At 58.2% G+C, this 44,813-nt stretch carries 40 protein-coding genes (1 of these 40 only partly in view); 25 read left to right on the top strand and 15 right to left on the bottom strand.

Annotated elements, in window-relative coordinates:
* Nucleotides 1-63 precede the first annotated feature (63 nt).
* From AO068_RS03830 to AO068_RS03820, 3 genes are all read right to left on the bottom strand, one after another.
* A complete protein-coding gene (locus AO068_RS03830) occupies nucleotides 64-888 on the bottom strand; it encodes an alpha/beta fold hydrolase (protein WP_058407693.1) in 825 nt (274 codons plus the stop codon).
* A 213-nt stretch (nucleotides 889-1,101) separates the two neighbouring features.
* The gene (locus AO068_RS03825) at nucleotides 1,102-1,434 is read right to left on the bottom strand and encodes a DOPA 4,5-dioxygenase family protein (protein ID WP_058402466.1); all 333 of its coding nucleotides are present in this window, start codon (nucleotides 1,432-1,434) and stop codon (nucleotides 1,102-1,104) included.
* Between the two features lie 36 nt (nucleotides 1,435-1,470).
* Nucleotides 1,471-2,421 (bottom strand): choline sulfate utilization transcriptional regulator, encoded by a 951-nt coding sequence (locus tag AO068_RS03820; RefSeq protein ID WP_058407692.1) that lies wholly within the window; start codon nucleotides 2,419-2,421, stop codon nucleotides 1,471-1,473.
* Nucleotides 2,422-2,535: 114 nt separating this feature from the next.
* On the opposite strand from AO068_RS03820, the gene betC reads away from it, so the two are divergent.
* The 3 genes from betC to AO068_RS03805 all read left to right on the top strand — a co-directional run bounded on the left by betC (nucleotide 2,536) and on the right by AO068_RS03805 (nucleotide 6,750).
* On the top strand, nucleotides 2,536-4,041 hold the full coding sequence (gene betC / locus AO068_RS03815; RefSeq protein WP_058402468.1) for a choline-sulfatase: 1,506 nt from the start codon (nucleotides 2,536-2,538) through the stop codon (nucleotides 4,039-4,041).
* A gap of 37 nt (nucleotides 4,042-4,078) precedes the next feature.
* The gene (locus AO068_RS03810; protein WP_058407691.1) at nucleotides 4,079-5,005 is read left to right on the top strand and encodes a choline ABC transporter substrate-binding protein; all 927 of its coding nucleotides are present in this window, start codon (nucleotides 4,079-4,081) and stop codon (nucleotides 5,003-5,005) included.
* A 176-nt stretch (nucleotides 5,006-5,181) separates the two neighbouring features.
* Complete coding sequence (locus AO068_RS03805; protein ID WP_058407690.1) at nucleotides 5,182-6,750, top strand: SulP family inorganic anion transporter; 1,569 nt, start codon at nucleotides 5,182-5,184, stop codon at nucleotides 6,748-6,750.
* Between the two features lie 96 nt (nucleotides 6,751-6,846).
* Here AO068_RS03805 and aroE read toward each other — a convergent pair whose 3' ends face one another.
* Nucleotides 6,847-7,671, bottom strand: a complete 825-nt coding sequence (gene aroE, locus AO068_RS03800; RefSeq protein WP_058407689.1) for a shikimate dehydrogenase — start codon at nucleotides 7,669-7,671, stop codon at nucleotides 6,847-6,849.
* Entirely contained in the window at nucleotides 7,671-8,585 is a 915-nt protein-coding gene (hemF, locus tag AO068_RS03795) for an oxygen-dependent coproporphyrinogen oxidase (RefSeq protein WP_054985572.1), read from the bottom strand. The genes aroE and hemF overlap by 1 nt, the downstream gene beginning before the upstream one ends.
* 171 nt (nucleotides 8,586-8,756) lie before the next feature.
* On the opposite strand from hemF, the gene AO068_RS03790 reads away from it, so the two are divergent.
* On the top strand, nucleotides 8,757-9,734 hold the full coding sequence (locus AO068_RS03790) for a quinone oxidoreductase family protein (RefSeq protein WP_058407688.1): 978 nt from the start codon (nucleotides 8,757-8,759) through the stop codon (nucleotides 9,732-9,734).
* Nucleotides 9,735-9,741: 7 nt separating this feature from the next.
* Here the strand turns inward: AO068_RS03790 and AO068_RS03785 are convergent, their stop codons facing one another.
* From AO068_RS03785 to AO068_RS03775, 3 genes are all read right to left on the bottom strand, one after another.
* Entirely contained in the window at nucleotides 9,742-10,299 is a 558-nt protein-coding gene (locus tag AO068_RS03785) for an L-threonylcarbamoyladenylate synthase (protein WP_058407687.1), read from the bottom strand.
* Between the two features lie 38 nt (nucleotides 10,300-10,337).
* Nucleotides 10,338-11,456, bottom strand: a complete 1,119-nt coding sequence (dprA, locus tag AO068_RS03780; RefSeq protein ID WP_058407686.1) for a DNA-processing protein DprA — start codon at nucleotides 11,454-11,456, stop codon at nucleotides 10,338-10,340.
* Between the two features lie 123 nt (nucleotides 11,457-11,579).
* Complete coding sequence (locus AO068_RS03775; RefSeq protein ID WP_058407685.1) at nucleotides 11,580-12,605, bottom strand: LysM peptidoglycan-binding domain-containing protein; 1,026 nt, start codon at nucleotides 12,603-12,605, stop codon at nucleotides 11,580-11,582.
* A 125-nt stretch (nucleotides 12,606-12,730) separates the two neighbouring features.
* Here AO068_RS03775 and def point away from each other — a divergent pair, with 125 nt between their 5' ends.
* The 5 genes from def to AO068_RS03750 all read left to right on the top strand — a co-directional run bounded on the left by def (nucleotide 12,731) and on the right by AO068_RS03750 (nucleotide 19,449).
* On the top strand, nucleotides 12,731-13,237 hold the full coding sequence (gene def / locus AO068_RS03770; RefSeq protein ID WP_058402474.1) for a peptide deformylase: 507 nt from the start codon (nucleotides 12,731-12,733) through the stop codon (nucleotides 13,235-13,237).
* Nucleotides 13,238-13,297: 60 nt separating this feature from the next.
* Entirely contained in the window at nucleotides 13,298-14,242 is a 945-nt protein-coding gene (gene fmt / locus AO068_RS03765) for a methionyl-tRNA formyltransferase (RefSeq protein ID WP_058407684.1), read from the top strand.
* On the top strand, nucleotides 14,239-15,564 hold the full coding sequence (rsmB, locus tag AO068_RS03760) for a 16S rRNA (cytosine(967)-C(5))-methyltransferase RsmB (protein WP_058407683.1): 1,326 nt from the start codon (nucleotides 14,239-14,241) through the stop codon (nucleotides 15,562-15,564). Before fmt ends, rsmB begins: the two co-directional genes overlap by 4 nt.
* Nucleotides 15,565-15,568: 4 nt before the next feature.
* Complete coding sequence (gene trkA / locus AO068_RS03755; RefSeq protein ID WP_005732751.1) at nucleotides 15,569-16,942, top strand: Trk system potassium transporter TrkA; 1,374 nt, start codon at nucleotides 15,569-15,571, stop codon at nucleotides 16,940-16,942.
* A gap of 152 nt (nucleotides 16,943-17,094) precedes the next feature.
* Nucleotides 17,095-19,449 carry an FdhF/YdeP family oxidoreductase gene (locus AO068_RS03750; RefSeq protein ID WP_058407682.1) on the top strand — a complete coding sequence of 785 codons (2,355 nt, stop codon included), beginning with the start codon at nucleotides 17,095-17,097 and terminating at the stop codon, nucleotides 19,447-19,449.
* A 244-nt stretch (nucleotides 19,450-19,693) separates the two neighbouring features.
* Here AO068_RS03750 and AO068_RS03745 read toward each other — a convergent pair whose 3' ends face one another.
* Nucleotides 19,694-20,581 carry a lysophospholipid acyltransferase gene (locus AO068_RS03745; RefSeq protein ID WP_058402478.1) on the bottom strand — a complete coding sequence of 296 codons (888 nt, stop codon included), beginning with the start codon at nucleotides 20,579-20,581 and terminating at the stop codon, nucleotides 19,694-19,696.
* Nucleotides 20,582-20,619: 38 nt separating this feature from the next.
* Entirely contained in the window at nucleotides 20,620-21,171 is a 552-nt protein-coding gene (locus tag AO068_RS03740; protein WP_044324732.1) for a DNA-3-methyladenine glycosylase I, read from the bottom strand.
* 80 nt (nucleotides 21,172-21,251) lie between these two features.
* Here AO068_RS03740 and glyQ point away from each other — a divergent pair, with 80 nt between their 5' ends.
* The 5 genes from glyQ to AO068_RS03715 all read left to right on the top strand — a co-directional run bounded on the left by glyQ (nucleotide 21,252) and on the right by AO068_RS03715 (nucleotide 26,489).
* Nucleotides 21,252-22,199 carry a glycine--tRNA ligase subunit alpha gene (gene glyQ, locus AO068_RS03735; protein WP_002551326.1) on the top strand — a complete coding sequence of 316 codons (948 nt, stop codon included), beginning with the start codon at nucleotides 21,252-21,254 and terminating at the stop codon, nucleotides 22,197-22,199.
* Nucleotides 22,196-24,250 carry a glycine--tRNA ligase subunit beta gene (gene glyS / locus AO068_RS03730; protein ID WP_058407681.1) on the top strand — a complete coding sequence of 685 codons (2,055 nt, stop codon included), beginning with the start codon at nucleotides 22,196-22,198 and terminating at the stop codon, nucleotides 24,248-24,250. Before glyQ ends, glyS begins: the two co-directional genes overlap by 4 nt.
* Before the next feature lie 10 nt (nucleotides 24,251-24,260).
* On the top strand, nucleotides 24,261-24,815 hold the full coding sequence (gmhB, locus tag AO068_RS03725; RefSeq protein WP_044318634.1) for a D-glycero-beta-D-manno-heptose 1,7-bisphosphate 7-phosphatase: 555 nt from the start codon (nucleotides 24,261-24,263) through the stop codon (nucleotides 24,813-24,815).
* Nucleotides 24,816-24,872: 57 nt separating this feature from the next.
* Complete coding sequence (locus AO068_RS03720) at nucleotides 24,873-25,643, top strand: lysophospholipid acyltransferase family protein (RefSeq protein ID WP_044324730.1); 771 nt, start codon at nucleotides 24,873-24,875, stop codon at nucleotides 25,641-25,643.
* A 360-nt stretch (nucleotides 25,644-26,003) separates the two neighbouring features.
* On the top strand, nucleotides 26,004-26,489 hold the full coding sequence (locus AO068_RS03715; protein WP_005756448.1) for an SHOCT domain-containing protein: 486 nt from the start codon (nucleotides 26,004-26,006) through the stop codon (nucleotides 26,487-26,489).
* Between the two features lie 265 nt (nucleotides 26,490-26,754).
* Here the strand turns inward: AO068_RS03715 and AO068_RS03710 are convergent, their stop codons facing one another.
* The 5 genes from AO068_RS03710 to dnaA all read right to left on the bottom strand — a co-directional run bounded on the left by AO068_RS03710 (nucleotide 26,755) and on the right by dnaA (nucleotide 34,615).
* Nucleotides 26,755-28,080: an NAD(P)/FAD-dependent oxidoreductase gene (locus tag AO068_RS03710; protein WP_058407680.1), complete on the bottom strand. Its 1,326-nt coding sequence runs from the start codon at nucleotides 28,078-28,080 to the stop codon at nucleotides 26,755-26,757.
* Between the two features lie 309 nt (nucleotides 28,081-28,389).
* Complete coding sequence (gyrB, locus tag AO068_RS03705) at nucleotides 28,390-30,807, bottom strand: DNA topoisomerase (ATP-hydrolyzing) subunit B (protein ID WP_044318840.1); 2,418 nt, start codon at nucleotides 30,805-30,807, stop codon at nucleotides 28,390-28,392.
* A 4-nt stretch (nucleotides 30,808-30,811) separates the two neighbouring features.
* On the bottom strand, nucleotides 30,812-31,915 hold the full coding sequence (gene recF, locus AO068_RS03700; RefSeq protein ID WP_058402481.1) for a DNA replication/repair protein RecF: 1,104 nt from the start codon (nucleotides 31,913-31,915) through the stop codon (nucleotides 30,812-30,814).
* A gap of 22 nt (nucleotides 31,916-31,937) precedes the next feature.
* Nucleotides 31,938-33,041, bottom strand: a complete 1,104-nt coding sequence (gene dnaN / locus AO068_RS03695) for a DNA polymerase III subunit beta (protein WP_058407679.1) — start codon at nucleotides 33,039-33,041, stop codon at nucleotides 31,938-31,940.
* A gap of 38 nt (nucleotides 33,042-33,079) precedes the next feature.
* Complete coding sequence (gene dnaA / locus AO068_RS03690; RefSeq protein WP_058407678.1) at nucleotides 33,080-34,615, bottom strand: chromosomal replication initiator protein DnaA; 1,536 nt, start codon at nucleotides 34,613-34,615, stop codon at nucleotides 33,080-33,082.
* A 583-nt stretch (nucleotides 34,616-35,198) separates the two neighbouring features.
* On the opposite strand from dnaA, the gene rpmH reads away from it, so the two are divergent.
* The 11 genes from rpmH to atpB form a co-directional block, all read left to right on the top strand.
* Nucleotides 35,199-35,333 carry a 50S ribosomal protein L34 gene (gene rpmH / locus AO068_RS03685; RefSeq protein ID WP_002551315.1) on the top strand — a complete coding sequence of 45 codons (135 nt, stop codon included), beginning with the start codon at nucleotides 35,199-35,201 and terminating at the stop codon, nucleotides 35,331-35,333.
* 16 nt (nucleotides 35,334-35,349) lie between these two features.
* Nucleotides 35,350-35,751 carry a ribonuclease P protein component gene (gene rnpA, locus AO068_RS03680; RefSeq protein WP_002551314.1) on the top strand — a complete coding sequence of 134 codons (402 nt, stop codon included), beginning with the start codon at nucleotides 35,350-35,352 and terminating at the stop codon, nucleotides 35,749-35,751.
* A complete protein-coding gene (yidD, locus tag AO068_RS03675; RefSeq protein ID WP_002551313.1) occupies nucleotides 35,744-35,989 on the top strand; it encodes a membrane protein insertion efficiency factor YidD in 246 nt (81 codons plus the stop codon). Before rnpA ends, yidD begins: the two co-directional genes overlap by 8 nt.
* A 2-nt stretch (nucleotides 35,990-35,991) precedes the next feature.
* Nucleotides 35,992-37,683: a membrane protein insertase YidC gene (gene yidC / locus AO068_RS03670; protein WP_058402482.1), complete on the top strand. Its 1,692-nt coding sequence runs from the start codon at nucleotides 35,992-35,994 to the stop codon at nucleotides 37,681-37,683.
* A 78-nt stretch (nucleotides 37,684-37,761) separates the two neighbouring features.
* A complete protein-coding gene (gene mnmE, locus AO068_RS03665) occupies nucleotides 37,762-39,132 on the top strand; it encodes a tRNA uridine-5-carboxymethylaminomethyl(34) synthesis GTPase MnmE (protein WP_058407677.1) in 1,371 nt (456 codons plus the stop codon).
* Nucleotides 39,133-39,708: 576 nt separating this feature from the next.
* On the top strand, nucleotides 39,709-41,601 hold the full coding sequence (gene mnmG / locus AO068_RS03660) for a tRNA uridine-5-carboxymethylaminomethyl(34) synthesis enzyme MnmG (protein WP_058407701.1): 1,893 nt from the start codon (nucleotides 39,709-39,711) through the stop codon (nucleotides 41,599-41,601).
* Nucleotides 41,598-42,242 carry a 16S rRNA (guanine(527)-N(7))-methyltransferase RsmG gene (rsmG, locus tag AO068_RS03655; RefSeq protein WP_002555992.1) on the top strand — a complete coding sequence of 215 codons (645 nt, stop codon included), beginning with the start codon at nucleotides 41,598-41,600 and terminating at the stop codon, nucleotides 42,240-42,242. Before mnmG ends, rsmG begins: the two co-directional genes overlap by 4 nt.
* A gap of 18 nt (nucleotides 42,243-42,260) precedes the next feature.
* Nucleotides 42,261-43,052: a ParA family protein gene (locus tag AO068_RS03650; RefSeq protein ID WP_002555991.1), complete on the top strand. Its 792-nt coding sequence runs from the start codon at nucleotides 42,261-42,263 to the stop codon at nucleotides 43,050-43,052.
* A 9-nt stretch (nucleotides 43,053-43,061) separates the two neighbouring features.
* Nucleotides 43,062-43,934 (top strand): ParB/RepB/Spo0J family partition protein, encoded by an 873-nt coding sequence (locus AO068_RS03645; RefSeq protein WP_002555990.1) that lies wholly within the window; start codon nucleotides 43,062-43,064, stop codon nucleotides 43,932-43,934.
* A gap of 146 nt (nucleotides 43,935-44,080) precedes the next feature.
* Complete coding sequence (locus AO068_RS03640) at nucleotides 44,081-44,488, top strand: F0F1 ATP synthase subunit I (RefSeq protein ID WP_002555989.1); 408 nt, start codon at nucleotides 44,081-44,083, stop codon at nucleotides 44,486-44,488.
* Between the two features lie 16 nt (nucleotides 44,489-44,504).
* A protein-coding gene (gene atpB, locus AO068_RS03635; protein WP_002555988.1) for a F0F1 ATP synthase subunit A crosses the window boundary here: on the top strand, nucleotides 44,505-44,813 show its 5' portion. 561 nt of this gene lie beyond the right edge of the window; 309 of the gene's 870 nt are visible here — the first part of the coding sequence; its start codon is at nucleotides 44,505-44,507; its stop codon lies off the right edge, out of view.

Raw genomic sequence — 44,813 nt, 5'->3', positions numbered from 1 at the left:
TCGCATGCCGTTCTGGACGCTCCGCGTCCGATCTTGAGGGCCCAGCGCAGAAACCAGCCCGCCTCAACCCTGCTGCTGATTAACCCGCGCCAAAAACGTCATCAACGCACCTGACACAAAATCCGGGTTTTCCAGATTGGCGATATGACCCGCCTCAGGCACCAGCACGTAAGGGCAGCCAATCAGGCTGGCCATCTCACGGGTTTCTTCAGGCGGGCGCGGGATATCTGCATCGCCACACATCACCAGCGTGGTGTCGGCATTCAGTTGCTCTATCAGCCCAAGCCGGTCATCGCGACCAAAGATCATCCGCCCCAAGGGCACGACGGTCTGGCGCAACTGCTCTGCCTTCATACCCGCCAACGCCGAGCGGAACGCCTGATACACCGGCGATTGCGGGTCAATGCCTGGCCGGAAGAAGATCGGCACTACGATGTCCAGCAGCGGCTCAGGAAAGGCACCGGCCTCTTCCAGCTTGTCGAGCAACGAGAAATAGTAGGCTTTCTTGGCTTCCGACTCTTTGCCCAGGTAAGTGTCCATCAGCACCAGCCCGGTGATGCGTTCTGGCGCCAGCAGCGCAGCAATCGCCCCCCACATGCCGCCCACCGACAACCCGACGATGCTGCAACGCTCGATATTCAAATGATCCAGCAGCGCCAGCGCATGACGGGCCAGATCATCGAGATTGCGGGTGCCTTCCGGAAAACCGCTGGAATCCCCATGCCCCCAAAGGTCCGGCACAATCACCCGATACCGGCTGGCCAGCGTGTCGATCTGCGCACGCCACATCGCCTTGTCCCAAAGGTAACTGTGACCGAGCAAGACAACCGGCCCGGTGCCTTGGTCAGCGTAGTGAAGGGTCTTACCGTCGATGAGTAGATCCGGCATTTCTGATGATCCTCTGTCTGGTCTTTCAGCATTCATTTCAGGCAGCCCGTGAAAGGCAGCTTATCGATGTTGACGCGTATGCATGACCATTTTGTTGAAATTTGCGCTGCAACGGACCGAGTGGTCATTTTTCAGCGGAGCTATCTTACACCGATCTTTTCGACGAGGAATGCGCTTGTAATTGCTGAAGGAAAACGGCCGAGAAGCTGGCTATCAGCCACTTAGAGCGCCCAGATTCAAAGGCCGAACCGCGCCCATCCAGATGGCATGGTCGGTATGGTCGCGCAGCTCATCGCCCGTCAACGGATGCAGAAACACCACCAGCCCATTGCGATTCAACGCGAGCCATAAAGTAACGTCAGCCAACTGCTCATGCCCGAACGCCAACTGACAACTCCAGTCCGGATGCGGCCCAACCAGCTTTTGGTGAACGCGGCCCATCTGCAGCGCAAATTTCTCGGTCGCGGCTTCGCACAGGGCTCGGGCCTGGTTCAGGGTTTGGGCGTTGAAATAGATATGGGCGTGGTAGCCGTGGGTGTCTTGCATGTATGAGTCCTTCCTGACCAAAAAATGAACGCCTGCTTACACCGCAATCGACGGCAACGGCCTGCCCGCCAGCGAAACCCCGCTCAACGCCTGTTCACTCGCCAGCCAGTCCATGAACTGCTGGACGATTTGCACTCGCCGTTTGCGCTGGGGCAAAACCACGTAATAGCCTTGGCCGGAAATGGCGGCTCCGGCGATGGGGCGGCAGAGCAGGCCTTGGTCGAGGAGGTCGTCGACCAGGTGCTTCCAGCCGATGGCGACGCCTTGTCCGCCAATCGCGGCCTGGATGAGCAGGGTGTAGTTGTCGAAACGCAGCTGGCCGGGCGTAGGGGCCTGGGGGATGTCGAGGGCGCGGAATACGCCTGCCCAGTCGAACCAGTTGTTGCTGCTTTCGCCGCGCAGGTGCAAGAGCGGAAAGTCGCGCAGTGCTTCGTTGGACAGCGGCGTCTGGCGACCCGCGATCAGTTGCGGGCTGCACACCGGAAAGACTTCTTCGCTGAATAGCCAATGGCTTTCGCCTTGCTTGAAGCGCCCGTCGCCGAACAGTACGGCAACGTCGATATCTGCGCGTAACATGCTGTGGGTACGCTCGCTGGTGACCAGGCTGACATCCACGTCCGGGTTGACCTTGTGGAAACGGTGCAGGCGCGGCATCAGCCAGTAGGCGGCGAAGGCGAAGTCGGTCGCCACTTGAAGCACTTCGTGCTGGTGCTGTTCGGTGATCGCTATCAGCCCGCTGTCGATCGATTGCAGGCCAGCCTGCACATGACTGAACAATATTTCGCCGGCTTCGGTAAGCTCGATACCGCGATAGATCCGGTCAAACAGGCGGGTGGCCAGCTGTTCTTCAAGGCGCTTGATCTGCTGGCTGACGGCAGGCTGGGTAGTGCCCAGTTCGATAGCCGCCGCAGTGAAGCTGCGCAAGCGAGCCGCGACTTCAAAGGCACGCAGCAGGTCGAGGGACATATCGCCAAAAGCTTCAAACATAAGCGGTGCTTATCCTAGGCATTGCTGCGCATGGGCTTTACCATCAAACACGAGGACTTCATCCTCGTACCCAGCACTTTCGCATAACTTTTCACAATGGGATGCAGCGATTACATGAAGCGCAAAAATATTCTGTTCATCATGGCCGATCAAATGGCCGCGCCAATGTTGCCGTTTTACGCCCGGTCTCCAATCCTGATGCCGAATCTGAGCCGCCTTGCTGCCGACGGCGTGGTGTTCGATTCAGCGTATTGCAACAGCCCTCTGTGCGCGCCATCGCGTTTCACACTGGTCAGCGGTCAGCTGCCAAGCAAGATCGGCGCGTACGACAACGCAGCCGACTTCCCGGCTGATATTCCAACCTACGCTCACTATCTGCGTGCGCTGGGCTACAAGACTGCTCTGGCAGGCAAGATGCATTTCTGTGGGCCGGATCAACTGCACGGTTACGAAGAGCGCCTGACCAGTGACATTTACCCGGCCGACTATGGCTGGTCGGTCAACTGGGACGAGCCTGATGTGCGTCCGAGCTGGTACCACAACATGTCTTCGGTGTTGCAGGCCGGTCCGTGCATTCGAACCAACCAGCTGGATTTCGACGAAGAAGTGCTGTTCAAGTCCCAGCAGTATCTGTACGACTACGTACGCCAGGACGGCAACGCGCCTTTCTGCCTGACCGTTTCCATGACTCACCCTCACGACCCGTACACCATCCCCATGCCGTTCTGGGACCTGTACAGCAACGACGAAATCCCGATGCCCACGCCGCATGCCAATCAGGCCGCGCTGGACCCGCATTCGCAACGGCTGCTCAAGGTCTATGACCTGTGGGACAAGCCAATGCCGACCAACAAGATTCGTGATGCGCGCCGCGCCTACTTCGGCGCGTGCAGCTATATCGATCTGAACGTCGGCAAGCTGATGCAGACGCTGGATGAAGTCGGGCTGGCGGAAGACACCATCGTGGTGTTCTCCGGCGATCACGGCGACATGCTGGGCGAGAAGGGCCTCTGGTACAAAATGCACTGGTTCGAAATGGCCGCCCGCGTGCCGTTGGTGGTGTACTCGCCGGGCCAGTTCAAGCCGGGGCGGGTCAGTGCGTCGGTGTCGACTGCCGACTTGCTGCCGACCTTTGTCGAAATGGCCAACGGCAAGCTGGACGCCGGGTTGCCACTGGACGGACGCTCGCTGATGCCGCACCTGAAACGCAAGGGTGGGCACGATGAGGTGTTCGGCGAGTACATGGCCGAAGGCACGACCAGCCCGTTGATGATGATCCGTCGCGGCGCTTACAAATTCATCTATTCGGAGCAGGACCCGTGCCTGCTCTTCGATGTGAAGAAGGACCCGAAAGAGCAGAAGGATCTGAGCCAGTCACCCGCCCATGAAAAGCTGTTCAATGACTTCCTGGCTGAAGCTAGAGCCAAGTGGGATATACCGGCGATACACCAACAGGTGCTCGCCAGCCAGCGCAGAAGGCGCTTCGTCGCCAAATCGCTGGCAACCGGCAAGCTGAAGAGTTGGGATCACCAGCCACTGGTCGACGCCAGTCAGCAGTACATGCGCAACCACATTGATCTGGACGATCTGGAGCGTAAGGCACGTTTTCCGCAACCTTGACCCTGCCCACACCAAAAAAATCAAAAGGGGTACATCAATGAAGAAGTTATCCACAGCCGTTGCGGTCGCGGTCATGACATTCGGCAGCCTTGCGGCGCAGGCAGAGGACGCTAGTTGCAGCACCGTGAAAATGGCCGATCCGGGCTGGAGTGACATTGGGGCCACCAATGCTATCGCCAGCGTGGTGCTTGAAGGTCTGGGCTACAAAGCCAAGGTCGACACCCTCGCGGTGCCGATTGCCTACGGCGGTTTGAAGGACGGCAAGCTGGATGTTTTTCTGGGCAACTGGATGCCGGCGCAGCAGGGCTTTTACGACAAGTTCGTGGCGACCGGCGATGTAACGCAATTGGCCAAGAACCTCGAAGGCACCGAGTTCACCCTGGCCGTGCCGGACTATGTGTGGGACGCCGGCGTGCATGATTTTGCCGACCTGAATAAATTCGCTGACAAGTTCGACCAGAAGATCTACGGCATTGGCTCTGGTGCACCTGCCAATCTGTCGCTGCAGGAGATCATCAAGAAGAACGAATTCGATCTGGGCAAATGGAAGCTGGTCGAGTCGAGCGAGACGGCGATGCTCGCCGAGGTCAATCGCAACGTGAAGCGCAAGGCGTTTGTGGTCTTCCTCGGCTGGACCCCGCATCCGATGAACGTGCAGATCAAAGGTATGCATTACCTCAAGGGCGGCGAGAAATACTTTGGTGACACCGGCTCGGTCTTCACCCTGACCCGTAAGGGTTATGCGCAAGCCTGTCCGAACGTCGGCAAGCTGCTGACCAATCTGAACTTCACCCTGGACATGGAAAACAGCATCATGGCCGAAGTGGCGAACAGCAAGGTCAGCAACAGCGCAGCGGCAAAGGCCTGGATAAAAGCCAATCCGGCGGTGCTGGACACGTGGCTGGAGGGCGTGAAGACGTTTGATGGCAAGGATGGGCTGGCGGCGGTGAAAGCCAGGTTTTAGGCGTAAGGTCTTGAGCACGCGGCGTGGCGCAGATCTGTGACGCGGGGCGTCACCCAAGGCATCCCCACGCGGGAGCGTGAGGAACGATAGGTGTCCGACTATCGTGCCCATGCTCCGCGTGGGTATGCCGTTCTGGACGCTCTGCGTCCTCTACGTTCAATTCACTCGAGGGACCGATGCGCTGGCTAAATCGCCATAAAATTCTACCGTTTCTAGCCTGGCTGCCGCAGCAGAGCCGCGCCAGTGTCGGGCGTGATGCGCTGGTGGGCCTGAGCGGTGCCATTCTGGCCCTGCCGCAGTCCATCGCTTATGCACTGATCGCCGGGCTGCCTCCGGAGTACGGTCTATACGCCGCGATTGTTCCTGTTCTGATCGCCTGCCTGTGGGGCTCGTCCTGGCACCTCATCTGTGGGCCGACTGCGGCTATTTCCATCGTGCTGTATGCCAGTGTCAGTCCGCTCGCCGTGCCGGCCAGTCAGGACTACATCATGTTGATCCTGCTGCTGACGTTCATCGCCGGTGTATTCCAGCTATTGCTGGGAATGATGCGCTTCGGCGCGCTGGTGAATTTTGTTTCGCACTCGGTGGTGCTCGGTTTCACACTGGGCGCAGCAATAGTCATTGCACTCGGGCAGATGCCCAATCTGCTGGGCATTGATCTGCCGAGTCAGACCACCGCCCTTAGAAGCCTGACCGCCGTTTTAGAGCATAGTGGAGAGGTCGATCTATCTTCACTGACACTGGGCCTGTTGACCCTGGCGCTGGGCATCGGGCTCAAACTCCTGGTGCCTCGCTGGCCAACCTTATTGATTGCATTGGTATCGAGCAGCCTGTTGGTGTGGCTGTGGCCGGCGATGTTCGGCCATGTCCGTGTGGTCAGCGCCTTCGTCGGCCATCTGCCGCTCTTCAGCCCGTTGCCGCTGGATCTCGAACTGATCCTCAAACTGCTGCCTACGGCAGTGGCGGTGGGCATGCTCGGGCTGGTCAACAGCCTGTCGATTGCCCGCTCGCTGTCGGCACGTTCGCAGCAGATGCTCAACGCCAATCAGGAAGTCCGTGCACAAGGTCTGTCGAATATGGTCGGCTCGCTGTTTTCCGGCTACCTCTCAGCGGGCTCGTTCACCCGTGCGGCGCTGAGTTACGAGGCGGGTGCGCGCTCGCCGTTGGCCGGGGTATTTTCCGCGCTATGGGTGGCATTGTTCGCGGTCGCCGGTGCCTCGTTGATATCGCACATTCCGATCCCGGCCATGGCCGCCTCAATTCTGCTGATCTGTTGGGGGCTGGTGGATCGCCGTGGCATTCGTGCGCTGTTCCGTGTCAGCCGCGCCGAGTTTTTCGTGATGGCGCTGACCTGTCTGGCCACTCTGCTGCTGGAGCTGCAAACCGCGATTTATGCCGGTGTGCTGGCCTCGCTGTTCTTCTACCTGAAACGCACCTCACAACCGCGCGTGCAGCAATGGCGCGAAGGCGACGAGGACGTGCTGCGGGTCGGCGGGTCGATCTTTTTCGGCGCCAGCCACTACCTGCAAACCCGCCTGCAACGCACTGAGGGGCTGCGTGTGGTGATCGATGCGCAGCAGATCAACTTCATCGATTACTCAGGCGTGGAAATGCTTCATCAGGAAGCCAGGCGCTTGGGCCGTCAGGGGCGATTGCTGATCCTGCGCAATGCCAGGCCGCAAGTGATCGAGGAATTGCACAAGCTGGAAGGGCCGCAGAACTGCCCGATTCTGTTTGAGGATTGAGCCATAACTCATCGTCCCGATGCTCTGCGTCGCAAGAGGACGCGGAGCGTCCAGAACGGCATGCCAACGCGGAGCATTGGCACGATAGTCTCTCAGTCAACCAGCCGCCAGCAGCCTGCGCAACTCGGCCAGTACCGGAGTCGAGTCCGGGCGCACGCCGCGCCATAGCAGGAAAGCTTCTGCCGCCTGCTCCACCAGCATACCCAAGCCATCAACCGACTGTGCCGCACCCTGTTCAGTGGCCCAGCGGCAAAAAGCAGTAGGCTCTTTGCTGTACATCATGTCGTAGCAGAAGGTCGCACCAGGCTGGACAAGGGTCGGGGAAATCGGTGGCAGCTCTCCAGCCAGACTGGCAGAGGTGGCATTGATGATCACGTCTACCGGTTCTTCAAGCCAGTCGAAGCTGCTGGCAAACACAGGGCCAAGATCCGCAAATTCCTGCGCCAGTCGTTCGGCTTTTTCAACGGTGCGATTGGCAATCACCAGCACTGCGGGTTGCTCCGCCAGCAAGGGTTCAAGCGCGCCACGAACCGCGCCACCCGCGCCCAGCAACAGAACCCGCTGACCACGAAGGCTGCGCCCGCAGTTGACTGTCAGGTCGCGCACCAGCCCGGCACCGTCGGTGTTGTCACCCAGTAGCGTACCGTCATCGAGCTTGCTCAAGGTGTTCACCGCTCCCGCACGCTGCCCGCGCTCGGTCAGGCTATCGGCCAGGCGATAGGCTTCTTCCTTGAACGGCACAGTCACGTTGGCACCACGTCCGGTCTGGAAAAACGCCTGGGCAAACGCGGTGAAATCATCCAGCGGTGCCAGCGACGTCTGGTAATCCAGCGCCTGCCCGGTTTGCTCGGCGAACAGGCGATGAATCAGCGGCGACTTGCTGTGACCGATGGGGTTACCAAAGACGACGTACCGGTCCATCAGTTGTCCGCCAGCCAGTCGCGATCAGTCAGGAAGTAATCGGTCAGGCGCGCTTCTTCGCTGCCCGGCGCGGCTTTCCAGTCATAACCCCAGCGTACTTGTGGCGGCAGCGACATGAGGATTGATTCGGTACGACCACCCGATTGCAGACCGAACAGCGTGCCGCGGTCGTACACCAGGTTGAACTCGACGTAGCGCCCCCGACGGAATTCCTGAAATTCGCGCTGCTGCACGGTATAGGCCGCAGCCTTGCGACGGCGCACGATCGGCAGATACGCATTAATGAACGCATCACCGATGGCGCGGATGAAGGCGAAGCTGGTGTCGAAATCCCACTGGTTCACGTCATCGAAAAACAGACCACCAATACCGCGTGGCTCATCACGATGCTTGAGGTGGAAGTAACTGTCGCACCACGCCTTGTAGCGCGGGTAGACATCATCGCCGAAGGGCGCACAGGCACGTTCGGCCACCCGGTGCCAGTGCACGCAGTCTTCCTCGACGCCGTAGTAGGGCGTCAAATCGAAACCGCCACCAAACCACCAGACTGGCTCCTCGCCTTCTTTCTCGGCAATGAAGAACCGCACGTTGGCGTGGGACGTCGGCACATGCGGGTTGTGCGGGTGAATCACCAGCGACACGCCCAGCGCCTCGAAACCACGCCCGGCCAGTTCAGGCCGATGGGCGCTGGCCGACGGAGGCAGGTTGCTGCCGAACACGTGGGAAAAATTGACACCACCTTTCTCGATGACCGCGCCATTCTCGATCACCCGCGTGCGACCACCGCCGCCCGCCGGACGCGTCCAGGCATCTTCCACAAAGTGTGCGTTGCCATCTTCCTGCTCGAGCGCGGTGCAGATCCGGTCTTGCAGGTCGAGCAGGTAGGCTTTTACGGCCTCGGTACGGGTACTCATGAGGATCCCTTACGGCTGACGTCAAACGGCTGAGCCCCCGCAGCAAAAGAGGCGCAGGCAAATTGGCGCGTAGCATACCATCGGCAGCGCGGGCTGGCAGTTGACGAAGACCGGGGGAAGGAGTCCGATAGGTGCTTTCGGAACTTGTTTTAACCATCAAGGAGAGAGCATATGGCAAAGCGTATCCAGTTCAGCACTGTCGGAGGACCCGAGGTTCTTGAATATGTCGATTTCGAGCCAGAGGCTCCAGGGCCGCAGGCGGTGGTTGTGCGCAACAAGGCCATTGGCCTGAATTTCATTGATACCTATTACCGTAGCGGGCTGTATCCAGCGCCTGAGTTGCCTTCAGGGCTCGGTGCTGAAGGGGCGGGTGTGGTCGAGGCGGTGGGCGATGAGGTGACGCGCTTCAAAGTCGGTGATCGTGTTGCCTACGGCACCGGGCCTTTGGGCGCGTACAGCGAGTTGCATGTGCTGCCTGAGGCGAATCTGGTGAAGCTGGCGGACTCGGTCAGTTTCGAGCAGGCCGCTGCGTTGATGCTCAAGGGCCTGACCGTGCAATACCTGCTGCGCCAGACCTATCAGGTGAAGCCGGGCGAGATCATTCTGTTTCATGCGGCGGCTGGTGGTGTCGGCTCGTTGGCCTGTCAGTGGGCCAAGGCATTGGGCGCGAAACTGATCGGCACGGTCAGTTCACCGGAGAAGGCCGCTCACGCCAAGGCGCTGGGTGCCTGGGAAACCATCGACTACAGCCACGAAGACGTCGCCAAACGTGTGCTGGAACTCACCGACGGCAAGAAGTGCCCGGTGGTCTACGATGGCGTGGGGCAGGACACTTGGCTGACCTCGCTCGACAGCGTGGCACCACGCGGGCTGGTGGTGAGCTTCGGCAATGCGTCAGGGCCGGTCTCAGGTGTGAATCTGGGGATTCTGGCGCAAAAGGGCTCGGTGTATGTCACCCGCCCGACGCTGGGCACCTACGCGAACAATGCGCAGAACCTGCAGGCCATGGCTGACGAACTGTTCGACATGCTCGCCAGCGGCAAACTCAAGGTCGACAACATTCAGCAGTACGCCTTGAAGGACGCCGCCAAGGCGCAAACCGAGCTGTCCGCTCGGCGCACCACTGGCTCGACCATTCTGATTCCCTGAGCCTGCGTCAGCCAGCGCGCATGACCTGGCCGGTCGCGATATCACGGATCACGCTGGGGTTTCGGCGGCCGCCCAGGCTGCCGCCCAGCACACCGTCGATCTGACCCCGGAAGTACTGCTCGACGCGCAGCCGCGAACGGGCAGCCGGACGACCTGCCGGGTTGGCCGATGTGGAAATCAACGGGCCGACCAACGCGCACAGTTCGCGCACCGTAGGGTGGTCGGCGACGCGCAGCGCCACGGTTTCATGAATGCCGGTGATCCACTCGGGCAGCAGGTTCTGATGCGGCACCAGCCAGGTATTGGGCCCCGGCCAGGTGCTGGCCATTCGGTCGAGCCACAATTCGGGGAAGTCTTCGAACAGAAAGTCGAACTGGCGAATGTTGTCGGCGATCAGGATCAGGCCTTTTTCCACTGGCCGTGACTTGATCGCCAGCAAACGATAAACCGCTTCTTCATCCCATGGATCACACCCCAGGCCCCAGACTGCCTCGGTCGGGTAAGCAATCACCGCACCGGCTCGAATATTCTGAGCGGCTTGTTGCACACGCCAACTGCTGACCATTGTTTGTCTCTCCGCTAAATCCTGACGGCAGTTTAACCTCAGGGCGCTCTGGCGAACCATCGTCCCGCTTCACAGCTTATTCTGCCGTCCAGTTCCAGCTCGGTCAGGCCCGCCAGTACCTTGGGCAATGGCCAGCCGCTGGAGACCGATAACCCCTCGCTGGTATGCGGCGCAGCGTGCAGCAGCGCCAGAAGTGGATGGTCGCAAGGCACGGGTTTGGCAGGGGTCTCGGGCGCTGCAGCGGGCGCAACGCTCTTCCAGTGCTGCAAGCCTTCAAGAATGTGCTCAACGGTCTCGACCAGCGTTGCGCCGTCGCGTATCAACTGGTGGCAGCCCTTGGCACCCGGGTGGTGAATCGAACCCGGTATCGCATACACCTCTCGCCCATGCTCGGCGGCCAGTCGCGCGGTAATCAACGAGCCGCTGGCAACACTGGCCTCGACCACCAGCACGCCGAGCGACAGGCCGCTGATGATTCGGTTGCGCCGCGGGAAGTTGCTGGGCTGTGGTTCAGCGTCCAGCGGGAACTCGGAAATCACCGCGCCACCTTGCGCCGCCATCTGCGCTGCGAGCGCACGATGCTGCTGTGGATAAAGTTTTTCAAGCCCGGTGCCCAGTACGCCAATTGTATGCCCACCGACATCCAGTGCGCCCTGATGCGCGGCCCCGTCAATGCCGCGCGCCAGACCGCTGGTGATCACAAAACCGGCACTCGCCAGGCTGCGCGCAAAAGCTCTGGCAGTGTCCAGCCCGGGTCTGGAAGCGCGACGACTGCCGACCATGCCCAACTGCGGACGCTCAAGGATAGAAGGGTCGCCGGCAATGAAGATCAGCGGCGGTGGGTCGGCGATCTCGGCCAGCAGCGCGGGGTAGCAAGGGTCGTCCCACATCAGCAAATGCTGGGCCGGACGCTCCAGCCAGGCCAATGCAGCACTGGCACCGTCCCTGACGGAAGGGGCTCGACGCGCCTCGGCGCAGGCACCTGGAATACCCAGCGCACGCCACGCACTGGCCGGTGCGCTCAGCGCAGACGACGCAGAACCGAAGGCTTCGATCAGCCTGGAAAAGCGTTTCGGTCCTATCTCGGGCAAGCGATGCATGCGCAGACGGGCTTCCAGCTCTGCTGGCGAAGAGAGGGCATTTTCGAACAGTGGCATAAGATCGTCCCTGATCCATTGTGCATCTCAGATGATGCACAAACCTGTGGATAACTCTGTTGACAACAATTTGATAAGTGTCTGGCTCGTCACACAAATCCGTCGCAGAACTGAAACATACCTTTAGGGATTTCGAACCTTGTCCATGATGGCCAAAGATCGGTTGGCTTGCAGGACCAAGGCGTAACTAAGCTTGTCGTACGTACGGAAAACCATGAGCAGGCCAGACCGTTCGTCAGGGATTTTCACCTGTTCACCGGTGATTCGGTCACGCACTGTCTCGCTGGTTTTGTAGATCGCCAGCACGTTGCCCTCAGTCAGGCCATCACGTTTGCCTTTGTTGAGAGTGACCACATCCAGCACGCTGACCTGGGTCACGCCGCGTGGCACATCCAGAATCAAACCTTCTATCGGCGTTTGCGGAGCGCTGGGCAGGAAAGTCGAGTTGATCGCCCGCTCCTCGCTGCTGAACAAACGGTCGCCCAAGCGCACTTCCTGCGTAGAGCGCTGCAGAACCAGGGTCGAGACGTCGCCCTCGGTGGCAACCACCTCAGCGCTGCCGATGTCATCCGCGTTGATGCCCAGCACTTCTTTGGTCTGTGGGTCGGTGTAGGTCTTGCCCTGTCGGAAAATGCCGTAGACGGTGTGCGCCGGGTCCAGCGTGCCACGTGCATAGGCCCGGTCACCGCTACCGCTGAGCACGCGCTCGGCATTGCCCGCGACGATGTAGGGGGCCTTTTCGAACTGCTCGGCATTGTCGACGATGCGATTGCTGATCAGGAATGCGTTGATCGCCCCCAGCGGAATGCTTGGAATGGCCTCGACCATTGGCGTACTTCGCACATGCGGTGACAATTTAATGGTGCCACGCGACTCGCCGCGGTTGAGCGTCACACGCGGCTGACCATCGACCCAGGTCAACGCGAGAGTGTCACCGGGGTAGATCAGGTCGGGATCATGGACTTGCGGATTGGCCCGCCATATCTCGCGCCATTTCCACGGTTCACGCAAAAACTTGCCGGAAATGTCCCAGAGTGTGTCCCCGGCGACAACGGTGTAGCTCTGCGGATAGCCTTCCCTGAGTTGCACTTGCGCCTGCGCAAGACCGCTGGCGGTCAGCAGCAGCAGGGCGAGTAGTGATTTCCTCATGCGGTGAATCCCTTTATCATGTTGCCTCACGCGAACCCTAGAGTCCTGTCCTGGGCTGCCTGCCTTGAACTCCCGGGCCCGGCACCCAACATTGACTTTACCTTAACAGTGCAGCTCTTACGTATATGGCCATTCTAAACATCCTCGAATTTCCCGATTCGCGCCTGCGCACCATCGCCAAACCTGTGGCGATGGTAGACGAAGGCATTCGCCAGTTGGTCGACGACATGTTTGAAACCATGTACGAAGCGCCCGGCATCGGGCTGGCAGCCACGCAGGTCAATGTCCACAAGCGTGTGGTTGTCATGGACCTGAGCGAAGACCGCAGCGAACCGATGGTCTTCATCAACCCTGAAATCGAAAAACTGACCGATGAAATGGATCAGTATCAGGAAGGCTGCCTGTCGGTACCCGGTTTCTACGAGAACGTCGACCGTCCGCAAAAGGTCCGCGTCAAAGCGCTGGACCGTGACGGCAAGCCTTACGAAATGGTTGCCGAAGGCCTGCTCGCCATCTGCATCCAGCATGAGTGCGATCACCTGAACGGCAAGCTGTTCGTTGATTACCTCTCTAACCTCAAGCGCGACCGGATCAAGAAAAAACTCGAGAAACAGCACAAGCTGAACGCTTGATCCTTCGTCCCTCCAAAAGGCCTGCACAAGGCCTTTTTGTTTTTTTAGAACGAGAAGCCCATGACTGAGCCACTGCGCATCGTCTTCGCCGGCACCCCGGAATTTGCCGCCGAACACCTCAAGGCCCTGCTCGACAGCCCTTACCAGATCGTCGCCGTGTACACCCAGCCTGATCGCCCGGCCGGTCGTGGACAAAAGCTGATGCCCAGCCCGGTCAAGCAACTGGCACTGCAGCATGATATCCCGGTCATGCAGCCGCCCACGCTGCGCGCCCCTGAGGCGCAGGCAGAACTGGCTGCGCTCAAGCCTGATTTGATGGTGGTGGTCGCCTACGGCTTGATTCTGCCGCAGGTGGTGCTGGATATCCCGCGGCTGGGCTGCATCAACAGCCATGCGTCGCTGCTGCCACGCTGGCGCGGCGCTGCGCCGATTCAGCGCGCGGTGCAGGCCGGTGATGCCGAGAGCGGTGTGACCGTGATGCAAATGGAAGCAGGTCTGGACACCGGGCCGATGCTGCTCAAGGCCGTCACTCCGATCACCGCACAGGACACCGGTGGCACGCTGCATGACCGTCTGGCCGAACTCGGCCCACCAGCGGTGTTGCAGGCCATTGCCGGTCTGGCGGACGGTTCGCTGGTCGGAGAGGTTCAGGATGACAGCCTGGCCAATTACGCTCATAAATTGAACAAGGATGAGGCGCGTCTCGACTGGACACGTCCGGCCGATGAGCTGGAACGTCTGATCCGCGCCTTCAACCCGTGGCCGATCTGCCACAGCATGCTGAACGAAGAAACCCTGAAAGTGCTGGCAGCCGATCTGGCCGAAGGGCAGGGCGTACCGGGAACTATCCTCAGCGCCAGCAAGGACGGCCTGATCGTCGCCTGCGGCCAGAACGCCCTGCGCCTGACCCGTCTGCAACTGCCGGGTGGCAAGCCGCTGAATTTTGCTGATCTGTTCAACAGCCGTCGCGAGAAATTCGCCATCGGCACGGTGCTGGGCCAATGAACCCGCGTCTGGCCGCCGCCAAGGCCCTGGCTGCTGTGCTCAGCGGCAAGGCGTCGCTGAACAGTTCGTTGCCTGCTCAACTGGACAAGGTCGAGGTGCGTGATCGCGGTCTGACTCAGGATCTGGCGTTCGGCACCGCACGCTGGCAGCCACGCCTGTCGGCACTGGCAGCCAAACTGTTGCAAAAACCCTTCAAGGCCGCCGATGCAGACGTCGAAGCGTTGCTGCTGGTGGGGCTTTACCAGCTGTTTTACAGCCGAATTCCTGCGCATGCGGCCATTGGTGAAACCGTTGGCTGCGCTGACAAGCTGAAAAAACCGTGGGCCAAAGGCTTGCTCAACGCCGTGCTGCGCAACGCGCAACGTGATGGCGAGGCACTGTTGATCGAGCTGGAACACGACCCGGTGGTGCGCACCGCCCACCCGCGCTGGCTGCAAAAAGCCCTGAAAGCCGCCTGGCCGGAGCAATGGGAAGCGATCTGCGCAGCCAATAATGCGCATCCGCCGATGATTTTGCGGGTCAACCGTCGGCATAACAGCCGCGACCAGTACCTTGAGCTGCTGAACACTGCCGGGCTACAAGCCAGCGCGTGCACCTTCAGTCAGGACGGCATCGTACTTGCCGAGCCCTGCGACGTGCGCTCGCTACCGGGCTTTGCCGAAGGCTGGATCAGCGTTCAGGACGAAGCCGCGCAACTGGCCGCTGACCTGCTGGAGCTCGCGCCCGGGCAACGCGTACTCGACGCCTGTTGCGCGCCAGGTGGCAAGACCTGCCATTTGCTTGAAGTGCAGCCGCAATTGAGCGGCGTAGTGGCGGTGGACCTCGAAGCCAAGCGCCTGGTGCGCGTGCGTGAAAACCTTGATCGTCTGGGGCTGGACGCCGAGCTGATCGCTGCCGACGCCCGCGAAACGGCGCAGTGGTGGGACGGCAAGCCGTTCCAGCGCATCCTGCTCGACGCGCCGTGCTCGGCAACGGGTGTAATCCGTCGCCACCCGGACATCAAGCTGACCCGCCAACTGGATGACATCGCCGCGCTCGCTAGCCTGCAGGGCGAACTGCTCGACGCGTTGTGGCCTACGCTGCAAGTAGGCGGCATGCTGGTTTACGCGACCTGTTCGACACTACCGACTGAAAATACCGACGTCATCGAGGCGTTTCTGGCCCGCACCTCCGGGGCCAGAGAACTGGATATCGCCGGTCAGGCCGGACAGCCACCCGCAGGTATCAAGCAAGCCCATGGTCGCCAGCTGCTGGCCCAGCAAGGCGGCCACGACGGTTTCTACTACGCCAAACTGATCAAGATCGCAGCGGCGCGGGAGTAAGCAGGTGAAAATCATCATTCTGGGTGCAGGTCAGGTAGGCGGTACGCTGGCCGAGCATCTGGCGGGCGAAGCCAACGACATTACCGTGGTCGACACCGATGGCGACCGGTTACGCGATCTGGGCGACCGCCTGGATATCCGTACCGTGCAGGGCAAGGGCTCCTATCCCGCAGTTCTGCGCCAGGCGGGCGCGGACGACGCCGACATGCTGGTCGCGGTGACCAGCAGCGACGAAGCCAACATGATCGCCTGCCAGGTGGCCCACACGCTGTTCCACACGCCGACCAAGATCGCGCGCATCCGTGAAGCGGCGTACCTGACACGTGCTGGCCTGTTCGATAAAAACGCGATCCCGGTCGACGTGTTGATCAGTCCGGAGCAGGTCGTCACCAACTACATCAAACGTCTGATCGAGTATCCCGGCGCGTTACAGGTCATCGATTTCGCCGAAGGCAAGGCACAACTGGTCGCGGTCAAAGCCTATTACGGCGGCGCATTGGTAGGCCAGCAACTGCGCCAGTTGCGCGCGCACATGCCCAATGTCGACACCCGTATCGCGGCGATCTATCGGCGCGACCGGGCGATCCTGCCCCACGGCGATACGGTCATCGAAGCCGACGACGAGGTGTTCTTCATCGCCGCCAAGGCGGATATTCGTGCGGTGATGGGTGAGCTGAGGCGTCTGGACGAGAACTACAAGCGCATCGTCATTGCAGGCGGCGGCAACATCGGTGAGCGTCTGGCTGAAGCCATTGAAAGCCGCTATCAGGTAAAGATCATCGAAGTAAACCCGGCGCGCTGCCGCTATCTGTCGGAGCATCTGGACAGTACGGTGGTGCTACAGGGCAGCTCATCGGATCGCGATTTGCTGATGGAAGAAAACATCAACAATACCGACCTGTTTCTGGCGCTGACCAACGACGATGAAGCCAACATCATGTCGTCGCTGCTGGCCAAACGCCTGGGCGCACGCAAGGTGATGACCCTGATCAACAACCCGGCCTATGTCGATCTGGTCCAGGGCGGTGAGATTGATGTGGCGGTCAGCCCGCAACTGGCAACCATCGGCACGCTGCTGGCTCATGTGCGACGGGGCGATATCGTCAGCGTGCACTCGTTACGGCGCGGTGCAGCCGAAGCCATCGAGATCGTCGCGCACGGCGACCCGAAATCCAGCAAAGTGGTCGGTCGCGCCATCAAGGACATCAACCTGCCGACCGGCACGGCAATCGGTGCGATCATCCGCGACGAACAGGTGCTCATCGCCCACGACATCACCGTGATCGAATCCGGTGACCATGTGATCATGTTCCTTGTGGATAAAAAGTGCATCCGTGAAGTGGAGCGGCTGTTTCAGGTGGGGTTGAGCTTTTTCTGAACAGGTCCTGAACAGCCTGCTCCCTGACTGAACCTCTTGCCGACCTGTCTGGTCGGCAACGCTCGTCGACTCGGACGAATTCTCTCTAAGCGCGCGTATCACACATACGCGCGCTATGCCTTTGACGGGCGTTACCAGAGAGAACATAAGCAATGCCTGAATCCAAAGTCCCCCTTCAAGGCTCACAAACCGACGGCACACCTGCGGGTGGCTGGCCTGCGCTCAGCGCGGTCAATAAGCACCTGTTGCACCAGCATGTGCTGATCAAGGGCAACCGCACGCTGATGTCCATGAACAAGCCTGGCGGCTTCGACTGCCCGAGTTGCTCCTGGCCGGACCCGAAGAAGCCGCACACCTTTGAATACTGCGAGAACGGTGCCAAGGCACTGGCCTGGGAATCGACCAAAAAACGCGTGACGCCTGAGTTTTTCGCCCGGCATACGGTCAGCGAACTGGCGACCTGGAGCGATCACGAGCTGGAAGCAGAAGGCCGTATCACCGAGCCGATGCGCTACGACGCCGCCACTGACAAATACCTGCCCGTCACCTGGGACGAAGCGTTCGCCGAGATCGGCGAAGAGCTGCGCGGCCTGAGCGATCCGTGGAAGCTGGAGCTGTACACCTCCGGGCGCACGTCAAACGAAGCCGCATTTTTGTATCAGCTGTTCGGTCGGCTGTACGGCATGGCCAACTTCCCTGACTGCTCGAACATGTGCCATGAAACCACCACTGCGGCGCTGCCCGAGTCGATCGGGGTTGGCAAAGGCACCACGACGCTGGAAGATTTCGAGAACGCCGACGCGATTTTCATCATCGGCCAGAACCCCGGTACCAACAGCCCGCGCATGATGTCCGAGCTGCACGCGGCCGCAAAACGGGGTGCCAGCATCATTTCGTTCAACCCGCTGCGGGAAAGGGCGCTGGTACGCTTTGCGGCGCCGCAGGACCCGCGCGACATGCTCAGTCTTCATGGGGTGGAAATCAGCTCGCAGTACCATCAGGTCAGGATCGGTGGCGACATGATCGCCCTGCAAGGCGTTTGCAAGGCCGTGATCGAAGCCGATGACGTGGCGCAGCGTGAAAACCTGCCGCGCGTCCTTGATGTGGCGTTCATTGAAGAACACACCCATGGCTTTGAGCAGTACGCCGACTATTGCCGGCAGTTGCCGTGGGACATCATCGAGCGCCATTCGGGTCTGACGCGTCAGGCCATCGAAGAGGTAGCGGCAGTCTATAAACGCTCGAAGGGGGTTATCTGCTGCTGGGGGATGGGCGTCACTCAGCACAAGCGTGGCGGTGATGCGATGCAGCAGATCATCAACCTGCTGCTGTTGCGCGGCAACATCGGCAAGCTCGGTGCGGGGGCTTGCCCGGTACGTGGACACTCCAACGTACAGGGCGACAGGACGATGGGCATCTATGAAAAGGCCGGAGAACCGTTTCTGGCCAGCATGAGCAAGGTGTTCGGTTTCGAGGCGTCCAGAAAAAAAGGCCATGCCGTGGCCCAGACCTGCGAAGCCCTGTTGCGTGGCGAGGTGGAAGCACTCATTTCCATGGGCGGCAATTTCTTCCGCGCCATTCCGGACACTGATGTGATCTGCCCGACCGTCAGCCGCCTGAAAATGACGGTGCTGGTCAACACCAAGCTCAACCGCAGTGCGACGGTACATGGACAGAAAGCCTTTCTGCTGCCATGCGTGGCGCGTTCGGAACGCGACCTGCAGAACGGTGTGGCGCAGACCATTACGGTCGAGGACTCAATGTCGATGGTGCACGGTTCGACCGGCATGCTTGAGCCTGCGTCGAAACATCTGATTTCAGAAGTCGCCATCATCGCCGGTATCGCCAAAGCGACGCTTGCGCCCAATCCCAAGGTGGACTGGGACAGCTATGTGGGCGACTACGCCAGGATTCGCGACAAGATCGAAGAAGTGTTGCCCGAGCAGTTTTATGACTTCAATCAGCGAATTCTTGAGCCTGGAGGTTTTCGTTTGCCCAATGCCGCCAGTGAGCGCAAGTGGGACACCGAGTCGGGCAAGGCCAACTTCCTCTTTCCCGAAGGCGTCTACGACGAAGACGACACGCCACCGGGCGCGGAGCATTTGCAGTTGATGACGATCCGCAGCCATGACCAGTTCAATACCACGGTGTATTCCAACGATGACCGTTATCGGGACATCTTTGGCGACCGCATGGTGGTGATGCTCAACCCACAGGACATCGAACGCCTGGGGCTGAAGGCCGGGGACTACATTGAGTTTCAGACAGCGCTCGACCCGACCACGACGCGGCGTGCAGCGGGTTTCAAAGTCATCCCCTACGACGTGCCGCAAGGCTGCTGCGCGGCGTACTACCCGGAAACCAACGGCCTGCTGCCACTGGCCAATCGGGATAAACACGGCAACACCCCTGCGGCCAAATCCATCCCGGTGAATCTGGTGCGGATGAGTTCGGAGGGGACGCAAGTGGCATTGGAACGGCGCGGTTTGATTGCGGCGGCCAGTTGAGGGGAACACTATCGTGCCCATGCTGGAGCGTGAGGAACGATAACCTCGACTATCGTGCGGCGCTCCGCGTCGCATGCAGTTCTGGACGCTCTGCGTCCGATCTTGAATGCGAGGCGAGGCGCAAATCTGTGACGCGGAGCGTCACGCACGGCATTCCCACGCTGGAGCGTGAGGAACGATAACCTGACTATCGTGCGGCGCTCCGCGTCGCATGCAGTTCTGGACGCTCCGCGTCCGATCTTTCCTAGTACCAGCGCGCTTCGCCTGGCGGGCGTTTCTTGAAGCGTTTCATGGTCCACATGTACTGGCTCGGGTAGGCTCGCACGTATTTCTCGACCACTTTGCTCATCGCCGCTGCCGAGGTTTCGGTGTCGGTGCTGTACATGGCTTCGGGAGCGGCTTCCAACACTACTTTGTAGCCGGAACCATCTGGCAGGCGCATGGCGTGCAGGAATACGCCGACAGCCTTGCCTCCAGCGAGCATGTTCGGTACGAATTTGCTGGTCAGCGCCTGGGTGCCGCAGAAGGGCACGAAAATGCCCGCTGATTCAGCCGGCTCCGGATCGGCCGGAATACCCACCGAGCCGCCTTTGCGCACTTCCTTGATGACACTGAGAATGCCTTCCTTGGTCGACGCCGCCACCCGGTTGCCCAACTGCACACGCTGCTTGCGCAACAGGTCGTCCACGGCTTTCAGCTTGGGAGGACGATAGAAAATGATCGGCTTGCACTGGCTGCAATAGAAGTGATTGAGCACTTCCCAGTTGCCCAGGTGACTGGTGATACCAACCACGCCCTTGCCGGAAGCCAGCGCGTCCTTGAGCACATCAAGCCCTTCGACTTCACGCACCAGGTTGATCGATTTCTGCGCAGGCCAGATCCACGCACAAGCGCTTTCGGTCAGGGTCTTGCCGATATCCATGAGGCTACGGCCAACGAGCTTTTCCAGCTCGGGCTCGCTCAACTCGGGGAAGCACTTGGACAGATTGATCCGTGCCACTTCACGCGAGCGGTTGGGCAGCTTCCACATCAGCCAGCCAATCGCGGTACCTGCCCATTGCACCGCGCGCCACGGCAACAGCGCAAACAATCGCAACGCCCCGACCATTACGGCGCCTTTGAACTTATCCACAGATGACTCCCAGATTCTCGAGGCGGGTAGTGTAACCGTCAGCGGCTCAGGATCGCATACCGATCACAATCCACAGTGTGATCCATGACCATACCGCTGGCCTGCATATACGCATAACAGATGGTCGGGCCGACAAACGTGAAGCCGGCCTTTTTCAGCGCCTTGCTCATCGCTTCGGCCTCGGAGGTAATCGCCGGCACCTCACTGCGATCCTTGAAATGGTTGATCTTCGGCTCGCCACCGACAAACGACCAGAGCAGACCGACCGGGTCTTGCAGCGCCAGCCAGGCCCGCGCATTGGTGCGCACGGCCTTGAGCTTGAGGCGATTGCGGATAATGCTCGGATCGAGCATCAGCGCCTCTATTTCGGCATCGCTCAGCTGCGCCAGGCGCTCGACGTCAAAGCCGTGCAGCACTTCGCGATAACGCGCCCGCCGCTTGAGAATCGTGATCCACGACAGCCCGGCCTGGAACCCTTCGAGCAAAAGCAACTCGAAGAGCTTCTGCGCATCGCGCAGCGGCACTCCCCACTCCTGATCGTGATAAGCGATGTACAGGGGGTCTTCGTTGCACCAAAAGCAGCGTGTCATAGGGCTCCCAAGGAGTGGACGTGCGGCCGAATCGGGTATACTCCCGCTCTTTGAATCGCAGCCCAGCACAGGTGAAATTTGTGAGCCAGCCTACGCCAGCCGTGCGTACCTTCCAAGACTTGATCCTCGCCCTCCAGCAATACTGGGCAGAACAAGGTTGCGTGGTACTTCAGCCCTACGATATGGAAGTAGGCGCCGGCACGTTCCACACTGCCACGTTTCTGCGCGCCGTAGGCCCGGAAACCTGGAACGCCGCTTACGTACAGCCAAGCCGTCGCCCGACTGACGGCCGCTACGGCGAAAACCCCAACCGCCTGCAGCATTACTATCAGTTCCAGGTAATTCTCAAGCCCAACCCGGACAACTTCCAGGAACTGTACCTGGGTTCGCTCAAGCACATCGGCCTCGATCCGCTGGTGCACGACGTGCGTTTCGTCGAAGACAACTGGGAATCGCCGACGCTGGGCGCCTGGGGTCTGGGCTGGGAGATCTGGCTCAACGGTATGGAAGTCTCGCAGTTCACCTACTTCCAGCAGGTCGGCGGCCTAGAGTGCTACCCGGTTACCGGCGAAATCACTTACGGCCTTGAGCGTCTGGCCATGTACCAGCAAGGCGTGGACTCGGTCTACGATCTGGTCTGGGCTGACGGCCCGTTCGGCAAAGTGACCTACGGCGACGTGTTCCACCAGAACGAGGTGGAGCAGTCGACCTACAACTTCGAACACGCCAACGTCGACAAACTGTTCGAACTGTTCGATTTCTACGAGAGCGAAGCCGCACGCCTGATCGAGCTGGAGCTGCCGTTGCCGGGCTATGAAATGGTCCTCAAGGCCTCACACACCTTCAACCTGCTGGATGCCCGCCGCGCGATTTCCGTGACCGCGCGTCAGCAATACATCCTGCGCGTACGCACGCTGGCCCGCTCGGTGGCTCAGGCCTACCTGCAGGCCCGCGCCCGTCTCGGTTTCCCGATGGCGCCGCCCGATCTACGCGATGAAGTGTTGGCCAAGCTGGAGGCAGCGCAATGAGTGCTCAAGATTTTCTGGTTGAACTGGGCACTGAAGAACTGCCACCCAAGACCCTCGTTTCCCTGGCAGATGCATTTCTGGCCGGTATTGAAAAAGGCCTGTCGGGCGCAGGTCTGACCTACAGCGCCAAACAGGTCTACGCCGCACCGCGTCGCCTGGCCGTGCTGATCACCGAGCTGGCCACGCAACAACCGGATCGCAGCGTCAACCTCGACGGCCCGCCGCGTCAGGCAGCGTTCGATGCGGACGGTAACCCGACGCAGGCTGCTTTGGGCTTTGCCAAGAAGTGCGGCGTCGATCTGAGCGAAATCGATCAGAGCGGCCCGAAACTGCGCTACAGCCAGACCATCCTCGGCAAGCCGACCACGTCGCTGCTGCCAACCATCGTCGAAGACTCGCTGAACGACCTGCCGATTGCCAAGCGCATGCGCTGGGGTGCCCGCAAGGAAGAGTTCGTGCGTCCGACCCAGTGGCTGGTAATGCTGTTCGGTGATCAGGTGGTTGACTGCACGATCCTCGCCCAGAGCGCGGGTCGTCATTCTCGCGGTCATCGCTTCCATCACCCGCAAGACGTGCGTATTTCTTCGCCTGCCGGGTACCTCAGCGACCTGCGCGCCGCGCACGTACTGGCCGACTTCAATGAACGTCGGCAGATCATCAGCAAACGCGTCGACGAGCTGGCCACCCAACAGGAAGGCACCGCCATCGTGCCGCCAAGTCTGCTGGACGAAGTGGCCGGTCTGGTCGAATGGCCGGTTCCGCTGGTGTGTTCATTCGAAGAGCGCTTCCTGGAAGTCCCTCAGGAAGCCTTGATTACCACCATGCAGGACAACCAGAAATACTTCTGCCTGCTGGATGTCGACGGCAAGCTGCTGCCGCGCTTCATCACCGTGGCCAACATCGAGAGCAAGGACCCGGCACAGATCATCGCCGGTAACGAGAAGGTGGTTCGTCCACGCCTGACCGACGCCGAGTTCTTCTTCAAGCAAGACAAGAAGCAGAAGCTGGAAACCTTCAACGATCGTCTGAAAAACGTCGTGTTCCAGGCGCAATTGGGTAGCGTGTTCGACAAGGCCGAGCGCGTCTCGAAACTGGCTGCCTACATCGCTCCAAGCATCGGCGGCGACGCCCAGCGTGCTGCACGCGCTGGTCTGCTGTCCAAGTGCGACCTGTCGAGCGAAATGGTCGGCGAGTTCCCGGAAATGCAGGGTATCGCCGGTTACTACTACGCCAAGGCCGACGGCGAGCCTGAAGATGTCGCGCTGGCGCTCAACGAGCAGTACATGCCACGTGGCGCGGGCGCCGAACTGCCGACAACGCTGACTGGCGCTGCGGTGGCCATCGCCGACAAACTCGACACGCTGGTCGGTATCTTCGGTATCGGCATGCTGCCCACCGGCAGCAAAGACCCCTATGCGCTGCGTCGTGCTGCGTTGGGTATCCTGCGTATTCTGATCGAGAAGAAGCTCGACCTTAATCTGGTCGAAACGGTGAAATTCGCAGTCACGCAGTTTGGCGCGAAGATCAAGCCTGCCGGTCTGGCGGAGCAGGTACTCGACTTCATCTTCGACCGTCTGCGTGCGCGTTATGAAGACGAAGGCGTCGATGTGGCTGTGTACCTCTCGGTACGTGCGCTGCAACCTGCTTCGGCGCTGGATTTCGATCAGCGTGTTCAGGCGGTCCAGGCTTTCCGCAAACTGCCACAGGCCGCTGCACTGGCCGCGGTGAACAAGCGCGTATCGAACCTGTTGAGCAAGGCCGAGGGCAGCATTGCCCAGACCGTCGAGCCCAAGTATTTCGACAACGCCAACGAGTTTTCGCTGTACTCGGCTATTCAGCAGGCTGACCACGCGGTCCAGCCGATGGCTGCCGAGCGTCAATACAGCGAATCGCTGGCGCGTCTGGCGATGCTGCGTGAGCCGGTCGATGCATTCTTCGAAGCGGTAATGGTCAACGCGGAAGACGCCAATGTGCGCGCCAACCGCTATGCCTTGTTGTCGCGTTTGCGCGGCCTGTTCCTTGGCGTTGCCGATATTTCGCTGCTGGGCTGAGAAGGGGTCGATGGTGAAACTGCTGATACTTGATCGAGACGGAGTCATCAACCATGACTCCGATGCTTACATAAAGTCCGTGAAGGAGTGGGTGCCCATTCCCGGCTCGATCGAGGCTATCGCAGATCTGAGCAAGGCCGGCTGGACGGTGGCGGTCGCCACCAACCAGTCGGGCATTGCCCGAGGTTATTATGATCTGGCCACGCTGGATGCCATGCATGCGCGCTTGCGCAAGCTGGTGGCAGAGCAGGGTGGCGAGGTCGGTTTGATCGTCTATTGCCCGCATGGGCCAGACGATGGCTGTAGCTGCCGCAAGCCTAAACCCGGCATGCTGAAGGCCATCGCCCTTCATTACGCAGCAGACCCCAAAGGTCTCTGGTTTGTGGGCGACAGTAAAGGTGACCTGCAGGCCGCATTGGCCGTCGATTCTCAGCCTGTGCTGGTGATGACCGGCAAAGGTCGTAAAACGATGGACGACGGAGTGCCAGCAGGCACGTTGATTTTTGACGATCTGGCGGCGGTTGCCGCAGAGCTTATCCACAACAGCGCCTCACTGAACAATTAGCTCGTCAGGTTCAGGACGCTCAAGGAGCGGGCACCTGCCCGTACGGTAAACGTAACTATGTCGATCATGCAGGCAATCAGGACCTTCTTCTTTTACCTGTTGCTGGGCACCAGCTCACTGTTGTGGTGCACGTTGAGTTTTTTCATTGCGCCTTTTCTGCCGTTCAAAGCCCGCTATCGCTTTATTAACGTCTATTGGTGCCGCTGCGCCATCTGGCTGACCAAGGTGTTTCTGAACATCCAGGTTGAAGTGACTGGCGCCGAAAACGTACCGAAAACCCCCTGCGTGATCATCTCCAACCATCAGAGCACCTGGGAGACTTTCTTCCTGTCGGCGTACTTCGAGCCGATGAGCCAGGTCCTCAAGCGTGAACTGCTGTATGTGCCGTTCTTCGGCTGGGCCATGGCGATGCTGCGCCCCATTGCCATTGACCGTGATAACCCTAAAGCCGCACTGCGGGAAATCGCCAAGAAAGGCGACGAACTCCTAAAGGATGGCGTCTGGGTGCTGATCTTCCCGGAGGGTACACGCGTACCTTATGGCCAAGTCGGAAAATTCTCTCGCGGCGGTACTGCGTTGGCGGTAAACGCTGATCTGCCAGTCCTGCCTATCGCGCATAACGCTGGCAAATACTGGCCTCGAGATGGCTGGGCGAAAAAGCCAGGCACTATTCAGGTGGTGATTGGCGAACCGATGTACGCAGAAGGCACAGGCCCGCGCGCCATTGCTGCGTTGAATGACCGTGTGCAAGCCTGGAACGAGGACGCACAGCGCGCGATGGGCTCGCCTGTTGCACCGGCAGCAAGCCCTGAAAAAGTCCCAGCGTGATTTTGTGGATAACCTGTGTACGGTTTTTCTGAAATCCGTCAGAAACCTTGGCTAACTCTCTAATTCGTATACATATTTTTTCAGGCTATAAAAACCGGAAAAACGTGCATAAGTTTTGGTGATGTATCAAAAACCGACCTGCAAAAGGTCGGTTTTTTATTGCTTGGGCTAGCGCACGGGGCGAAGCCGATTTCAGTCAGGCCAACGTACCGCTCCAATATTTCTGGAAGGGCAGAAGAGGAACATGTCCCGTTCAATCTGGCTGCAACGTTCCCTCAAATCCTCGCGCTTGGACCACTCTTATTGCTGCCATAACGCCTACCTTCAGGTAATCTTGCATTTTTGTAATGGAGTACGGCGATGAGCAATTTACCTTTTACAGCCAAAGGGTCTAACGGCGAGATTACATTCACCGGATCTGAGGTTCTAATTCGCCGCACAGGATTGTTTGGTGCACTGCGACAATTCTCAGGCATGGGCAAAGGTAACAAAGATATTCCAATATCAGCCATTTCAGCTATTCGCCTGGAGCCCGCCTCACTGCTTAATAAAGCTTTCTTCCAAGTGATCCACGCTGGTGATCTGGCTTTTCGCGGCGGTTCAACAAATATTGCAAACGATGACAATTCCGTATTCTTCGGCAAGGGCAGCAACGCGGATTTTGAGCAGATCAAGAAAATGATTCTGGAGGCAGTAGCAGCGTCGCACCAACCAGCCAAGACCTCGTCGGCTTCGACAGAGGACATCCCTGCAATGTTGAAAAAACTCTCCGACTTAAAGGACCAAGGCGTCCTGACCGAAGATGAGTTTCTGATAAAGAAAGCAGATCTGCTTTCACGGATGTAGACCGTAACGAGCCTATAGGTAGGGGACACCTGATTCCGGACACGACGTTAAATTTCCGCTAGGACTGAGCGGTTGCCTGGTCCGTTATTGAAAGGGCGTGGCCGGCATCCATTGATGCGTAAAATAGTCACTGATATCCCAAAACCATGGTGTTCCACGTGGAACACCAGTCGTAAGTTTTCTCAGTTCCAATGCGCGCACAGTTATCGCGGTGACTACGCCGATGTAAGCACAGCAGTCACTGTGGATCCGCTCGTCGTTTCAATCAAAAATCTGCCACCTTACCCCAAGATGAACCGTGGAAACGGTCTGGGTGATAAGGTTTAGGGTCAACGATAGGGGCGACACCACTGACAATGTCAGCGATCAGATGACCTGCTCCTGGTCCAATACCGAAACCATGGCCACTGAATCCGGCGGCGAGGACGAGGCCGGGCAGGCTGGCGATTTCACCGATCCCGGGCACACCATCAGGTGTGCTGTCGACATAACCAGCCCAAGCAGCAGTGACCGACGATTGTTTGAGAGCGGGGACCGTCGCCACCGCACGCTTGTAGGTCAACTCCACCGCAGAGGTATCGACCTTGGGATCGAGTATGCGCATTTTCTCCATAGGTGTCGGCTGGTCGAGACGCCACTTGCCGCGGCCCTCGTGGCCTGAGCGCAAGCCTTCCAGGCCTCCCGGTGCAAGGTTGCGCCAACGACGCTGAAACATGGGCAGGAACTGTGTAGCAAAACCAAATAACTGCGGCGTAGGATCAACCCGTCCACGGCCGCTGATTGCCAGTGTATAGCTACCGTCATAGCGGCGAGTCATGGAGATATTTGAAGTATGCAACGCCGCCACTAACTCTTCGGTCGGCGGGGACACTGACATTACCGTCTGGCGAATAGTGGCTTGGGGAAAACTGATACCGTACTGGCGACAGAACGAAGAAGCCCACGCGCCTCCGGCAAGTACCACGAGCCGGGTACGAATGGTGCCGTGCTCAGTGACCACAGCGGACAATCGCCCACCTTCGGTTTCCAGACCCCGAGCAGCGCAACCCTGATGCACGGTGCCGCCCAGCGCCATGATCGCTCTCGCAACAGCTGGCGCTGCACGAGATGGATCGGCAGTACCATCCGTAGGCGCATAGACTCCGCCCTTCCATTGCTTACCTGTAGCCTTGCCGCGTTCGGCAGCCTGCTGCGCGGTCAACATGTAGGTCTGGACATCTACGGTACGAGCAAACTCTCCCCAGCGTGCCCATCCCGCCAGTTCTTTCTCGTCGTTGCTCAAGTACAGCAGGCCGCAGCGGGTGAAGCCTGTCTGCTCACCGCTCTGCTTGGCAAACTGCTCCCACAGGTCCAGGCTTTTGGTTGCCATCGGCAGCTCCCGGGCATCCCGATTCTGCTGCCGGCACCACCCCCAGTTACGACTCGATTGCTCGGCACCGATACGGCCTTTTTCAACCAGAGCGACCTTCATGCCGCGCAGGGCGAGGTAGTAGGCGGTGAAGCTGCCTATTATGCCGCCGCCAATGACAACTACATCTGCCTCCAAGGGAAGCTTGGAGGAGGTCTCGACGGGGATCAGAGGTGCGGGCATTTTTGCTATTCCTGCCAATATCGTAGTGATATGTGCAGCCTTGAGCGGCTGCGATATTGATCAGGTTAATCGCTCAGCGAAATCATCTGCGCCGAAGTTTCCTGTGTAAACATACGGATCGACTGTTTTAGCCACTATAAACGGCAGATTGCTTCAACGTTCATTGTGATCAAGTCGATGAGATCGTTGCAACGCAGGACAGGCCTGGAAGATCCTCAAATGAAAAAGGCCAACCCCAGGGTTGGCCTTATCAAGTCGAAATCACCATTGCGGGATAACGGCTAGCTTTTCTGTGAAGCTACAACTGAATCAGAAGTCCAGGTTGGACACTGCCAGCGCATTGCTCTCGATAAAGTCACGGCGTGGTTCGACCGCATCACCCATAAGGGTGTTGAAGATCTGGTCAGCGCCAATGGCGTCTTCGATGGTCACTTTCAGCATGCGACGCACACTCGGGTCCATGGTGGTTTCCCACAGTTGGTCCGGGTTCATCTCACCAAGACCCTTGTAGCGCTGGATGGTGTGGCGCTTGGTGCTTTCGGCCATCAACCAGGCGAGGGCTTCCTTGAACTCGGTGACGGGCTTCTTGCGCTCGCCACGTTGCACGTAGGCACCTTCTTCCAGAAGCGTGCTGATCTGCAGTCCCAGAGCGGTAACGGTCTTGTAGTCATTGCTGCCGAAGAAGTCACGGTTGAAGGTGACATAGTTCGACAGACCATGGGAGATCAGTTCGACCTCTGGCAGCCAGACGTTACGTTCACGGTCTTCACGCAGGCTGGCCTTGTAGACCAGACCTGACTTCTCACCGGTACGCAGACGCGCGTCGAACAGTGCCAGCCAGGCCTGCATGCCCTCGTGGTCGGACAGTTGTTCCAGCGTGATCGGCGGCAGGTAGACGAAGTGTTCGGTCAGTTCCTGTGGATAAAGACGCGACAGACGCTTGAGGGTCTTCATGACCATGCGGAAGTCGTTGACCAGTTTCTCCAGCGCAGTACCAGAGATGCCCGGTGCCGATTCGCTGAGGTGCAGGCTGGCGTCTTCAAGGGCCGATTGGGTCATGTATTCTTCCATGGCCTCGTCGTCCTTGATGTACTGCTCCTGCTTGCCTTTCTTGACCTTGTACAGCGGCGGCTGAGCGATGTAGATGTAGCCACGCTCGATCAGCTCGGGCAACTGACGGAAGAAGAAGGTCAGCAGCAGGGTACGGATGTGCGAGCCGTCGACGTCAGCATCGGTCATGATGATGATGTTGTGATACCGCAACTTGTCGATGTTGTACTCTTCACGGCCGATGCCACAGCCCAGCGCGGTGATCAAAGTGCCCACTTCCTGAGAAGAGATCATTTTGTCGAAACGCGCTTTTTCAACGTTCAGGATCTTGCCCTTGAGTGGCAGGATCGCCTGGGTTCTACGGTTACGCCCCTGCTTGGCTGATCCGCCAGCAGAGTCCCCTTCCACCAGGTACAGTTCGGAGAGGGCAGGGTCCTTCTCTTGGCAGTCGGCAAGCTTGCCCGGCAAGCCAGCGATATCCAGCGCACCTTTGCGGCGAGTCATCTCGCGAGCCTTGCGCGCTGCTTCGCGGGCACGGGCTGCGTCGATCATCTTGCCAACGACGGCTTTGGCTTCGTTCGGGTTTTCCAGCAGGAAGTCGGAGAAGTACTTGCCCATCTCCTGTTCCACGGCAGTTTTGACTTCAGAAGAAACCAGTTTGTCTTTAGTCTGCGAGCTGAATTTCGGGTCAGGTACTTTGACCGAAATGATCGCAGTCAAACCTTCACGCGCATCGTCGCCCGTGGTCGCGACCTTGTGCTTCTTGGCCAGACCTTCCTGCTCGATGTAGTTGTTCAGGTTACGCGTCAACGCGGAACGGAAGCCCACCAGGTGAGTACCGCCATCACGCTGCGGAATGTTGTTGGTGAAGCACAGCAGGTTCTCGTTGAAGCTGTCGTTCCACTGCAGCGCAATCTCGACACCAATGCCGTCGTCGCGTTGAATATTGAAGTGGAACACCTGATTGACCGGCGTCTTGTTGGTGTTCAGGTATTCAACGAATGCACGCAGACCACCCTCATATTTGAACAGCTCTTCCTTACCGCTACGTTCGTCCTTGAGGACAATGCCGACACCGGAGTTAAGGAAGGACAGTTCGCGAATCCGCTTGGCCAGGATGTCCCAGCTGAAGTGGATATTCTTGAACGTTTCAGCGGAAGGCTTGAAGTGGATCTGGGTGCCCGTGGTGTCACTTTCACCGACGATTTTCATCGGTTCCTGTGGAACACCATGCACGTAAGTCTGCTCCCAGATCTTGCCGCTGCGACGAACCGTCAGCAACAGAATTTCTGAAAGGGCGTTAACAACCGACACACCTACACCGTGCAAACCGCCGGATACCTTGTAGGAGTTGTCATCGAACTTGCCGCCAGCGTGGAGCACGGTCATGATGACCTCGGCTGCCGACACGCCTTCTTCTTTATGCACGTCTACCGGAATACCGCGGCCGTTGTCGCGCACGGTGATAGATTCGTCTGGGTGGATGATGATGCTGATGTCGTCGCAATGGCCTGCCAATGCTTCGTCGATCGAGTTATCAACCACCTCGAACACCATGTGGTGCAGACCGCTGCCATCGTCTGTATCACCGATGTACATTCCGGGACGCTTGCGTACGGCATCAAGTCCTTTCAGCACCTTAATGCTGGACGAGTCGTACGTTTGGTTTTCGCTCATGCAATCACTCCCGATGGTCGTGGGTCTGGGTGATACGGCCTTGTTCCACGTGGAACAAAGCGACTGGCGTTTCCGTCTGCCAGCCTTCCCTCAAAAATTCTTGATCTACACAGGTGATAAACACCTGGCAGCGTAATTCTTCCAGCAAGCGGCAAAGCGCGCGTCGATGGTTGTCATCCAGTTCGGAGGGCAAGTCATCTACCAGGTAAATACACTGGCCGCGACGGACCTGGCTAACCAGGTGTCCCTGAGCAATACGCAATGCGCAGACCACCAGCTTTTGCTGACCGCGAGACAATATGTCCGCCGCGTTATGAGCGCCTAATCTAAGGCGCAGGTCAGCTCGTTGTGGTCCGGCCTGGGTGTGGCCCATTTGCTGATCACGATGCAGGGAAGAGGCGAGCACTGTACTCAGCTCTTTTTCCTTGTCCCATCCTCGGTAGTAGCTCAGGGTCAAACCTTCAAGCTCAACAAGTTCGCTCAAAGTCTGTTCAAAGACGGGCTTCAATGCCTTGATATAGGCGCGACGGAATTCATCTATTTCGTCACTTGCCGAGCATAGCTCTCGGTCCCATGCCGCCTGTGAAGCGGCGTCAAGTGTACCATGCCGAAGCCACGAGTTTCGCTGCTTGAGGGCCTTCTGCAGGCGCTGCCAAGTAGCCATGAAACGAGGTTCCACGTGGAACACTCCCCAATCCAGAAACTGCCTGCGTATCTTCGGAGCGCCTTCCAGCAATCGGAAGCTGTCCGGATTGATCAACTGCAGTGGCAATATTTCAGCAAGCTGAGCGGCACTTTTCGCATTTTGCCCGTCAATACGAATCTGGAATTCGCCTTGTCGGTCGCGCGAAACACCGAGATTGCTGTGACCACCTTGCGCGAGATCGACTTGTCCGAAGACCGTACATGAAGGCTGCTCGTATTGAATGACGGGCAGCAAGCGACTGCTGCGAAACGAGCGGGCGATACCCAGCAGATGGATAGCTTCCAGCACGCTGGTTTTGCCACTGCCGTTAGCGCCGTAGAGGATATTGATACGCGGGGAGGGGGAGAGGGTCACCGGGTGCAGATTGCGCACCCCGGTGACCGAGACGCGACTAAGAGACATCTAGGTTGCGCTGGACATGAAGTTACAGACGCATCGGCATGACAACGTAGGCGGAATCGTCGTTATCGGACTCTTGCACCAGGGCGCTGCTATTGGAATCCGACAGAATCAGGCGCACCTGCTCGGTCGTCATCACGCCCAACACGTCGAGCAGATAGCTCACGTTAAAACCTATTTCCAGCGAATCGCCGTTGTACTCTACGCCGATTTCTTCCTCTGCCTCTTCCTGCTCAGGGTTGTTGGCCTGAATTTTCAATTGACCACTGGCCAGTTGCAGGCGGATACCGCGGTACTTCTCGTTGGACAGAATTGCGGTGCGACTGAACGCTTCGCGCAATGCCTGACGATCGCCCAGCACCAGCTTGTCGCCACCTTTAGGCAGCACGCGCTCGTAATCCGGGAATTTGCCATCGACCAGTTTGGAAGTGAAGGTGAACTCGCCGGTAGTCGCCCGGATGTGATGCAGCCCCAGAACGATGCTGACCATACCGTCCTGCTCGGTCAGCAGACGGGCCATTTCGAGAATACCTTTGCGCGGGACGATCACCTGATGACGATCGGCATGTTCGATATCGGCAGACATGGAGCACATCGCCAGACGGTGACCGTCAGTGGCGACCGCCCGCAAAATACCGGCACTGACTTCAAGCAGCATGCCATTGAGGTAGTAGCGAACATCCTGCTGAGCCATCGCAAAGCTGGTGCGCTCAATCAGGCGGCGCAACTTGCTCTGCACCAGATTGAAGGTCAGCGAGCCCGGGCCTTCTTCCACTGTCGGGAAATCGTTGGCAGGCAACGTGGACAGAGTGAAACGGCTACGACCTGCCTTGACGATCAGCTTGGAGTCATCGAGCTTGATGTCGATCAGCGCGTCATTGGACAGGCTTTTGCAAATGTCCATGAGCTTACGCGCAGGAACCGTGATTTCTCCAGGTTCTGCGGGCTCTTCCAGCTGGACGCGGCCAACCAGTTCGACTTCCAGATCCGTACCGGTCAGCGACAGTTGCTGACCTTCGACGACCAGAAGCACATTGGAAAGAACCGGCAAGGTCTGGCGGCGTTCTACCACGCCGGCGACCAATTGCAGGGGTTTCAACAGGGCTTCGCGTTGAATGGTGAAATGCATGGTCTAGTCCCTTGCCTTAATAAGCTGCACTGGCGTTATCACGTAGTCAGAGTGCGCAGCAGGTTCTTGTAGTCCTCGCGGATATCCGCATCGGATTCCTTGAGCTCGTTGATCTTTCTGCAGGCGTGCAAGACAGTCGTATGGTCCCGACCACCAAATACGTCACCGATTTCCGGAAGACTGTGGTTGGTGAGTTCCTTGGAAAGCGCCATCGCCACCTGGCGAGGCCGGGCAACAGAACGGGACCGACGCTTGGACAGCAGATCGGAGATCTTGATCTTGTAGTACTCGGCGACAGTACGCTGAATGTTATCCACACTCACCAGCTTGTCCTGCAACGCCAGCAAATCTTTCAGCGATTCGCGAATCAGTTCGATGGTGATGTCGCGACCCATGAAGTGCGAGTGAGCGATGACGCGCTTGAGCGCGCCCTCCAGCTCTCGAACGTTGGAGCGAATCCGCTGGGCAATGAAGAACGCCGCGTCATGAGGCAGATCGACCTTGGCCTGATCCGCTTTCTTCATGAGGATAGCCACGCGGGTTTCAAGCTCCGGAGGCTCGACAGCAACCGTCAGACCCCAACCGAAACGCGACTTGAGCCGTTCTTCAAGGCCTTCGATTTCTTTCGGATAGCGGTCGCTGGTCAGAATGACCTGTTGCCCACCTTCCAGCAGCGCGTTGAACGTATGGAAAAACTCTTCCTGCGACCGTTCCTTGCGAGCAAAAAATTGAATGTCATCGATCAGCAGTGCATCAACTGAACGGTAAAAGCGCTTGAACTCGTTGATTGCATTGAGCTGTAAGGCCTTGACCATGTCTGCGACGAAGCGCTCCGAATGCAGGTACACGACCTTGGCGTTCGGGTTCTTCTTCAACAGGTGGTTACCCACAGCATGCATCAAGTGAGTTTTACCGAGACCTACGCCACCGTAAAGGAACAGCGGGTTGTAACCGTGCTTGGGATTATCGGCAACCTGCCAGGCTGCAGCACGCGCCAGCTGGTTGGATTTACCCTCGACAAAATTCTCGAACGTGAACGTGCGGTTCAGGTAACTGGTGTGCTTGAGCGCGCCTTCAACCTGCACGGTACGTTGCTCCGCACGAGCGGGTGCCTGTTGCGAGCTGGCGCCGGCCATTGGGTCGAAGCTGTCGCGTGAAGGCTCGTCGTGTGTTGCAACGTTCTGAGCCGGTGCAGGCATCGCGACAGGAGCAGCCGGAGCAGCCATGGCGGGCGCAGACGACGAGACGCTGCTGACCGAATTGGCAGACAGCGCCTGGGACGCTGCTGCGGCCAATGGCGCATTCGGAGCGGCACGCGGTGCAGAGCTGCGCTTGCTTCCTATTAATAAGGAAAGAGCAGGCGCCATGCCTTGACCATGCTCGCCCAGAAGCTCCAGCAAACGGCCGAGGTATTTTTCGTTGACCCAATCGAGAACAAAACGATTCGGTGCGTACACACGCAACTCGTCGCCTTCGGCTTCGACCTGTAGCGGACGGATCCAAGTGTTGAATTGCTGGGCAGGCAGCTCATCGCGCAAAAGCTCCACGCACTGCTGCCAAAGTTCCACTGACACGGATATCCCCTGAGTTGAAAGCCGGTGAGGCAAAAACAGCCGCCATTGTAACGATCCGCAGACGACTTATCCACATGTAGGTTGCTCACAGGCAGCTATAAATCAACGATTTATAGAGTGGTCACACGACAAACGGTCAAATCCTGAGCTCTGTGGATAACCCATCTTCAGCCCATTGCATAAGTCAGGGCTAAACTCTGTGCATAACTCGCCTGTGGATAAAACCGCATTCCATGCACAGCTTTTCCGACAGTGCGGCACAGGCAAGGCACCGCTTCTAGACAACCTTTCTTTTCGCTGTACACATTGAATTACAAGGCCTGCAGGATTTTATCCACAGAAAGCGTCTACGTAAGAGTTATAAGCTTTATAAAGAAGCTTTAAATAGTCTCTTCTTTTTATTTCTATAACTGACCAGAGCCTGACTGCACCAAAACGGGTTCCAGAGGAAAATTGCCTATAAAAGACGCGTATGAAGAAAAGCTGGTTGGAAATTGACCTGCGGGCCTCCTTTCTCTAGAATCCCCGGTCTCTTAAAACGGGGGCCATTCCGGCCCGTAGTGGACGAACCAGGTAACACGCCATGAAACGTACTTTCCAACCCAGCACTATCAAGCGCGCCCGCACCCACGGTTTCCGTGCACGTATGGCCACCAAAAACGGCCGCGCAGTCCTTTCGCGTCGTCGTGCCAAAGGCCGTAAGCGTCTGGCAGTTTGATAAATCGGCACAGGAGGTGAGTCGAGACTTCAGTCGGGAAAAGCGTTTGCTGACTCCCCGGCATTTCAAGGCAGTCTTTGACTCCCCTACCGGCAAGGTTCCGGGGAAAAATCTCCTGCTCCTTGCGCGCAACAACGACCTTGATCATCCCCGTCTGGGGCTGGTGATAGGTAAAAAGAGCGTGAAGCTCTCCGTCGAGCGCAATCGCTTGAAACGCCTGATGCGCGAATCATTTCGCCAACACCAAGACAGTTTGGTCGGTTGGGATATCGTTATCGTCGCGCGTAAAGGTTTGGGTGACGTAGAAAACCCTGAACTGATTCAGCATTTCGGCAAGCTCTGGAAACGTCTGGCGCGTAGCCGACCCATTCCGGAAGAAAAATCCGAACCTGCAGGGGTAGACAGTCCAGATGCGTAAACTGGCACTCGTTCCGATCCAGTTTTATCGCTATGCCATTAGCCCGCTGATGGCCAGTCACTGTCGTTTCTACCCCAGTTGCTCCTGCTACGCGTATGAAGCCATCGAAAATCATGGCCTTTTGCGCGGTGGCTGGCTGTCAATTCGTCGCCTGGGTCGCTGTCACCCATGGAATCCCGGTGGTTATGACCCGGTTCCAGCTGTCCCCACCTCCCGTTCTTCTTCGATGGCCGAGTAATCATGGATATTAAACGCACGATCCTGATCGTCGCCCTGGCAATCGTGACCTACGTCGGGGTTCTGAAATGGAACCAAGACTATGGCCAGGCTGCCATGCCGACCCAGAATGTTGCAGCCAGCACCACCGCACCGGGTATTCCGGATACGGCCGCTGGTACTAATGGTTCTGCAAGTGCCGATGTTCCAAGCGCAAGCGCTACGGCCAATACGGCTGCAGCACCTCTTGAAACTCCGGCCGTAGCCAGCAAAGACCTTATCCACGTCAAGACCGATGTGCTCGATCTGGCGATCGATCCGGTGGGTGGCGACGTCGTTCAGCTTCGTTTGCCTCTGTACCCGCGTCGTCAGGATCGTCCTGATGTTCCGTTTCAGTTGTTCGACAACGGCGGCGAGCGTACTTTTCTGGCACAAAGCGGCCTGACCGGGACCAATGGTCCTGATGCACGCGCTGCCGGTCGTCCGGTTTACACCTCCACACAAAAGACTTATCAACTGGCTGACGGCCAGGATTCGATGGTTGTGGATCTGAAATTCTCGGAAAACGGCGTCAACTACATCAAGCGCTTCACGTTCAAGCGCGGTCTGTATGATCTGGTCATGACCTACGTTGTGGATAACCAGAGCGCACAACCCTGGTCCGGTAATCTGTTCGCGCAATTAAAGCGCGATGCCAGCTCCGACCCTTCTTCGACGACTGCTACCGGCACGGCTACCTACCTGGGCGCTGCCCTGTGGACTGCGGCCGAGCCGTACAAGAAAGTGTCGATGAAAGATATCGACAAGGGCCAGGTCAAGGAAACTGTCCAGGGCGGTTGGGTTGCATGGCTGCAGCACTACTTCGTGACTGCGTGGATTCCGGATCACAACGCCACCAACGCTGTTCAGACCCGTAAAGACAGCCAGGGCAACTACATCATCGGCTTCACCAGCCCGACTCTGTCGGTTGCACCCGGTGCACAAGGTGAAACCAGCGCTACCCTGTATGCAGGTCCGAAAAGCCAGGCGGTACTCAAAGAGTTATCCCCAGGTCTGGAGCTGACCGTCGATTATGGTTTCCTGTGGTTCATTGCCCAGCCTATCTTCTGGCTGCTGCAACATATCCACGCCATCCTCGGCAACTGGGGCTGGTCGATCATTGTCCTGACCATGCTGATCAAAGGCCTGTTCTTCCCGTTGTCCGCAGCAAGCTACAAGTCGATGGCACGCATGCGCGCCGTGGCTCCGAAGCTTGCACTGCTGAAGGAACAACATGGCGATGATCGCCAGAAAATGTCCCAGGCAATGATGGAGCTGTACAAGAAAGAAAAGATCAACCCATTGGGTGGATGCTTGCCGATTCTTGTCCAGATGCCGGTTTTCCTTTCGCTGTACTGGGTACTCCTGGAAAGCGTGGAAATGCGTCAGGCACCGTGGATCCTGTGGATAACCGACCTGTCGATCAAAGACCCGTTCTTCATCCTGCCGATCATCATGGGCGCGACGATGTTCATCCAGCAGCGTCTGAACCCGACTCCGCCGGACCCGATGCAGGCCAAGGTCATGAAAATGATGCCAATCATCTTCACGTTCTTCTTCCTGTGGTTCCCTGCCGGTCTCGTTCTGTACTGGGTTGTTAACAACACCCTGTCGATCGCTCAGCAGGCTTACATCACTCGCAAGATCGAAGCAGCTACCAAGAAAGCAGCTGCCTGATCTAACCTGTGAATAAGTTCTACAAGACGCCCCCTCGTGGGGCGTTTTGCTATCCGTCATTTGTCCGGGAGCCGGAGCATGAACGTTCATCGTGAAACCATTGCCGCCATCGCCACAGCCCAAGGGCGTGGCGGTGTCGGTATCGTTCGGGTGTCAGGTCCTTTGGCCGGCAAGGCTGCTGAAGCCATTATCGGTCGGGTGCCAAAACCACGATTTGCGCATTACGGGCCTTTTGTCGACGAAGCGGGGCAGACCCTCGATGAGGGGATCGCGCTGTATTTTCCGGGACCCAACTCGTTCACCGGCGAAGACGTACTTGAGCTTCAGGGCCACGGCGGCCCCATCGTTCTGGATATGCTGCTGCAGCGCTGTCTGCAATTGGGTAGCCGTCTGGCACGCCCGGGAGAATTCAGTGAGCGTGCGTTCCTCAATGACAAACTCGATCTTGCCCAGGCAGAAGCCATTGCGGACTTGATCGAGGCGAGTTCTGCACAGGCAGCGCGCAATGCACTGCGCTCTTTGCAGGGTGCTTTTTCGCGGCGTGTGGATAACTTGACCGAGAAATTGATCAGCCTGCGCATCTATGTGGAAGCTGCAATCGACTTCCCGGAAGAGGAAATCGACTTCCTTGCCGATGGCCACGTTCTGAACATGCTGGATGACGTACGTGCCGAGTTATCCACAGTGTTGCGTGAAGCCGGGCAGGGTGCCCTGTTACGCGACGGCATGACCGTAGTGATTGCCGGACGCCCCAATGCGGGCAAATCCAGTCTGCTGAATGCTTTGGCGGGCAGGGAGGCGGCAATTGTCACCGAGATCGCCGGCACAACCCGCGATGTACTGCGTGAACATATCCACATAGACGGAATGCCCTTGCACGTCGTCGACACAGCGGGGCTGCGGGATACCCAAGACCAGGTGGAAATGATCGGCGTGCAGCGCGCACTCAAGGCCATCGGCGAAGCTGACCGGATTCTGCTGGTGGTGGATGCGACCGCTCCGGAGGCAGCAGACCCGTTCGCACTGTGGCCGGAATTCCTCGAGCAGCGCCAGGACCCGTCGAAAGTCACGCTGATACGCAACAAGGCAGATTTGAGTGGAGACCCCGTCGATCTACAAACCAGCGTTGATGGCCATGTCACCATCAGCCTGAGCGCCAGGTCAGGGGGCGAGGGGCTTGAACTGCTGCGTGACCATCTCAAGGCCTGCATGGGCTACGAGCAAACCTCTGAAAGCAGCTTCAGCGCACGTCGACGCCACCTTGAGGCACTGCGCCACGCCAGTGACTCGCTGGAGCACGGCAGGGCTCAGCTCACCCTGGCAGGCGCTGGAGAGCTGCTGGCCGAAGATCTGCGTCAGGCACAGCAAGCGCTTGGCGAGATTACCGGTGCATTCAGCTCAGACGATCTGCTTGGCAGAATCTTCTCCAGCTTCTGCATCGGCAAGTAAACCTTCTGGCATGGCCCGGCCTGGGTCATGCCTTCAAGTACCACGAGACGCCTCTTTCAGCTGGAGTGTTATCCACATACTCGGCTTTTTCCTCCTTTAACTTTGCTTCGACACCTGAATCTGACCAACAGAAATGCCTGAGGGAAGGATTTTCTGTGCCTGATTTTTGATGAAGAGCCGGTTTTTTGTGGATTAAGCCCTGTGAATAACTGCCCTTTAGCTCGGTGGGTAAGCAGGGTGCAAACCTGAAGATAAATCCCCCTGTGGACAAGTGGCTATCTTATCAACAGGCTCAGGACGGTTATCCAACCCCCTCATCCCCACATGAACACAGACTTTTGATTCCCTGTACGCATTGAAAATAAAGGCCTTCAGAGATCTATCCACAGAAAGGTGGCTCAGTAAGAATAAACATAAAAACAAGGCTTTATAAACTTTCTTTCCTTTTTATTTTCTTTATCCGCGAGTTTTCCACAGCTGGTTAAATTTTGTCCAACGGGTTTCATTCAGGTGGGGTAAGTCCCTATACTTGTCAGCTATCCCAATTTCTCATCGACAACAGGCACGAGGTGCGTGGTGGATTTCCCTTCCCGTTTTGAAGTGATCGTCATCGGTGGCGGTCATGCCGGTACCGAGGCCGCACTGGCGTCGGCACGTATGGGTGTAAAAACCCTGCTGCTGACCCATAACGTGGAAACACTCGGCCAGATGAGTTGCAACCCGGCCATCGGTGGCATTGGCAAAAGTCACCTGGTCAAGGAAATCGACGCCCTCGGCGGCGCGATGGCCATGGCTACTGACAAGGGTGGTATCCAGTTCCGTGTGCTGAACAGTCGCAAAGGCCCGGCTGTACGGGCTACTCGTGCTCAAGCAGATCGCGTGCTGTACAAGGCAGCCATTCGTGAAACCCTGGAAAATCAGCCGAACCTGTGGATATTTCAGCAAGCCTGTGATGACCTGATCGTCGAACAGGATCAGGTGCGCGGTGTAGTGACCCAAATGGGTATGCGCATATTTGCCGATTCGGTGGTGTTGACCACCGGTACGTTTCTGGGTGGACTTATCCACATCGGCATGCAGAACTATTCTGGCGGACGCGCAGGCGACCCCCCATCGATCGCACTTGCTCACCGGCTACGTGAACTGCAGCTGCGCGTCGGCCGCCTGAAAACCGGAACCCCGCCACGTATTGACGGGCGTTCTGTGGATTTTTCGGTGATGACCGAGCAACCAGGTGACACACCGATTCCGGTCATGTCGTTCCTGGGCAACAAGGAACAGCATCCGCCGCAGGTCAGTTGCTGGATCACGCACACCAACGCGCGGACTCACGAAATCATTGCGTCCAACCTCGATCGCTCGCCGATGTATTCGGGCGTGATCGAAGGTATTGGTCCACGTTACTGCCCGTCGATCGAAGACAAGATCCACCGGTTTGCCGACAAGCAAAGCCATCAGGTTTTCATCGAGCCGGAAGGGTTGACCACGCACGAGCTGTACCCGAACGGCATTTCCACATCGTTGCCATTCGACGTGCAACTGCAGATCGTTCAGTCGATTCGCGGTATGGAAAACGCACATATCGTTCGCCCTGGTTATGCCATCGAATACGATTATTTCGACCCGCGTGATCTGAAATACAGCCTGGAAACCAAGGTCATCGGTGGTCTGTTCTTCGCTGGCCAGATCAACGGCACGACCGGTTACGAAGAGGCCGGTGCCCAGGGTTTGCTGGCCGGGACCAATGCCGCGCTGCGCGCACAGGGTCGAGACAGCTGGTGCCCGCGTCGCGATGAAGCGTACATCGGTGTTCTGGTCGATGACCTGATCACACTCGGTACCCAAGAACCTTACCGGATGTTTACCTCCAGGGCCGAATACCGTTTGATCCTGCGCGAAGACAACGCGGACCTGCGACTCACCGAAAAAGGCCGCGAGCTGGGTCTGGTCGACGACGCCCGCTGGGCTGCGTTCTGCACCAAGCGTGAAAGCATCGAGCTGGAAGAACAGCGTTTGAAAAGTACTTGGGTGCGCCCTGGTACCGAGCAGGGCGATGCGATTGCCAAACACTTCGGCACGCCACTGACCCATGAATACAATTTGCTCAACCTGCTGACACGTCCGGAAATCGATTACGCCAGCCTGATTTCAATCACTGGCCAGGGCTGCATCGATCCCCAGGTCGCCGAGCAGGTAGAGATCAAGACAAAATACGCCGGTTACATTGATCGCCAGCAGGACGAAATCGCCCGTCTGCGCGCCAGTGAAGATACGCGTCTACCGGAAGACATCGATTACGCTGCGATATCCGGCCTGTCGAAAGAAATCCAGAGCAAGCTGGGGATAACTCGGCCAGAAACACTCGGACAGGCTTCGCGCATTCCTGGTGTTACGCCGGCGGCTATTTCGTTGTTGATGATTCATTTGAAAAAACGCGGCGCGGGCCGTCAGTTGGAGCAAAGCGCTTGAGTTCTATGGTCACCCCGCAACACGCCCAAGAGTTATCCACCGGTGCCCGGGAATTGGGGATCGACCTCAGTCCGGCGCAGCACGAGCAATTGCTGGCGTATCTGGCGTTGTTGATCAAGTGGAACAAGGCCTACAACCTGACTGCGGTACGCAACCCGGACGAAATGGTATCCAGACATCTGCTCGACAGTCTCAGTGTGGTGCCCTTCATCGAAGGTACACGCTGGATCGACGTCGGCAGCGGCGGTGGGATGCCTGGCATTCCCATGGCCATCCTGTTTCCGGAGCGCAAAGTGGCGCTGCTGGACAGCAACGGCAAGAAGACCCGGTTTCAGACACAGGTCAAACTTGAGCTGAAACTGGATAATCTTGAAGTTATCCACAGCCGTGCAGAAAATTATCAGCCTGATGCGCCGTTCGACGGGATCATTTCCCGTGCGTTCAGCAGCCTCGAAGACTTCACGGGCTGGACTCGCCATATGGGTGACGTGAATACACGTTGGCTGGCAATGAAAGGGCTGCATCCTGATGATGAGCTGGTAGCATTGCCCTCGGATTTTCACCTCGATAGCGCACAAGCCTTGACCGTTCCGGGTTGCCAAGGCCAACGCCATCTGCTGATACTGCGCCGCACGGCATGACGGGGAACACAAGCAAGAATGGCTAAGGTATTCGCGATAGCGAACCAGAAAGGTGGGGTCGGCAAGACCACCACATGCATCAACCTCGCTGCGTCGCTGGTCGCGACCAAACGCCGTGTGCTGTTGATCGATCTCGATCCCCAGGGCAATGCGACCATGGGCAGCGGTGTGGATAAACATAATCTGGAAAACTCGGTCTATGACCTGTTGATCGGCGAATGCGATCTGGGTGAGGCCATGCAGTTTTCCGAACACGGCGGGTATCAGCTGCTTCCGGCCAACCGTGATCTGACGGCGGGTGAAGTGGTTCTGCTGGAAATGCAGATGAAAGAGAGTCGTCTGCGCAATGCGCTGGCGCCGATCCGCGAAAATTACGATTACATTCTGATCGACTGCCCACCCTCATTGTCGATGCTGACCCTGAACGCACTGGTCGCGGCAGACGGTGTAATTATCCCCATGCAGTGTGAATACTTCGCGCTCGAGGGTCTCAGCGACCTTGTGGATAACATCAAGCGCATCGCTGAACTGCTCAATCCGCAGCTGAAAATCGAAGGTTTGCTGCGCACCATGTATGACCCGCGTCTGAGCCTGATCAACGATGTTTCGGCGCAGCTCAAGGAGCATTTCGGCGAGCAGTTGTACGACACCGTGATCCCGAGGAACATCAGGCTGGCCGAGGCGCCGAGTTTCGGCATGCCGGTGCTGGCGTATGACAAATCGTCTCGCGGTGCGCTAGCCTATCTGGCCCTGGCAAGTGAACTGGTTCGTCGTCAACGTCGCGGCGCAAAAACCGCTCAGCCAACCTAAGGAATTCCCATGGCCGTCAAGAAACGAGGTCTCGGACGTGGGTTGGACGCACTTCTGAGCAGTCCAACCGTCAGTTCGCTGGAAGAGCAGGCCGTCAAGGCTCCGCCAAGTGAGTTGCAGCATGTGCCGCTGGACCTTATCCAGCGTGGCAAGTATCAGCCGCGTCGCGACATGGATCCTCAGGCGCTCGAAGAACTGGCGCAGTCGATCAAGTCACAGGGCGTGATGCAGCCGATCGTTATTCGGCCTATCGGCGACAACCGCTTTGAAATCATCGCCGGTGAACGTCGCTGGCGTGCCAGTCAGCAGGCAGGTGTCGAGACGATTCCGGCGATGGTCCGTGATGTTCCGGACGAAACCGCGATTGCGATGGCGTTGATCGAGAACATCCAGCGCGAAGACCTCAACCCTATCGAGGAGGCCATGGCGCTGCAGCGCCTGCAGCAGGAGTTTCAGCTGACCCAGCAGCAGGTGGCGGATGCCGTCGGCAAGTCGCGTGTCAGTGTGGCCAACCTGTTGCGCCTGATTGCCTTGCCTGAAGCCATCAAGACCATGCTGTCCCACGGCGACCTGGAAATGGGGCATGCACGTGCCTTGCTCGGTCTGAGTGAAGATCGGCAGGTTGAAGGTGCGCGACATGTTGTCGCACGGGGGCTTACCGTGCGCCAGACTGAAGCACTGGTCAGGCAATGGCTGAGCGGCAAGCCGGAGGCTGCCGAACCAGTCAAGGCCGACCCTGATATCAGCCGCCTCGAACAGCGTCTGGCCGAGCGTTTAGGCTCTGCGGTGCAGATTCGTCACGGGCAGAAGGGTAAAGGCCAATTGGTCATCCGTTACAACTCGCTGGATGAGCTGCAAGGAGTGCTCGCTCACATCCGCTGAAACAATTGCTCTGTAGCGTATAGTCGGAAATCACTACCCGACTGTTGAATAGGGGCTGAACCGCCCCTATACTCTGCGCGCATTTTGTCGGCACAAATTATGCCAAGTTATTGATTATGGCGACCGACATCAAAGGAGCAGTTGCGATGGAATCCCGCATGCCAGACCGCTTGCCGTTCTATCGCCTGGCGGTTTTTCCGCTATTGCTGGCTCAATTGATCGTGCTGCTCATGGCCGCATTGGTGCTGTGGCAGTGGCAAGGAGTCGTTGCAGGATATTCGGGACTCTGCGGAGGCCTGATAGCCTGGCTACCCAATTTATACTTTGCTCACAAGGCATTCCGGTTTTCCGGGGCCAGAGCAGCGCAAGCCATCGTGCGGTCGTTCTACGCCGGCGAGGCAGGCAAACTGATTTTCACGGCAGTGCTTTTTGCATTGACGTTCGCAGGTGTGAAGCCACTGGCACCGCTGGCGGTATTCGGTGTGTTCATGTTGATCCAGGTGGTCAACTGGTTCGCTCCCCTGCTTACGAGAACAAGACTTTCGAGACCTTAGGGCGTTTGAGGCAACCATGGCAGAGCAAACAGCTTCGGGCTATATCCAGCACCACTTGCAGAACCTTACATTCGGGCACCTGCCCAATGGCGAATGGGGCTTTGCCCACACCGCAGCAGAAGCCAAGGAAATGGGTTTCTGGGCCTTCCACGTCGATACCCTCGGCTGGTCGGTTGCGTTGGGTCTGATTTTCGTTCTGATCTTCCGCATGGCGGCCAAGAAGGCAACTTCCGGTCAGCCTGGCGCGCTGCAGAACTTCGTCGAAGTGCTGGTCGATTTCGTCGACGGCAGCGTGAAAGACAGCTTCCACGGCCGCAGCGCGGTT

The organism is Pseudomonas sp. ICMP 3272, from assembly GCF_001466905.1.
In the GTDB taxonomy this organism is placed as follows: domain Bacteria; phylum Pseudomonadota; class Gammaproteobacteria; order Pseudomonadales; family Pseudomonadaceae; genus Aquipseudomonas; species Aquipseudomonas amygdali.
The sequence above is the reverse complement of the archived record's forward strand: the minus strand, read 5'-3'. Positions and strand labels throughout refer to the sequence as shown.

Coding starts and splice junctions, on each gene's coding strand:
- dnaN (WP_058407679.1), bottom strand. CDS start 33,041: ATGCATTTCACCATTCAACGCGAAGCCCTGTTGAAACCCCTGCAATTG.
- fmt (WP_058407684.1), top strand. CDS start 13,298: ATGACTGAGCCACTGCGCATCGTCTTCGCCGGCACCCCGGAATTTGCC.
- gyrB (WP_044318840.1), bottom strand. CDS start 30,807: ATGAGCGAAAACCAAACGTACGACTCGTCCAGCATTAAGGTGCTGAAA.
- AO068_RS03750 (WP_058407682.1), top strand. CDS start 17,095: ATGCCTGAATCCAAAGTCCCCCTTCAAGGCTCACAAACCGACGGCACA.
- AO068_RS03785 (WP_058407687.1), bottom strand. CDS start 10,299: ATGGTCAGCAGTTGGCGTGTGCAACAAGCCGCTCAGAATATTCGAGCC.
- dprA (WP_058407686.1), bottom strand. CDS start 11,456: ATGCCACTGTTCGAAAATGCCCTCTCTTCGCCAGCAGAGCTGGAAGCC.
- AO068_RS03650 (WP_002555991.1), top strand. CDS start 42,261: ATGGCTAAGGTATTCGCGATAGCGAACCAGAAAGGTGGGGTCGGCAAG.
- AO068_RS03710 (WP_058407680.1), bottom strand. CDS start 28,080: ATGCCCGCACCTCTGATCCCCGTCGAGACCTCCTCCAAGCTTCCCTTG.
- recF (WP_058402481.1), bottom strand. CDS start 31,915: ATGTCTCTTAGTCGCGTCTCGGTCACCGGGGTGCGCAATCTGCACCCG.
- betC (WP_058402468.1), top strand. CDS start 2,536: ATGAAGCGCAAAAATATTCTGTTCATCATGGCCGATCAAATGGCCGCG.
- yidC (WP_058402482.1), top strand. CDS start 35,992: ATGGATATTAAACGCACGATCCTGATCGTCGCCCTGGCAATCGTGACC.
- AO068_RS03775 (WP_058407685.1), bottom strand. CDS start 12,605: ATGAGGAAATCACTACTCGCCCTGCTGCTGCTGACCGCCAGCGGTCTT.
- AO068_RS03830 (WP_058407693.1), bottom strand. CDS start 888: ATGCCGGATCTACTCATCGACGGTAAGACCCTTCACTACGCTGACCAA.
- AO068_RS03810 (WP_058407691.1), top strand. CDS start 4,079: ATGAAGAAGTTATCCACAGCCGTTGCGGTCGCGGTCATGACATTCGGC.
- AO068_RS03715 (WP_005756448.1), top strand. CDS start 26,004: ATGAGCAATTTACCTTTTACAGCCAAAGGGTCTAACGGCGAGATTACA.
- AO068_RS03720 (WP_044324730.1), top strand. CDS start 24,873: ATGTCGATCATGCAGGCAATCAGGACCTTCTTCTTTTACCTGTTGCTG.
- AO068_RS03790 (WP_058407688.1), top strand. CDS start 8,757: ATGGCAAAGCGTATCCAGTTCAGCACTGTCGGAGGACCCGAGGTTCTT.
- AO068_RS03640 (WP_002555989.1), top strand. CDS start 44,081: ATGGAATCCCGCATGCCAGACCGCTTGCCGTTCTATCGCCTGGCGGTT.
- AO068_RS03645 (WP_002555990.1), top strand. CDS start 43,062: ATGGCCGTCAAGAAACGAGGTCTCGGACGTGGGTTGGACGCACTTCTG.
- rpmH (WP_002551315.1), top strand. CDS start 35,199: ATGAAACGTACTTTCCAACCCAGCACTATCAAGCGCGCCCGCACCCAC.
- hemF (WP_054985572.1), bottom strand. CDS start 8,585: ATGAGTACCCGTACCGAGGCCGTAAAAGCCTACCTGCTCGACCTGCAA.
- aroE (WP_058407689.1), bottom strand. CDS start 7,671: ATGGACCGGTACGTCGTCTTTGGTAACCCCATCGGTCACAGCAAGTCG.
- AO068_RS03740 (WP_044324732.1), bottom strand. CDS start 21,171: ATGACACGCTGCTTTTGGTGCAACGAAGACCCCCTGTACATCGCTTAT.
- AO068_RS03825 (WP_058402466.1), bottom strand. CDS start 1,434: ATGCAAGACACCCACGGCTACCACGCCCATATCTATTTCAACGCCCAA.
- yidD (WP_002551313.1), top strand. CDS start 35,744: ATGCGTAAACTGGCACTCGTTCCGATCCAGTTTTATCGCTATGCCATT.
- AO068_RS03820 (WP_058407692.1), bottom strand. CDS start 2,421: ATGTTTGAAGCTTTTGGCGATATGTCCCTCGACCTGCTGCGTGCCTTT.
- gmhB (WP_044318634.1), top strand. CDS start 24,261: ATGGTGAAACTGCTGATACTTGATCGAGACGGAGTCATCAACCATGAC.
- AO068_RS03805 (WP_058407690.1), top strand. CDS start 5,182: ATGCGCTGGCTAAATCGCCATAAAATTCTACCGTTTCTAGCCTGGCTG.
- mnmE (WP_058407677.1), top strand. CDS start 37,762: ATGAACGTTCATCGTGAAACCATTGCCGCCATCGCCACAGCCCAAGGG.
- def (WP_058402474.1), top strand. CDS start 12,731: ATGGCCATTCTAAACATCCTCGAATTTCCCGATTCGCGCCTGCGCACC.
- glyS (WP_058407681.1), top strand. CDS start 22,196: ATGAGTGCTCAAGATTTTCTGGTTGAACTGGGCACTGAAGAACTGCCA.
- rsmB (WP_058407683.1), top strand. CDS start 14,239: ATGAACCCGCGTCTGGCCGCCGCCAAGGCCCTGGCTGCTGTGCTCAGC.